Below are 55,211 nucleotides of genomic sequence, written 5' to 3'. Positions count from 1 at the left end.
AGCCTGCCGGAACATGTCGCGACGATCAGATGTTAGTAGACTCTAAATTATTTCTTCTTCAGAAAGTAATGAGGGAGAATCGGCGGTGGTCGAGTCCCGTGATGGCAGACGGGGGACGATGAGCAAGTCGGCGGAGTGGGGGAGGAAGCCCAGGCGCGACGCGCCTGTGAAGCTGAGCGATGTGGCCAAGAAGGTGGGCGTCAGCCCGATCACCATTTCTCGCGCGCTGCGCAATCCCGAAATCGTCTCCGAGGATCTGCGCGAGGAGATCCTGCGTGCGGTCGAGGAGATGGGCTATATTCCCAATCTTGCCGCCCGGGCGCTGGCCGGCCGCCACAACGGCATCGTCGCCGTCATCACGCCGGCCCTGCACCAATACGGCTTTACCGACCTGATGGTCGGTATTGAGGATCGTTTCCGCGACACCGATCTCACCGTGCAATATTCCAACACGCTGCACCATGCCGAGGGCGAGGCCGGCCTGCTGAAATCATTCCTGACGCAGAAGCCGGCCGGCGTCATCATTGCCGGCGCCGAATCCTACCGCGATCTTCTGCCGCTGATCGACAAAGCTGCCTGTCCCATCGCCCATGTCACCGATCTCAGCCAGGAGCCGCAGAAGCTGGTCGTCGGGCTCGATCATTATACGGCAGGGGCCGAACCCACCCGCTTCCTGTTGTCGAGAGGCTATAGCAGGATCGCCTTCTTCGGCCGCGGCGCCGATGTCCGCTCGCGCCGGCGGATCGAAGGCTATGAGGCGGTGATGCGGCAAGCCGCGCGCTTCGATCCCGATCTCATTATCGGCGGCGATGCGCCAAGCCGCACCGGCCTCGGCAGGGAGCTGTTTGCCCGCCTGCTCGAGCGCGTGCCCGATGTCGATGCGGTCTTCGCCCAGAGCGACGAACTGGCGCTCGGCGTCCTCATCGAATGCAAGGCGCGCGGCATCCGCGTCCCGGAGGAGCTCGGCATCTGCGGTTTCAATGATCTGGAATTCTCCGCCTTCGTCGAGCCGTCGCTGACGACGGTGTATATCCCGCGTCAGGACATCGGCTACCGCGTCGCCGACATGCTGCTGCGCGCCATCCGCGACGAACCGCCTGATGAAGACCGGGTCGACTGCGGTTTTTCGATCATTGCACGCGGTTCGACACGGTAATTGTTGCGACACCGTGACAACGGATATGGCGCCGAGCCTTGCTGCCAGGCACGGTCGGGATTATTCCGTCGACGGACGAAATAACGATGGCTGTGCTGAAAAATGGATAAGGGCGGACTGGGTTTCGACAGGATGCGCACCTTTGTCCGCGTCGCCGAGCGCGGCAACCTGTCGATGGTCGCAAAGGAGCTGGGCATCGGCCAATCGACCGTGACGCGGCACCTCAACGAGCTTGAGGAGGCCGTCGGCGTGGCCCTCCTCAGCCGCACCACGCGTCGCGTCACCCTGACGGAAGAAGGCAGTCGCTATTATACCAACTGCCTTCAGATATTGCGCCTGGTCGAACAGGCTGCAGAAGAAGCCAGAGCTGCACGTCAGGCGCCGGCTGGCGCGGTGCGCCTTTCCTGTACGGCAGCGCTCGGCGTCATGCATGTCACGCGCATGATCTTCGACTTCCAGGACCGGCATCCCGATATCCGCGTCGACCTCAATCTCACGGACGAGCGTATCGACCTGGTGCGCGAGGGCGTCGACGTGGCGCTGCGCCTTGGACCGCTCGCCGACAGCTCAATGAAACTGCATGCGGTCGGAAAGAGCCAGCGGCTGCTGGTCAGCGCTCCGGCCTATCTGTCCGCCCGTGGACGGCCGGAGCGTCCGGCCGATCTGTCACGCTACGAAACCATCGTGATGTCCAATGTGGCAGGCAGCAATCAACTCCTTCTTTCCGCTTCCGATGGCACCAGCCTGGTCGTTCCGGTCAGCGGCCGGCTGCGCGTCGACCACGGACTTGCGGCGCGCGAAGCCCTTGCCGCCGGACGCGGCATCGGCCCGACCCATCTCTGGCTGGTTCACGATCTGCTGGACGATGGCCGGCTCGAGGTGGTGCTCGGGGACTATCGGCCGTCGCCGGTTCCGGTGAGCTTGCTGATCGTGCCGGAGCGTGCAGCCATTGCCCGCGTTCGCCTGCTCGTCGACTTTCTTGCCGCCGAGATCGCCAAACTGCCGGGAATCCGGCCATCGTAGTTTTGTGCGAGACGAGCTTCAGCCTCCGAAAGACCGCTTGTCGCCGCGCCAGCCCGACGTCCGCAGAAATTGCTCCCAGTTGAGCGTCTCCGGCGCCAGGCGACGGCTCCATTCGAGATCGTGCTCCTTGCCGAAATAACCGTACTCGACAGCATATTCGACCATTCCGAGAAGCTCTCGAACGAAAAATTCGTTGGCGGCAAACTCCGGAAAATAGGCGAGCAGCCCGTCCCTGGTGAAAGCATTGCGATACACGGCCTTGATGCCGGTCACGCGTTGAAAGGTTTCGACCATCTGCCGCGGCGAAATGATATCGCCGACGACCGGCAGTGTTTTGCCGTTATAGCGCTCGGGGTTTGAGAAGATCTCGAGGACGACAGGTCCGGTCGCCGTCAGCGGATCGACGAAAGGTGCGGCGAAATCTTCAGGAAGATAAATCGGCAGGAGCAGGGTGTCGCCTTCCATGCGCGGCGCATAATATTCGAGAAGGTTGGTGTAGAAGAATGCCAGCATGATGAAGGAATGCGAGACCGGCAGGCCGCGAATGTGATCTGCAACCCGCGCCTTGTCGGTGAAGTGCGGCGCATATTTCGTCCCGCCGGTGATCTTGTCGACATTCTCGAGCGTGCTGAAAACAATGTGCTGAACGCCGGCCTCGACGGCTGCATCCGCCAATTGCCGCCCGAGAGGCGCCTCGATTGTCTCCGGCGGGGCGATCGGCGGCGTCATCAGAAACGCGCCATCCGCGCCCTTGAAGGCAGCAACGAGGTCGTTCTGGCGGCCAAGTTCGAGCGGGATCGTGACGATCTCGGCGCCGAGTGTCTCGAGACGCAAGGCTTCCGGCGACTCCTTTCTGCGCGTGAAAGCACGGACGCGGAAGCGCTGGCTTTCAAGAAGTGTCGTAACGACGCTGCGCCCCTGTTTGCTCGTTGCACCTGTTACCGCGATCAACGGCTTGTTGTCTGTAGACATGGTTTTCATCCTTTCCCTGTCGCTCGCGCCGACCAGGACGGCGGGCGTGTTCGCAAGGCCCGGGCGAGGGGTTCATGCCGATCGCCTGCCTCGACGGTGGGCACTCTATCGAAACAGGATTTATGGCTGTAGACGGCAGAAATGCATAAGATAATGCCATTTTATGGATAAGTGGGTGCGGGCCACGCGCCGATACAAGTCGGCAGTCGGTCGCGGACCTGACCGTCCAAACGCGCGCGGAGGGTGAGCGGCCGAACAAGTCGTTCGGCGGCGTTGTTATCGTCAGGCAAGCATGGCGGGTCTCATCTCCCGCCGAACCACATCACTTTTCGCAGAGCCGTCGGCCGCCGGAATATGGCTGGTAGGTACAATCGGATGGGCGGAAAGAGCGGTAGCTGCGCGAGCAGGCGGTGATGTTGCAGGACTGCGGCGCGCCTTGACCCTCATCTGCGGTTTCGGCCGATCGCACGCCGTTCAGCGTTGCTTCGCTCGTCGCCTCGCGCATGAAGTCCCGCCAGATATGCGCCGGCAGGCCGCCGCCCGTCACCCCCTTCATCGGCGCGTCATCATCATTGCCAACCCAGACGCCGACAACGAGTGCGTCCGTGAAGCCGACGAACCAGGCATCACGATTGTCCTGGCTCGTGCCGGTCTTGCCGGCCGCAAACGTGCCGGGATCGGCGCCGCGTCCGGTGCCGCGCTCGACTACCAGCTGCAGGAGGCCGAGGAGATCGGACTGGTAGGAGGAGAGATCGACATCCGGCTTTGATTGTGAGCCAACGCGAAACGTCTTCGGCTGCCCTGCCGCCTGGAAGTCGATGATGCCCCAGGGCTTGACGGGTGCCCTGCCGAGTTGGACGGAGGCATAGGCGCTGGTGAGGTTGAGCAGATTGACCTCGGAGGTGCCGAGCGCCAAAGACGGCGTGTTGGCGAGTGGCGCATCGATGCCGAGTTCGCGCGCGGCGGCAATCACATTGTCCAGGCCGACCTCTTGGGCAAGCGCCACGGACGCGGCATTGAGCGAGCGCGCGAAAGCCTCGGCAAGCGTCACCCAGCCGCTATAGTTGCCGCCGGAATTTTCCGGCGACCAGCCGTCAATGTCGATCGGCGCGTCCATAACCTGGTCGGAAAGAGTGAACCCGGCCTTCAAGGCTGCGTAATAGACGAACAGCTTGAAGGTGGAACCCGGCTGGCGCATGGCGGTGACCGCGCGGTTGAACTGGCTGGCCTTATAGTCGCGCCCGCCAACCATCGCGACGACCGCGCCGTCGGGCGTCATCGCAACCAAGGCGGCTTGCGATGCGCCGACCGTCTTTCCCTCACCGTCCAGAGCTTTTTTCACGATCCGTTCGGCGCTCTGCTGCAGCTGCGGCACCAGCGTGGTGCGCACGGTGGTCGAACCCGGCGAGGCGCCGGCGATTTCGCTCGCCTGCGGCGAAATCCAGTCGGCAAACCAGCTTCCGGAGCGCGGCGTGGGCGTCGTCGGGTGCAGCTTGGCAAAGCTCGTCTTGGCCTCCGCCGCCTCCAGCGCGGTGATCTTGCCATTGGCCGCCATCGCGTCGAGAACGACCATGGTGCGCTGTCGCGCGCCTTCGAAATTGTCGATCGGATTCCACTGGCTCGGCGCCCGCAGCAATCCCGCCAGCATCGCCGACTCCGGCAGGTCGAGCGCTCCGATGTCCTTGTTGAAATAGATGCGCGCGGCGGCGGGCATGCCGGTGGCGCCGGCGCCAAGATAGACGCTGTTGAGATAGCGGGTCAGGATTTCCGCCTTGCCGAGCTTCCACTCCAGCCAGAAGGCGATGACGACCTCCTGTATCTTTCGTTTTATGGTTCGGTCGCTGTCGAGATATTGCAGCTTGATGAGCTGCTGGGTGATGGTGCTGCCGCCTTCCACCACCGAGCCGGCCTCCAGGTTCCGCAGAAGCGCTCTCCCCATGCCCCTGGGATCGATGCCGAAATGATCCATGAACCGGCGATCCTCGATCGAGAGGACAGCATCGATCAGATGCGGCGGAAACTGGTCGTATCGGGCATATGGTCCTTGATAAGGTCCTTGTCTAACCAACGGCGCACCGTCGGCCGTTTCCAGCACGACGACCGGCTTTAACGTTCCGTCCCGGATTTCGCTCCAGGGCACGTCTTTCAGGGCCCACACCAGCACGCTTGCGACGAAGAGGCAGACAAGCAAGGCCGATCCCAAAGCGAATTTGCGCCATCCGGCGATGCGCCATGCGCTTTGTCGGCTTTCACGCGGGCTTGAGCGCCGATCGCGAATCCGGCGTCCGGCTCTGGCCAAAGCCGTCGTCATCCATGTCAGGGGAGCCGACGCCATTCCAGGCCGTATCCTTCTGAATTTCGCCCCCCAAGACAAGGCGGCCGTCCTGATCTTTGCCAAGGCAGAACTTGCCTGCACATCCTGGCGTATCGCCCGCAATAGAGTTCTGGCCGCCTGCCTGGTCTGGTCGAAGGAGCCATGGGGCGGCTGCGGCTCGACGCCTTGGCCGGTTCCCGGCGAATCCGAGGCGGCGGCCGGCGCTGCCGACTCCAGGTTCTGATTGCCACCCGAACTCGAACTGCTAACGCTTTCACCTGAGGATTCGGGAGAATGGGGCATCGATTACCGCTAAAAAGGCCACGCAGCATCAGCTTTATAGCCGGGTGATGCCGCGTGTTCCACCGCAAAAGGCCCCGGCGGACTGCTGCCATGAGAATGACAGCTTAAAGGGCTATTTCTGAAGCGACCGAGATCAATTCCTGGGAGTTCGGTCCCTTGAATGTCTGGAGCCCAGCCTCCAGAACTTCCGTGAAGCTCCAGCGCACGATGCCCTCGCGGTCGATGAGGAACTGACCGACAAGCTGTCCATGGTCGGCAGTCATCATCTGCTGATCGGCGTCCGTAATCTGATAGCCTTCCTTCTCGTTGAGAAATTCATCCATTGCCATCACGCTCATCGGCTCGGGCAATTCGCCAGGAAGATCGAGCCGTAGCGCCATGACCGTGTCGATCCCGACCTCGCGCAAGCCGAAGGCTTGGTGCGAAGCTCGTACCGGGTCGGAAGCCGCCAGAAGATCGGGCATCGGATGGTAACGGAAATAGAGCCGCGCGCGTTCGACCGGGGTGTTGACAACAGCCAGGGATTGGACGCCTTTCTCACGCAGCGTCGGGTTGAGATATGCCATGGCCGCGACATGGCGCCGGCAGAACGGACAATGCAGGCCTCGAAACAAACCGATCAACAACGGGCTGTGGCCGCGAAAATCATCGAGCGCGATCTTCCCCTCGCGCGAGATCGCATCAAGCACCACGTTCGGGACCCGGTCGCCCGGTTGTAGCGGATGGTCGACAGAGCGCGTGGACATGGACAACCTCCTCGCTCAAGAATCAGTCGAGAAAAGGCGCCACGCTAGGTATCTGGAGGTCCGGATTGAGCGTTGACCTGACCTCTCGCTTACCGCACGCCAGGATCTAAGCTGAGAATGAGCCCACATTGGCCCGCGGGCAAGCGGCAAACGGCGAATCGTGAATTGAAAAAGGCCGTTTCTGCGAAACTCTGATTTTCTTGGCGCCGTAAAGTCCCCCAGCGCAAATGTGTTCAACTGCTGTTTAGTCGCAAGCCTTCCAAGCCGAATGCAAGATTTGTGTCAACCACGAACTGGCAGCGGATCGAACATCCGCTGCCAGAGATGATCCAACGAGTGGTCTGCTTATCTTGCAGGGGCTTTGTAGGCAGATGCAATTTTGCCCGCCTTTTCTTGGGCGGCCTTGAATTCCGCACCCGTGTATGCTCGCACGGTTTTGATATTCGATACTGCTCCCGATGCGCCGACGACAAGAAGTGCGGGGATCAGATCAACACCGTCGGGGAATTCCGCGATTATCATCCAGTCAGTTTCGCCGGTCGTGACGTAGAAAGAATGCTGTTTCCCGCCTGCTGCTTCCATGATGGCACGGGCCGCCGCTTCCCGGTCCGATGGATCGGCGATCATTCCCTTCGCTGCCGTGGCTGAATAACACCCTGTGATTACGAACAGTGGCATAGGACATCCTCCCTCACTATTCCGGCAGATCGGGTGATCTGCCGCATATTCAATATCTCACATCTCGGCGTTCGCCGCGATTAGATAAACCGGAGTAAACCCAGCGTACGAGTGGGAGTGGACTGCCATGCACAATGAAGGCGCAGGAAACACAATTCCTGCGCCTTCAAAATCGATCTACCGAACGGACTGAGCCTAACCGCAATTCGCGCTGAGTGAACCGTTTGCCTCCTCAGCGGGGCTTTACGTTGGCGTGCTCGTTGGCGGCATCCGTGTCGGTGGCCGGCGTCTGGGTGTCGTGTCCGGTGAACGGACTTCCCTGGCCGGGGGCCAATGTACCGCTGTGACCGGCATTGTTGGTCGTAAACGCGTGCGTTGTGGAAGCTGCCGTGGTGCCGGACTTCAATCCATGCTGTTCCGCCTGGAAAAGGTGGTCGTCCGCCTGGGCAACGCCGCAGGTGGAAATCAGCAAGAACGCTGCGGCAATCAAGGGATGGATTTTCATCGCAAGAACTCCTTCGTTTTCAGCCCTGGACGACAACACCCTGGCCACCGCCGATATTCGGCGGTTCTTCATCACATCCTCGTGAGCCACCGCCTGCAGAACAATCACGTCGCTTGCACGAGAGCCGCATGCCGGCTCTCTGCCCAAGACGACGCCGGCGGCGCCCGCAGCGCGAGCCTTCGATGCTGCGGGTCGACTCTCAGGCCTCGGATTTCAGCTTGCCGCCGACCGCCCAGGAGTCCTTGGCGATCTCCGTTATCAGGATTTCCACCGACTCGGGCGGGCATGCCAGCGTTTCGACGGCGGCCTTGGTCGCTTCGCGGGCGAAGGCGCGTTTCTGATCGTCGGTGCGGCCGGGATGCATCTGCAGGTGAAGAATGGGCATGTTTTCTCCTTGGTCATGTTGGCAATGTCCGTCGCCTCGGCTCGGGACATGACCACTATGTTGTAAATACGAAGGTTGATAAATAAGCTGCTTGTATCGTCATTCGAAACCCACAGGTAGGCAATCATGGACAAGCTGGCCGGCATGGCGATGTTCGTCAGGGTCATCGATAACGGCAGTTTCGCGGCGGCCGCGGAGATCGCGCAAGTGTCGCCTGCCATGGTCGCCAAGCAGATCAAGACGATCGAGACCCGGCTTGGGGCGAAGCTGATCCATCGCACCACGCGACGCCATCAGCTCACAGAGGTTGGCCAGCTCTATTACGAGCGCTGCAAACGCGCGCTTTCCGAAGTGGCGCTGGCCGAGGCTTCGGCGAGCGAGCTGCAATCGGCGCCGCGCGGCCGGCTTCGCGTGGTGGCACCCGTCAGTTTCGGAACGCAGGTCCTGGTGCCGGCGCTGATCGATTACCAGAACGCCTATCCCGACGTCAGCATCGAGCTATCGCTCGACAACAATGTCCATGACCTCATCGGCGAGGGCTTCGAGCTCGGTATCCACATCGGGCCGCTCTCTGACGACAGCCTGGTCGCCCGCCCGCTCACGCCCTACCGGCGCATTCTCGCTGCCGCGCCGGACTATCTTGCCCGCCATGGCCGCCCGGTCTCGCCCGAGGCTCTGACCAATCATCTCTGCCTCGGCCACTCCTATTGGCGCAGGCAGGATCGCTGGCACGTGGTCGGACCGGGAGGCGAAATGCGTGATGTGCCGATCTCCGGAAAATTCTCCACCAACCAGGGGGCAGCGCTGCGCATGGCAGCGCTCAGCGGCGCCGGAATCGTGCTTCAGCCGGAACTGCTGCTCGCTGCCGATATCGCCGAAGGACGGCTTGAGCAGGTGCTGCCGGAATGGTCCTACAGGCCTGTTCCGATGTCTCTCGTCTATGCGCCGAACCGCCGGCCGACAGCGATGTTGCGGACGGTGATCGATTTCCTGTTGGAACGATTTGGCTAGCGACGCTCGGTCGATCCGCGCGCTGGAAACCAGGGATGCCGCGTGAAGATCACCGAGCGGTCTATGGGCGCAATCCGCCGGCTAGCAGCCGACAAATTCGGCCATGCAAGAAGGGGCCGGTCTTCCCGGCCCCTTTCTCCTATCAGATATCGCTTGCCGCGCTCGACCAGAGGTCGGCGGCTTCGGCGGCCGTCATGCGGCGCACCTCGGCCTCGTGGCTGCGGCTGGCGAAGAGTTCGCTCGCCATGATCTGCTCGGCGAGATCGGCCGGCAGCGAGAGGATGACGCGGGCGTCGCCATTGTGCAGGCCGCCGAGCTCGGTGCGTTTGCCGGTCACCATGCCGCCGGCGACCGTGTTGTTGGTCTCCGGATCGATCAGGATGAAGGAGCCGGACTGCCGGTTCTGCTCATAGGGATCGAAGATCGCCGCTTCGTCGAAGGAAAGCCGTACCTTGCCGATCGCATTCATGTAGAGCCGCTGGGCGGCGTTCCACGTGCCGGTCTTCAGTTCGAGCTGGCTGAGCGGCTGAACCTGGACGCGCTGGCGGCGCGAGCCGCTCTTCAGCCAGTAGCGCTTGCCGGGCTCGATGCCCTCCGGCTGCAGCGCGACGATCTGCGCGTCGAAGGCAAGGCCGACCTGCGGCTGGGCGTCGATCGAGACGATCATGTCGCCGCGCGCCACATCGACCTGGCGGTCGAGCACCAGCGTGATCGCATCACCGGCGACGGCGGCGTTGCGCACGAGATCGAAGGTGACGATCTTGGAGACATTGGCGACCATGCCCGACGGCAGGATCATGACGCTGTCGCCCGGCTTGACCGAGCCGCCGGCAACCGTGCCCTGATAGCCGCGGAAGCTTTCGCCCGGACGCGACACGCGCTGCACCGACAGGCGGAAGCCGACCGTCTGCGATGAGCGCACGGTGGCAAGCTCCAGCGTTTCCACCAGCGTCGGGCCGCTATACCAGGGCATGGCGCCCTGGCCGGAATAGACGACGTTTTCACCCTTCAGCGCCGACATCGGAATGGCGGTGATCTGCTTGACGCCGAGCGACAGCGCGAATTCCCGGAATTCGTGGCTGATCTTCTCGAAGCCGGCGCGGTCGTAGCCCGTCAGGTCGATCTTGTTGACGGCAAGCACGAACTGCTTGATCCCGAGCAGCGAGGCGATCGTCGCGTGACGGCGCGTCTGCTCCAGAATGCCGTAACGTGCGTCGACCAGCAGGATGGCGAGATCGGCGGTCGAAGCACCCGTCGCCATATTGCGGGTATATTGCTCGTGGCCGGGCGTGTCGGCGACGATGAAGGAGCGCTTGTCGGTCGAGAAATAGCGATAGGCGACATCGATGGTGATGCCCTGTTCGCGCTCGGCCTGCAGGCCGTCGAGCAGCAGCGCGAAGTCGGGCAGGCCGAGATCGTTCTGCTTGCCGGTCGAATCGCGCTGCAGCGTGGCGGCCTGGTCTTCCTTGACCGCCTTGGTGTCCCAGAGCAGGCGGCCGATCAGCGTCGACTTGCCGTCATCGACGCTGCCGCAGGTGATGAGGCGCAGCGGGCGCGAGTCGCGCTGGGCCTTCTGCGGCTCGGCCGCGGGCAGGCTGACGGCGGTTGCGGCCGAGACGGCGGTGTTGGCTGCGGTCATCTCAGAAATATCCTTCACGCTTCTTCTTTTCCATGGAGCCGGACTGGTCGCGGTCGATGGCGCGGCCCTGGCGTTCGGACACCGTTGCAATTTCGAGTTCGGCGATCACCTCTTCCAGCGTGGTCGCCTGTGAGCGGATGGCGCCGGTCAGCGGGAAGTCGCCGAGCGTGCGGAAACGGATCATGCCTTCCTGGCGCACTTCGCCGGGCAACAGTTCGAGCCGCGGATCCTCGGCCAGGATCATCATGCCGTCACGCTCCACGAACTTGCGCATCTTGGCGTAGTAGAGCGGAACGAGCGGAATGTCCTCGGCCTGGATGTAGCGCCAGATATCGACTTCCGTCCAGTTCGACAGCGGGAAGGCGCGCACGCTCTCGCCCTTGCGGATCATGCCGTTATAGACGTTCCAGAGTTCCGGCCGCTGGTTGCGCGGATCCCAGCGATGGTCGGGCGTGCGGAAGGAATAGATGCGCTCTTTGGCGCGGCTTGCTTCCTCGTCGCGGCGTGCACCGCCGAAAGCGGCGTCGAACTGGCCGGCATCGAGCGCCTGGCGCAGGCTTTCGGTCTTCATGATGTCGGTGAAGGCGGCCGAACCATGGGTGAAGGGCGTGATGTTTTCAGCCGCGCCGCGCGGATTGATGTGCTCGATCAGGTCGAGATCGTACTTCTTCGCGGTTTCGTCGCGGAAGGCGATCATCTCGCGGAATTTCCAGCCGGTGTTCACATGCAGCAGCGGGAAGGGCACGCGGCCGGGATAAAAGGCCTTGCGCGCCAGGTGCAAGAGCACCGAGGAATCCTTGCCGATCGAATAGAGCATGACGGGACGCTCGAATTCCGCCGCCACCTCGCGGAAGATATGGATGGATTCGTTTTCCAGCGCCTTCAGATGCGGGTCGAGGGGCGCCTTGGCGCTCTGCGGGTTGCTGAGTTCCGTATCCGGACGACTATCGGGCATGTCTTACTCCAGGCTGTCGGTCGTTTGCGGCGCCCGCAAACAATTCTTTGATGTTGGCTTTCCCAAAGGCTGCGGCGATCGCCGCGCCTTGATTGGGAAAGCCGTGAGGGTTGATTACTGGGCGGCGACCACCGAAGCCTCTTCGGCGACATGCAGGCCGCATTCGCGCGTCTCGTCCTGCTCCCACCACCAGCGGCCGGCGCGCTCCGGCTCGCCGGGCTTGATTGCCCGGGTGCAGGGCTCGCAGCCGATCGAGGGATAGCCGCGGGCATGCAGCGGATTGACCGGCACGCCGTTGTCGGAAACGAAAGCCTTGATCGCCTCGATGTCCCAATCGGCGAGCGGATTGACCTTCACGAGGTGCCGTTCGGCGTCATATTCGGCAAAGGGCGTCTCGGCGCGATTGGCCGATTGGCCGCGGCGCAGGCCGGTGATCCAGATCGTTGCCCCTTCGAGTGCGCGCGCAAGCGGCTTCAGCTTGCGCACGCCGCAACAGGCATGCCGTGCTTCGACGCTTTCGTAGAAGCCGTTGAGGCCGTATTTCGCCGCATAGGCGTCGATATCGGCCTTTTCGGGGGTGAAGCGCTGGATGTGGATGTCGTATTGGGCTTCGGTCTCGTCGATCAGCGCCAGCGTCTCGGCAAACAGCCGGCCAGTCTCGAGCGTCGCGATGTCGATCGGCAGGCGATGTGTGCCGATCTCGGCGCTGATCACCTGATCTTCGATGCCGAGCGAGGTGGTGAACACCACGCGCCCGCCAAGGCCCGCCACCAGCGACAGACGTCCGGCAAGGTCGAGACCCGCCAGCTTGTCGTTCAGCGCCTTGGCTTCCGCTTCCGCAATCGTATCGATAACAGTCATGAGAATCCTGTCCTTTGTTGACCGGAGTATCGCAGTTCAGTCCCCGATCGGACAGAAAAAGGGATTTCGAAAGCTGCGGCCACAGGAGCAAATATCTCTCCGAAGCTGCCGCAATGCAAAAAAACAGCCGCCCGAGGATAAAGATCCCCACCGACAGCTTGTATGTCTATAAAAATAGTAGAGTTACACGCAGCCTGTCAATTCGAAATCTGAAGTGATGCCGAAAAAGGTGCGGAAGGCGGGGTTTTGGCGTAGATTGCAAGGGCTTGGCCAAGGGTGAAAAACATGGCCAAAAATGCTTGTCCCTCAAGGCTTTCTCTAGCGCGTTCAAATTCCGTTCATGCTGGTTGTGCCATAGAGGCGAATGTACTCGTGAAGCGGCGCGGGAATACGCGCCGCCTGTGTGTGTTGACGGTCTGAGATGATTACGCAAAAGGCGAAATATGCGCTGCGGGCGCTGACGGTTCTGGCGGATGCCGATGCCGACGAACCGGTGATGATTTCCGATATCGCCGCCCAGCAGAAGATCCCGAAGAAGTTCCTCGAACAGATCCTGCTCGACCTGAAACATCACGGCATCGTCGCCAGTCGCCGCGGCAAGCAGGGCGGCTATCTCCTGCTGAAGCCCGCCCATACCATCACCTTCGGCGAGATCCTGCGCATCATCGACGGCCCGATCGCGCCGTTGCCGTGCCTGTCGATCACCGCCTACCGCAAATGCGACGATTGCGATGGCGAACAGACCTGCGAAATCCGCCATGTCTTCGCCAAGGTCGCCGACGCCACCCGCAAGGTGCTGTTCTCGACGACGATCGCCGATGCCGTCGGCCCGAGGCAAGGCGCCGAAGTCACCCGCCTGCTCGCCTGACCGGCCGCTTTCCCGAAATCATGCCGCTCCGGCCCGCCGCGCCCTGATCGCCGCGGCGATGAAGACGCGCGAGAGGCCGTGATAGAGCGGCTCGCGCGACAGGAGCCGTGAGGTGATGTAGCCGATCATCGACACCGCCATGATCGGGATGACGGCCTGGTGATCGCCGGTCATTTCCAGAATGATGACGAAGGCCGTCATCGGCGCCTGCACCACGCCGGAGAAATAGCCGGCCATGCCGAGGATCGCCGCAAGCGCAATGCCGCTGCCCATCAACTGGCCGACGGTGCTGCCGAAGCCGGCGCCGACGGCAAGCGAAGGCGCGAAGATGCCGCCCGGAATGCCTGAAATCATCGACAGGAAGCCGGCAACCAGCTTTTCCAGGAAGAAGATCAGGGGCAGGGGGTTGCCCTCGACGGCGCCTTTCGCCTGGTCGTAACCGGTGCCGAAGGTCGTGCCGCCCGAAAATATGCCGATGATGGCGACGGCAAGGCCGCAGACGGCCGCGAGCAGGACCATGCGCCGCAGCGGCTGCGGCTGCGCGAACCGGCGGATATGCTGGCCGGCATGGAGCGCAAGGCCGCTGAAAGCAGCGCCAAGGGCGCCGCCGCCAATGCCGCAGACGAGCACCAGTTCCCAGTCGCGCAGCGAAGCCGGCGCAACGGATGTCGAGCCGAAATAATTGTAGCTGCCGGCGAGCCCGAGCGCGGCAAGGCCCGACAGGATGACGGCGGTCAGGACAAGACCGTTGGCGCGCGATTCATAGGTCCGGCTCATTTCCTCGATGGCAAAGACGATGCCGGCGAGCGGCGTGTTGAAGGCGGCAGCAATGCCGGCCGCCGAGCCGGCAAGGATCAGGCCGCGGGCTTGCGCCATGCCGCCGAAGCGGGCGACCGCCAGCATGATCGATGCGCCCACCTGCACGGTCGGCCCTTCGCGGCCGATCGATGCGCCGCTGAGGAGGCCGAGCACCGTCAGCACGATTTTGCCGAAGACGAGCCGCAGCGACAGCAGGCGGGTGCGATCTTCGGGGTCGCGCAGATGCCGGGCGGCGATCGCCTGGGGAATGCCGCTGCCCTGCGCGTTGGGGAAAAACCGCGCCGCGAGATAGGCCGACAGCATGAAGCCGAGCGGCGTGATGACGAGCGGCAGCAGGAAGCCCCATTCGCCCGATGTGGTCAGGCCGGCAAAGGCGCGCTGGGCGAGATCGGCAAGCCTGGCAAAGCCGACGCTGATGATGCCGATCGCAAAGGCGCCGAACCAGAAGATCAGCCGCGGACGCCAGAGCGCGAGAGAACCCCAGAGAACACGGGAGCGGCGAAGAAGTCGGGATTTGCGATACAACACTGGCATGCCGGAACGGATGTTGGATATGCGCTCTTCCTAAACCCGTTTGCCGGGAAAGGACCATCTCTTTCTTCAAGATTTGAAGAAATGGCTTTCACGCCGCCACAATGCTCCACCTGTCTGCCCATGCGGGCAGGAAGAAGATCGATGTTTGCACTTTGGTCCCCTGAACCGCCGCGCATTCGCCGGCCGGACGCATTCATTGTGCCTAGCCGAGCTCCTGGGCAAGTCCGATGAGCAGCCCTTCAGGACCGCGGATGTAGCAGAGCCGATAGGCATCCTTGTACCGGACGACTTCACCGACGAGCTGCGCGCCGCGGCTGCGGAGCCTTTCGAACGTGTCGTCGATATCATCGACGGTGAACATGGCGCGGAGATAGCCCAGCGCGTTGACCGGCGCATTGCGGTGATCTGCGGCGACATCCGGCCTGAGGAAGCGGGAGAGCTCGAGACGGCTGTGTCCATCCGGCGTGCGCAGCATGGCGATCTCGACATGCTGATCGCCAAGTCCGGTGACACGTCCGGCCCATTCGCCTTCGATCGCCGCTTGCCCTTCGAGTTCGAGGCCGAGTTCGCGAAAGAAATCAATCGCCGCCGCGAGGTCTTCGACGACGATCCCGACATTGTCCATCCGCTTGAGCGCCATGGTGCCAATCTCCAAGCTGTCGTCCGAGCCTACAAGGTGCCGTCGGGTCTGACAACGGACGCTTGATCAAGTCCACTCACCGATCGCTGACCGCCGCCCTTGGATTGACCCAGGGCTCCTGGTTGGAGCGCGCCAGCGGCTGTTTGCCGAGAATGTGGTCGGCGGCCTTCTCGCCGGTCATGATCGAGGGGCCGTTCAGATTGCCGTAGGTGACGTGCGGGAAGATCGAGCTGTCGGCGACGCGCAGGCCATCGACGCCGATCACCCGGGTCTGCGGATCGACCACTGCCATCGGATCGTCCTTGGCGCCCATCTTGCAGGTGCCGCAGGGGTGATAGGCGCTTTCCAGATGCTCGCGCAGGAAGGCGTCGATCTGCTCGTCGCTCTGCACGCCTTCGCCAGGCTGGATCTCCGGGCCGCGATAGGCATCGAAGGCCGTCTGCCCGAAGATTTCGCGGGTGAGGCGCACGCAGTGGCGGAATTTCTCCCAGTCTTCCGGATGGCTCATATAGTTGAAACGCAGCACCGGCTCGGCCTTCGGGTCGGGCGAGCGCAGCGTCACGCTGCCGCGCGATTTCGACAGGTTGTAGCCGACATGCACCTGGAAACCATGGCTTTTGGCCGCCGCCTTGCCGTCATAGCTGATCGCCACCGGCAGGAAATGATACTGGATGTCGGGCTGCTTCAGCCCCGGCGCGGAACGCAGGAAGGCGCAGGCCTCGAACTGGTTGGAGGCGCCGAGCCCGCCCTTCGACAGCAGCCATTGCGCGCCGGCCACCCCTTGCCAGAACCAGGGCAGCCAGGAATAGAGCGACACCGGCTTGGTGCTGACCTGCTGGAAGTAGAATTCCATATGGTCCTGCAGGTTGGCGCCGACGCCCGGCCGGTCGGCCTTCACCGCGATGCCCATGTCGTTCAGATGCTGGCCCGGGCCGATGCCCGACAGCATCAAGAGCTTCGGCGAATTGAAGGAGGAGGCCGAGACGATCACCTCGCGCGTCGCCTTGACCACCTCCACCTTGCCGCCGCGCTCGATCTCGACGCCGGTCGCCCGGCCGTCCTCGATGACGATCTTGCGTGCCAGGCCGTAGACGATGCCGACATTTTTCCGCTTCAGCGCCGGTTTCAGATAGGCGTTGGCGGCAGACCAGCGGCGGCCGGAAAAGATGGTCTGCTCCATCAGGCCGAAGCCTTCCTGCTTGCTGCCGTTATAATCCTCGGTGGTCTCGAAGCCCGCCTGCTTGCCGGCCTCGATGAAGGCGCGGAACAGCGGATTGGTGAAGCCGCCGCGCTGGACATGCAGCGGTCCGTCGGTGCCGCGCCAGCCTTCCTCGCCGCCATGCGAATGCTCCATCCGCTTGAAATAGGGGAGCACGTCGGCATACGCCCAGCCGCTGGCGCCAAGCTCCTCCCAACGGTTGAAGTCTTCCGCGTGGCCGCGCACATACACCATGCCGTTGATCGAGGAGGAGCCGCCGATCACCTTGCCGCGCGGCGCAGTGATGCGCCGGTTGTTGAGGTTGGGTTCCGGCTCGGAGAGATAACCCCAATTATAGCGCTTCATGCTCATCGGCCAGGCAAGGGCGGCCGGCATCTGGATGAACGGCCCGAAATCGCTGCCGCCCGCCTCGATGACGAGAACGGAATTCTTGCCGTCTTCGGAGAGGCGATAGGCGAGGGCGGACCCCGCCGAGCCCGAGCCGATGATGACGAAATCTGCTTGCATGGTCTTTTCTTTCTCGAATTACCCTTCGGCCGGCTGCTTGTTCGCCGAGCCTGCCCCTCATCCGGCTGCCGCCACCTTCTCCCGTTCTGACGGGGAGAAGGGAACTTGCCGAAACCTGTCCGTCCACCGCATGCCTTTCGTCTGGCACGTCTCTTCTCCCCGCGTGCGGGGAGAGGGTTAGGATGAGGGGCAGGCCCGGATGTTGTTACTCAATACGGCGCCTGTACCGGCCCCATGCCGACGTAGACCGTCTTCAACTCGGAATAATGCTCCAGCGCCGCCAGCGAATTCTCGCGGCCGAAGCCGGATTGTTTCGAGCCGCCGAAGGGGATCTCCACCGGCGCGAGATTATAGGCGTTGATCCACAGCGTGCCGGCCTCCAGCCGGTCGACGACGCGGTGGGCGCGGGTGAGGTCGGCGGTGAAGACGCCGCCCGACAGGCCGAATTCGCTGGCATTGGCGCGTGTGATGACCTCGTCCTCATCGTCGAAATCGAGCACCGACATGACAGGCCCGAAGATCTCCTCGCGGGCGATGGTCATCTCGTCGGTGACGTCGGCAAACACCGTCGGCTGCACGTAATAACCTTCGCCGGAGACGTTGTTGGGAATGCCGCCGCCGGCAACGAGCGTCGCGCCTTCGGCCTTGCCCTTCTCGATATAGGCGACCACCTTCTCGCGCTGTGCCCAGGAAACCATCGGGCCGATCTGCGTCGCCTCGTCCATCGGGTCGCCGATCAGCATCGCCTCGGTGCGCGCCTTCAGCCGCTTGAGGAATTCCGTCTTGATGCCCTTCTGCACGAAGACACGGGTGCCGTTCGAGCAGACCTGGCCGGTCGAATAGAAATTGCCGAGCATGGCGCCGCCGACCGCCGAATCGAGATCGGCGTCGTCGAAGACGATGAGCGGCGACTTGCCGCCGAGTTCCATCGTCACATGCTTGAGGCTGCCGGCGGCAGCCGCCGCCACCCGGCGCCCGGTCGGTACCGATCCGGTCAGCGACACCTTGGCGACATCGGGATGGTTGACGAGCAGCGGCCCGGTATCCCGGTCGCCCTGGATGACGTTGAAGAGCCCCTTCGGCAGCCCCGCCTCATGCAGGATCTCGGCGATCTTCAAGGCACCGAGCGGGGTATTCTCCGACGGCTTGAACACCATGGCATTGCCTGAGATCAGCGCCGGCGCACCCTTCCAGCAGGCGATCTGCTGCGGATAGTTCCAGGCGCCGATGCCGACGCAGACGCCGAGCGGCACCCGCTTGGTATAGGCAAAATCCTGGCCGAGCGGGATATGCGAACCGTTGAGCCCGGCCGGTGCAACACCGCCGAAGAATTCGAAGGCGTCGGCGCCCGAGGTCGGATCGGCGACGATCGTCTCCTGGATCGGCTTGCCGGTATCGAGCGTTTCCAGTTCGGAAAGCTCGCGGTTGCGTTCGCGCATGATGTCGGCGGCGCGCTTCAGGATGCGGCCGCGCGCCATCGGGCTCATCGCCGCCCATTCCGGCTGGGCGCGTTTGGCCGCGGCGATCGCCTTCTCGACGATCGCAGGCGTTGCCGCATGCAGCCTGGCGATCACCTCGCCGGTGGCAGGATAGAGGCTCTCGATGACGGTGCCGTCGCTATCCTCGACATATTCGCCATCGATGAAGTGCGAGGCTTTCGGTTGGGCTTTCATGTCATTTATCCTTGGATGGTGCGAAATGGTTTTTCCTTCCCCGGGTGGGAGAAGGGGAGGCGCTGGCCAGAAGTGCGTTCACATAATCCTCCGTCAGCGCGATCGAGGCTTCGATGCCGATCGGCGCCGATTTCAGACTTTGCCTGATGTAGAGCCCGTCGATCATCGCCGCAGCGCCCTCGGCGATACGTTCTGCGGCGTCGGCCGGCAGCAGCGCCTTGAGATCGGCAAGCAGGTTGGAGCGCAAGCGGCGGGCATAGATTACCAGGAAGCGGCGCGTCTCCTCCGAGCGCTGCGCTTCGGCGTAAAAGGCAAGCCAGGCGGCAATCGTCTCCGGCGTGAACTGGTCGGCGTGGAAGCTGACGCGGATGATGGCCGAAAGCCGCTCACGCGGCGTGCGCGCCTCCTTCAGCGCCGCCACCGTATCGCGGCGCAGCTGCCTGAGCAGCGAGCGGATCGTCTCGATCAGCAATTGTTCCTTGCTGCCGAAATAATGATGGGCAAGGGCTGCAGACACGCCGGCCTGGCGGGCGATATCGGACATGGTGACCGCCAGCGAGCCGTGATCGCCGATCACCCGCAGCGCCGCATCGACAAGCGCCTTGCGGCGCACCGGTTCCATTCCGACTTTCGGCAAAACGCCAACTCCTCACGCATTTTGGATAAGGATATTTTTGATTGACTGATCAATCAACAAAAATCTCGGCTGAATTGATTTGGCGCAGATCTTTTCCGGAGAAACGGGCGCAACATATTCGAAGTTGATCAGGAGGTGTGCTATGACCAGCGTCTTCAACGAAATGCCCGGATCCCCGCTGCGGTCGAAATGGACATGGTTCCTCGGCCTCGGCGTTCTGCTTCTTATCTGCGGCCTCATCGCTCTCAGCAACCTGTTGATGGCCACCGTCGCCTCGGTCTTTTATGTCGGCATGCTCATGCTGGCGGGCGGCGTCATCTATCTCGTCCACGCTTTTCAGGTGCGCCGTTGGGATCAAGTGCTCTTCTGGGCTCTGAGCGGCGTGCTTTACGTGCTTGCCGGCATCTGCGCCTTCATCAATCCCATCTTCACTTCGGCGGCCTTGACCCTGTTTCTGGCCATTGCGCTGCTGGTGGCCGGGGTCTTCCGCCTCTGGGTCGGGATGCGGATGCGACCGCTGAAGGGCTGGCGCTGGATCGCCGCCAGCGGCGTGATGACGGCGCTGGCCGGCTTTGTCATCGCGCTGGGCTGGCCGGTGAACAGCCTCTGGATCCTCGGTCTTTTCCTGGCCGTCGATCTCATCATTCAGGGATGGACGATGATCGCCTTCGGCCTCGGTTTGCGCAGTTGAAATCTCGGAAGCGCCGTCGCCGGCTTTTTCGACGCCTCCGTTTTGACAAGGACATGGCAGGGGATTAGACTTAAGGAGTACGGACCGCTCGCCAAAAGCGGGTGGTCCTATACGATCGCCGCAAATGGTCATGCGTCCCCCAAAGGCAGGGTACTGCCTGAATAAAAAAGGGAGGAAGTTCATGCCGATGGTCACCGTTTCCATCTCTCCGCAACAGGCAGCGGGCATCCGTGCTGCCGTCGACAATGGCGGTTACGCCTCGAGCAGCGAGGTCGTCCGCGAGGCGCTCCGCCTCTGGGATAGCGCCCGCAAGCTCGGCGAAATCAAGGCCGATCTCCTCAATGACGAGAGCGTTGCCTCGGGCGGCAGATGCGTCGCCGACATGTTCGCCGATCATGAGGCGCAGCGCCGTCGCTCCGCCTGAACAAGCGTCTGATTATGGGAGAACTCGAATAAACGCGGAACGCGCGGCGATGGTTCGCGTCTTTCACAAAACTTTCACACTGGCGAAAGGGTTCATTGATCCTTCTGCAGCATGGTCCTGGCTCAACAAGAACAAATCACAGCGGAGCTCGGCCGAGATGAAAACCGGCACATCCCTGGCTTCCCCCGTCGAGCCCGGCGTCCTGCGCCGTTACGCCAGCGATCAGATCGTTACCCTTGCCAAGCTCGTGGTCGAGAACGCCTTCCAGCCGATCGTCGAGGCCGGCACCGGCACGGTGTTTGGTTACGAATCCCTGATGCGCGGCCAGGAGCGCATCGGTTATGACACGCCGGCCGACATTCTCGATCAGGCCCATGAGGCCGGCCAGTTGCTGCAGCTCGAACAGATGCTGGCGAGCCGCGCGCTCGCCAAATTCGCGACGCTGTCGAATTTCTCCACCTCGACGCTGTTCCTCAATCTCGACGTCCGCCTCATCCCGCATGGCGAACGGCTGGTCGAAAACCTGCTGCAGCATCTGAGGACCGCCAATATCCCGCCGTCTTCGATCTGTTTCGAATTCTCCGAGCGTTTCGACAATACCAGCGTGCCGGAATTTTCAGCCCTGGTGTCGAAGCTGCGCAAGGCCGGCTTCAAGCTGGCGATCGACGATTTCGGCGTCGGTCACGGCGAAATGAAACTGCTGTGCGATCATGCGGTCGATTATCTGAAGATCGACCGGCATTTCGTTGCCGAGATCGACCGCAGCCCGCGCAAGCGCCATCTCCTGAAGAGCATCGTCAACATCGCCCATGTGCTCGGCACCCGCGTCATCGCCGAGGGCATCGAGACCGAGGCCGAATTCATCGCCTGTCGCGAATATGGCGTCGACCTCGTCCAGGGATGGTTCATCTCGCGGCCGACGACGCATATGTCGGAGCTGGCGCCGTCCTTCCCGCATCTGCAGGAGCTCGGGAAAAGCAAGCGCGCCAGCCAGTCGCTCGACGAGATCCTCATCCGCAAGCAGATCGAGCTGCTGCCGGCGGTCTACGAAAACGACAGCATCGACAGCGTCTTCGAGCTTTTCCGCCGCAATCCGCGCCAGGCTTTCTTTCCCGTGCTCAACGCCAACAACGAGCCGCGCGGCATCATCCATGAGCATCACCTGAAGGTATATATCTACCAGCCCTTCGGCCGCGATCTCCTGAAGAACAAGATGTATGAACGTTCCATTTCGCATTTCGTCGAGATGGCGCCGATCGTCGGCCTCGACAGCGATGCCGAGCATCTGATGGCGATCTTCGCCAATATGGAAGGTAGCAACTGTCTGATCCTGACCGACAATATGCGTTATGCCGGCGTCGTCTCCGCCGCCTCGCTGATCAAGGTCATCAACGAGAAGCAACTGAAGACCGCCCAGGACCAGAACCCGCTGACCGGCCTGCCGGGCAATCGCGCCATCCGCGATTTCATGCGCCAGTCCGGCCGCGACGGCGACGAGGTCCGCCATTTCTGCTATTGCGACTTCGACAATTTCAAGCCGTTCAACGACGCCTATGGCTTCCATCTCGGCGACCATGCGATCTCGCTGTTTGCCGCGCTGATGCGCCGCTATTTCTTCGCCGAGCGGCATTTCCTCGGCCATGTCGGCGGCGACGATTTCTTCATCGGCGTCGTCGGCTGGACGAAGGAGGAACTGACCGAGATCCTCGACCGGCTGATCAGCGATTTCCACGACGACGTGCGCGACCTCTATTCCGAAGAGCACCGCGCCGCCGGCCGCATCCTCGGCCACGACCGCACCGGCGCCGAAGCCCTGTTCCCGCTGATGCGCTGCTCGATCGGCGTGCTCGAACTGCCGGAAGGCCTCGTCATCGATGATATCAACCGCGTCGGCGCCGAGATCGCCGTCATCAAATCGGCCGCCAAGGAGAGCGAGGAGGGCCTCGCCTTCCACGTCCTGGGCGAGGCGAATTGACGCCCTTGCCGCTTCCAACCTTCCCAAGCCGGCGGTGCTGATTTAATTCCCCTGTTTGGATCAGGGAGGATCGCACCATGCCATTGCCTCAGGAAATGCGTTTCGTCGATCTCAACGCCTTTGGCGGGCCGGAGGTGATGACGATCGGCAGCGGCCCGCTGCCGGTGCCCGAAGCGGGGCAGGTGCTGGTGCGCGCCGAGGCGATCGGCGTCAACCGTCCCGATATTGCCCAGCGCCAGGGCAGCTATCCGCCGCCCAAGGATGCAAGCCCGATCCTCGGACTGGAACTATCCGGTGAAATCGTCGCCCTCGGCCCCGATGTCACCGATCATGCCGTGGGCGACAAGGTCTGCGGGCTCGCCAATGGCGGCGCCTATGCCGAATATTGCCTGCTACCATCAGGCCAGGTCCTGCCCTTTCCCAAGGGCTATGACGCTGTGCGGGCGGCGGCCCTGCCGGAAACCTTCTTCACCGTCTGGGCCAATCTCTTCCAGATGGCCGGGCTGACCGAAGGTGAGACGGTGTTGATCCATGGCGGCACGAGCGGCATCGGCACGACGGCGATCCAGCTCGCCCGCGCCTTCGGCGCCGCGGTCTATGCGACGGCCGGCTCACCGGAAAAATGCGAGGCCTGTGAGAGGCTCGGGGCCAAACGGGCGATCAACTACCGCAGCGAGGATTTCGCCGAAGTGATCAGGGCCGAGACCGGTCAGGGCGTCGATATTATCCTCGACATGATCGGTGCCGCCTATTTCGAGCGCAACCTCGCTTCGCTCGCCAAAGACGGCTGCCTGTCGATCATCGCCTTCCTCGGCGGCGCCGTTGCCGAAAAGATCAATCTGTCGCCGATCATGGTTAAGCGGCTGACGGTCACCGGCTCCACCATGCGCCCGCGCACGGCGGAAGAAAAACGCGCCATCCGCGACGATCTGCTCGCCGAAGTCTGGCCGCTGCTGGAGGCCGGCACCGTCGCTCCTGTCATCCACAAGGTCTTTACCTTCGAGGACGTCGTCGCGGCGCACCGGCTGCTGGAAGACGGCAGCCATATCGGCAAGATCATGCTCACCGTCTGACGTCAGTTTCGGACCAGCATTGGCGCGCAAGGTGGCGGTGATCCTGGCCGTTCGTGAGTCTCCGGGATCGTTGAACAGTTGTCTGATCGAAACCCGGCCGCGAAACTGCGCATCTTGATGTGGCGTTGCTTGCGCGTTGTACGGTCCCTACGAGGATACAATGGCTCTATTCCACGCCTGTCCCATCTGCCGCAGCAGAATTCCGCATTTCGTACCGCTTCCACGCTACTACGTCGACAAGGCGATGGAGCACGGCTTTCCCTATGGCCTGCATGAATTCGAGACTATCAACCATCAGGCCTATAGCTGCCCCAATTGTCATTCGACCGATCGCGACAGGCTCTTCGCCCTATTCCTGACGCCGGTATTCCAGCGCCTCAACCAGGCGCAGCCCGTCCGCTTCCTGGACATTGCGCCTGGCCGCGCCTTGACCTTCTGGCTCAAGAGCCACCCGCATGTCTTCTACCGCAGCTGCGACATGCATTTGCCCGAGGCAGACGACAAGGCGGATATCCATAACCTGCCTTACGCCGACGAGAGCTTCGACTTCGTGCTTTGCTCGCATGTGCTCGAACATGTCGAGGATCCAGTGCGTGCCACGGCCGAAATCCGGCGAGTCCTGAAACAGGACAGCGTCGCCATCCTGATGGCGCCGATCTGCCTGTCGATCGAGGACACCTATGAGAATCCCGAGGTGACGACGCCGGAAGGCCGCTGGGCGCATTTCGGCCAGGACGACCATGTGCGTCTCTTCTCAAGATCCGGCTTTATCGATGTGATCCAGCGCGCCGGTTTGGGTGTCCAGCAGATTCCGGTCACCGAATTCCTGACGCCCGAGGTCTGCGAGACCTATGGCATCGGCCGCAACTCCATCCTCTATCTCGGCGTCAAACAGCAGGCCGTCCAACAGGCTCCGGAACCGGAGCGCAACGTCGCCTGAAAGATCTAGTCTTCGTTATAAGAGGCGCCTCGAACCTTGAGGCGCCTTTTCAATTTCGGCTGTCTCTCAGCGTTATCGCCGCCGCAATCGCGACGATGCCGGGCAGCGCCATCGCCGCATAGAGCCAGTGGGCCGCCGCGATGCTGCCGGCAACGCCGCCCGGCTCGACGAGCCCGGCGCCATTGGCGATGACGCCGGCGATGGCCGCACCGAAGGCGCCGCCGAGCGAACTCATCGTCGGGATCGCCGCCGAGGCCTTGTCCTGTTCGTTGCTGGCGACGAGTTTCAGCACCATGGCGACGAGATGCGCCCAGCCGAGGCCGATGCCGAAGCCCATCATGAACATGGCGGCCGCCGCTGGCACGACGAGCAGCAATTGCCCCTCTGCATTGTCCCTGGCGAGGAAGAGCGTCAGCGAAGCCGTCGCTGCCGCCTCGATCAGCGCGCCGATGATGATGGCCGCATGGGCTTGGCCGCCGGTCAGTGAACTGCTGAGGAAGGCGGCGAAGGTCCAGCCGACGGCGACCAGCGCGACGAGATAGCCCGACATCAGCGGTGTCACGCCGTGCAGGCTCTGCAGGAAATAGGGAATGAAGACGTCGCTGACGAGCACGAGGGTCATGGCCAGCATCGTCAGATAGACGCGGGAAATCGGCTTCGACAGGCTGACGGCGCCGGACGGCAGCAGCCTGTTGCGGCTTCGGCCCTCGACCAGCAGCATGGCCGAGACCGCGATGACCGAGGCGGCGATCAATAGAGCTTTCATGGCTGTCGCCGTGATCGCGCCGGCGGCGCTGATCATCAGCACCGCGGCAAGAAGCAGCCCGATCTGGGCAACCGGCGTCTTGATCTGCTCGCGGTCGTCCTCGACCTCGGGCAGGAGCCGCGGCGCCAGGCCCGCCATTACGAGGCCGAGCGGCACGAGCACGATGAAGGCATAGCGCCAGCTGCTGCCGGCGGGAAAGAAGCCGCCGAGCGTCGGGCCGATGACGGTCGAGATCCCCCAGATCGCCGCGTAAAGCGTCGTCGCCTTCGGCCACAACGGTTCGGGATAGACGAAGCGGATGAAGGCGTAGCCAAGGGCCGCAAGCGCCCCGGTGCCGAGGCCCTGCAGCGCCCGGCCGATCAGCACCACCGGCATTGACGGGGCGATTGCGGCGACCATGCTGCCCGCGCTGAAGACGAGGGCGGCGATCACATAGACGCCGCGCAGCGTAATCCCCCGTGGCCGCATGGCGACGAAGATCGAACCGAGTACGGCGGCGGCGACGAACAGGCTTGTCACCCAGGAAAACAGGGCAAGGCCGCCGATATCGCGCACGATCGAAGGAGCGATGGTCGCGGTGATGTAGCTCTCGACCGCATAAAGCGTCACGCCGCCGGCCAGCATCAGCGTTGCCGCCAAGTGCTCGGGAAGGAACAGGCGGAAGACGGAGCTGGCGTTCGGAAGGGCGATGGTCTGGTCGATTTCGGACATGGGCGATCCTCGACGTTTTTTGCTGGCGAGCAATGATTTTCCAAGTTATAAATTGGAAAATAACCGCCGTCCGGATTAAAACAAGACCTAACTTGGAAAATATGCGCCAATCCCCAGCCGTCAGGATTCTGATCCTGATCAAGACCGAGGGTCCCCAGCTTGCCGCCGCAATCGGCGATGCGCTCGGCATCTCGGGCGAGGCCGCCCGCCAGCAGCTGGCGAGGATGTCGGAGGAGGGGCTGGTGGAACCCGTGACCGTCGCCGCCGCTGGCCGGGGGCGGCCGCGTCAGCTCTGGCATCTGACTGCGGCCGGCAATCGCCGCTTTCCCGACGGCCATGCCGAACTGACGGCAAACCTGCTCGCCACCCTCACCGAACAGCTTGGCGCCGCAGCGCTCGACACCGTCATCTCGGCCCGCGAGACCGAAACCTTGAAGCGCTATCGCCGAGAGCTGGAGACTGCCGGCGACCTTGCCGCCCGCGTCGACGGCCTCGCCGCCATCCGCACCCGCGAAGGCTATATGGCCGACAGCTGGCGGGAGGCCGATGGCTCTTTCATGCTGGTCGAAAACCACTGCCCGATCTGCGCGGCCGCATCCGTCTGCGCCGGCTTCTGCCGCTCCGAGCTCGAAACCTTCCGGGCCGTCCTCGGCGCCGAGGTCGAGCGCAGCGAACACATCCTCGCCGGCGCCCGCCGCTGCGCTTATCGCATCACGCCGCGTTGAGGCGGAGCGCTCAGCCGCGCTGCCGAGCGAGCCGCGCCGCGAGCCCCTCATCCGCCTGCCGGCACCAACCGGAGGTCGAGCCACGGGTCTCGACCTGTCCTTCGGACCCCGTAAACGGGGCGAGGGGGATAGCCGAAGCCTCTCCGTCCCCGCCAACCTCGCGCGGGGCACGTCCCCTCGCCCCGTTTACGGGGAGAGGGCTAGGGTGAGGGGCGGCCATTGGCGCCAACAGGACAGTCGTGGCACAAGGCCTCAGATGATCGAATGTGCAGTGAGGGTCTATCCAGACTTGCTGCCGGCAGGCACATCAAGCCGGCTGCCGCGCCTGGCGCCGCTCGCTTTCGAGATAGAGCAGCGCTCCGATCGCCGCCAGACCGGCGCCGGCGCCGACGAAGGCGGTACCGGAATAGCTGGTGATGCCGGTGCCGAAGGCGAAGAGCCCGGCGGCGATGCCGGTGCCGATGAAACTGTTGAGCGAGATCAGCGAGGTTCCGAGGCCCGGTCGGTCGGCGATCAGGTCCTGCAGATAGGTGATCGGCACGCTGAGGATCGCCGCCGCCCCGCAGGCGTTGAGGAGGAGCAGCGCATAGATGTGCCAGCGCGCCGAAGCAAAGCCGAGCAGCATCAGATAGGTGCAGTAGATCAGCGCGCCGAAGGCGAGCACATGCACGGTGCGGAAGCGCCGTTGGGCAAAACCCCACAGCATCATGAACGGCATTTCGAGAAAGGCCGTCAGCCCGGCCATGAAGCCGACATCGACCACGGTTCCGCCGGCCGCATGGGTGATGATCAGCGGCGAGAGCATGCCGTTCAGCCGCTGCAGCCCGAAGAGCAGCGACAGGACGACGACGCGCCCCAGCACCGCCGGCATGAAGATGCGTTTCAGTGACGCCAGAAAGCCGACGTGATCGGGGGCGGGGCCGGCAGTGCCATTGCCGGGCGCGAAGAAGAAATACAGGCAAAAGCAGATCAGGCTTGCGAAGGCCGCGATCCCATAGGCCGGCGTCATCGACGCCGAATTGGCGAGATAAAGGCCGATCAGCCCCGGCGCCATCGCCCAGGAGCCGGAAAACAGCGCCCGCACCGTCGCCGTCACCGCCGCTGCCTGGCCGCGCTCGATCTGGTTGGTCCTGGCGCGCAGGCTGGCGAAAAGCAGCGAATAGGTGGAATTGCTCATCGGCACCAGCAGCAGCGTCGACACGATGAAGATGGCCGGGCTGTGGATGATCGCGATCGATCCGAAGCCGAGCATGCCGGCGACCGACAGCGCCAGCACCAGCGGCCGCCGCTCCTTCAGCCTGTCCGACCAGATGCCGAGCATCAGGCTGGTCGTCACGTTGACGATCGCCGAGAAGAACACCAGCGCCGAATAGGCGCCGTTGCTCAAGCCCAGTTCATTGATGCCGATGATCGACTGGTAAGGCACGGTCGAGGCATAGGTAAAGGCGAGCGCGACGAGCGTCACGGTGGGAATGCGGATCCTCTTATCGCCAAGGATCAAGGAAAAAATGGATGACATGGGAGCGGTTCCTGATGCACCACCTTTAGCCGGAATCGGACACATCAGGGAAACGATAGTTTTCGATTGCCGCGGTCAATTTTTGTGATGCATGTCCGCTCAGATATGGGCTGTCAGACTGGAGAGCCAGAAGTCGATTTGCCCGAGTGACGGAGGTTAAGGCTGGACGGCAGCAGCGTAGTGATCCTGCCAAACCGCCCTCTTCAACCTCCGTCGTTCCAGTCCTTGAGCCTGGAATCCATGGGACGGTGCGACGGAGGCCAGCCTGGGTCCTCGGGTCGAGCCCGAGGACGACGGAGAGTGGCGGGAGATCCGTGGCAAATCCAACGGTGGCGACGGATGACGGAAGCTGGCGGGATGTCCACCACACAATAGCAGGCGCTCCCAAGACAGGCCGCTGGCCCTGCGACGGGCAGCCTAGCCCAAACCCCGTTGGCTTTCGCGCCCTGACGCGTTATGCCTGCGGCATCCCACCAGCATCGGATGAGAGCCCATGACCAATCCCGTCGCCGTCGAAGTCACCCGTGGCCTGCTCGTCGAAAGCCGTCATCGCGGTGCGGTGGCGGTCGTCGATGGCGATGGCAGCCTTGTCTTTTCGCTCGGCGATATCGAGGCCGCCGTCTTCCCGCGATCCGCCTGCAAGGCGATGCAGGCACTGCCGCTCGTCGAAAGCGGTGCAGCCGATGCCTATGGGTTTGGCGACAAGGAACTGGCGCTCGCCTGCGCCTCGCATAATGGCGAGGACGAGCATGTGGCGCTTGCCGCTTCGATGCTGGCGCGCGCCGGCCGGAATGCGGGAGCCCTGGAATGCGGCGCCCATTGGTCGATGAACCAGAAGGTCCTGATCCAGCAGGCCCGCACGCTGGCGGCGCCGACGGCGCTGCACAACAATTGCTCCGGCAAACATGCCGGCTTCATCTGCACCTGCTGCCACCGGGATATCGATCCGACCGGTTATGTCGGTTATGAGCACCCGCTGCAGGTCGAGATCCGCGCGACGATGGAAAGCTTGACCGGCGCCGTGCTCGGCGCGGAAAGCTGCGGCACCGACGGCTGCTCGATCCCGACCTATGCCGTGCCTTTGCGCAGCCTTGCCCACGGTTTTGCCAAGATGGTGACCGGCATCGGACTGGAGCCGTTGCGGGCCAAGGCATCCCGCCGCCTGATCGAGGCCTGCATGGCCGAGCCCTTCTATGTCGCCGGCTCCGGGCGTGCCTGCACGGCGTTGATGCAGATCGCCCCGGGTCGCATCTTCGTCAAAACCGGCGCCGAGGGCGTCTTCTGCGCCGCGATCCCGGAAAAGGGCATCGCCATCGCGCTGAAATGCGAGGACGGCGCCACCCGCGCCGCCGAAGCCATGGTGGCCGCCACACTCGCCCGCTTCTTCGAGACGGAAGAGACGGTGCATGCCGCCCTGATGGCTTTCGCGGCAACCGCGATGCGCAACTGGAACGGCATCCATGTCGGCGATATCAGCGTTACCTCGGCCCTGGCGGAATGACTATGCCGCGGCGATCGTATTATTGAGATCGCGATAGGGCTTCAGTCGTTCGGCCGTCATCTCCGCCGGCACGATCAGCCCCGCCACCTCGGAAATTCCAAGCACCGGGCAAGGCGAGACGAGGTCGAACTTCTCCTGCGTCAGCAGCACATGCGTTTCGGCCGAGCAGCGGGCGATATGGCGTTTGATCGCCGCCTCCTCGAAATCGCCGGTGGATAGGCCGTGCACCGGATGGGCGGCGGTGACGCCGAGGAAGAACAGGTCGGGGCGCAGCTGCGAGATTGCCGCCATCGCCGCTGCCCCGGTCGCCACCATCGAATGTTTGTAGAGCCGGCCGCCGGTCAGGATCACCTCGGCCGTCGGATGGTGCTCCAGCTCGGCCGCAATCGTCGGGCTGTGGGTCGCAACCGTCAGCGGCATGTCGCGCGGCAGATGCCGGGCGATCTCCGCCGTCGTCGTGCCGCCGTCGAGGAAGATCATCTGCCCCGGCCTGATCATCGCCGCCGCCGCCGCCCCGAGCCGCGCCTTGATCTCGGACGAGACGCTGCGGCGGGCGGTGAAATCGGGCAGATCGGGCGACAGCGGCATCGCCCCGCCATGCACCCGTTTCAACAGCCCTTCGGCGGCCATTTCCCTCAAGTCGCGCCGGATCGTGTCCTCCGAAAGCGAAAATTCCCCGGCGACGCGCTTGGCGATCACCTGGCCGTCACGGCGCAATATGTCGAGGATCAAGGCCTTGCGTTGCGTCGTCAGCATCATCTCTCCGCACGAAATTAAACGAGATAGCGTGATCTTGCATGAAATGACTCGACATTCAAGAATCATCGTGCATTTTCGGGAAGTCCCGTGCATGAGGCCGGGAGTGCTCACGCATAGGGCGGAGCGAAGGAGTGGATCATGTTGATTTTGATTGCCGGCCCTTACCGGTCGGGAACCGGCGACGACCCGGAAAAGATGGCCGCCAACCTGAGGCGGCTGGAGGAACCCTCGCACAAGCTGTTTGCGGCCGGCCACGTGCCGATGATCGGTGAATGGGTGGCGCTGCCGATCTGGCACGCCGCCGGCGGCACGTCGGTTGGCGATGCGCTCTACGAAGAGATCTTCCACCCGGTCGCCGGCCGGCTGCTGCAGCTCTGCGAGGGCGTACTGCGCTTGGCCGGCGATTCCAAGGGCGCCGACAACGACGTGCGCATTGCGAGGGAACGCGGCATCCCGGTCTGGCACCGGCTGGAGGATGTGCCGGGCTGCGGGTGAGGGCGAGTTTGTGCCGTGATTTGCCCCTCACCCTAGCCCTCTCCCTGTCAAACGGGGAGAGGGGACATGCCCCGCGAGATGTGGGCGAGGGACGGAGAGGTCACGGCTTGCCCCCTTCGCCCCGCAAGCGGGGGTCCGAAGGACGGGTTGAGACGCGTGGCTCGACCCCGGTTGGTGCCGGCGGGCGGATGAGGGGCGTCCCCACCCAGTGTCAAAACCGCAATCCGCTAGTTCCGGCATCTCGACGGCTGCGCTATACCACTTCCCGAAAGGGAGACGACAACCATGCTGACTTTGTACTACGCGCCGGGTACCTGCGCGCTCGCAAGCCTGATTGCCCTGGAAGAATCCGGCTTGGCCTTCGAAACGAAAAAGCTCAGCCTGCGCGATGGTGAGCAGCGTTCGCCGGATTATCTGCAGATCAATCCGAAGGGACGGGTGCCGGCGCTGGTCACCGACCGCGGCGTGCTGACGGAAACGCCGGCGATCCTCGGTTTCATCGCGGAAAGCGCGCCGGCCGCCAAACTGGCGCCGCTCGGCGATGTCTTCGAAATGGCGCGGCTACAGTCCTTCAACAGCTATCTCTGCTCGACCGTGCATGTGAACCATGCCCATCGCCCGCGCGGCTCGCGCTGGGTCGACGATCTGGCGGCGCTCGAGGCGATGAAGGCGAAGGTGCCGCAGAATATGGCCGATTGTTTCGCCCTGATCGAAGAGACGATGTTCAAGGGCCCCTGGGTAATGGGCGAGACCTATTCGCTCGCCGATCCCTATCTCTTCGTCATGACCGACTGGCTGCCCTCCGACGGCGTCGACCCCGCCCGCTTCGAAAAAGTGAGCGCCCACCACGCCCGCATGCTGCAGCGTCCCGCCGTTCAGCGCGCGCTCGCCTACGATCGCGGCTGATCGCTCACCTGAGGCCCGCGGGGCAGGGGCGCAGAATCCCGGAGGTCATGCCGAGGGTTCCCAAGGGTCGATCACCGATACGCCGGTGTCATTGAAGTCGCCGACATTGCGGGTGACGACGATCAGATCATGGACGATGGCGGTGGCGGCGATCAGTCCATCGATGTCGCCGCGCGGCCGGATCGCGGCGATTCGGCCCCATTCCACGGCGATCTGATCTGTTACCGGCAGGATGCGAGCGCCGTGGTCATGGCGCAGCTTGCGCAGCCACTCGGCAAGGTGGCCTGCGGCCTTCGGATCCGACTTCTGTTTGAGGGCAATGCCGCGCATGATCTCGCCAAGGGTCAGGGCGCTCAGATGGATGCTCAGCGGGTCGACGGAGCGCAGCCAGGTAACCGCCTGCGGCGTGCCGCGCCGCGCCTCCGAGACGATGTTCGTATCAACCAGATACATCAGAAGGTCACGCCGCGGCTTGGGTTCTTGGCCCGAGCTTCCACCGCATCGGCAAGCTCGTCGTCCCAGGCAGGACCGCCCAGCAGATCGTCGACCAGCGTCGGGCGGCCGGCGCGGAGGGCGTCGTAATCGCGGGCGGATAAGACGACAGCCGTCCGCTCTCCGCGCAACGTTACCACCTGCGGCCCCTCATCTCGCGCCCTCTGAACTACCTTCGAGAACTGATTCTTGGCGTCTTGCAACTGCCATTCCATGAGACGTCTCCTGGCTAGCCTGTCTAGCTATCTACGCCGGGAAAAGCGGCAGGTCAATGCGCGCGTCATCGGATGGGCGCCTTTCAGCGCAGTGCCGATCGACCTATTTCCGCTCGACCGTCAGCACCATCGGCATGGCCCAGTTGGCTTCGGAAATCGGCCAGCGGAGCAGGCTTACTGTGTTGCCGTCCGCCTGAGACTCCCACCGTGCGTAGAATTTTTGCCGATAGCCATTCAGCCGCACGCTCCGGCAGGCGACGGGACCGCCGTCAAGATTGAGCGCGACCTTGAGATTGAGCGGCGAGGTCTTGAGAAACTCTGCCAGCCGGTCGAGGGAAAAGAACGCTTCCTTTGTCGTCCCGATGACGACACGCCCCAGATCGTCTTTGGCGACAAACGTACGGTTGGCGAGCCAGCGGCTTTTCACATTCACATGCGTTTGCCCGTCATCGCCGATCAGGAGCGGATAGGAGACCATGGCGTTCGAGGCGCCGACAAAGGCTGTCTGCCAATCCTGATGCGAGAGGTCACGGATCTCGGCAGTGTCTTTGTCGGCAGTGAAGGCGCCGGCCCGCGCGTCATACTGCTGAGGACCCATCGCAATGCCCTCGCTGATGAAAGGCGTATCGGGCCTGCCATGTTTGTCGAAATAGCTGCCGTTGACGATGAGCACGGCGTTCGGCAAAGCCTTTTCCCATTCGTCGATGCCCTTATCGCCCGCAGCCGCATTATGCGTGACGAATCGAAAGCGGGCCGGGTCAACTCTGCTGAGAAAGATCCGGTCGACTTCGCGGCCATCGGCAAGAACCGGCAGCTCCGCCACCTCGAAGCCCGGCTCCGGCTCCTGCCAGACCAGCGGCCCGGGCAGGACCGCCGGGACCACGGGGCTCAACGCCAAACGCATGGAGGCGGAAAGGCGATCATCGTCAGGTTTCATGTCGGTCCAATAGGTCCCGCCGCGCCGCAAGACGGTGTTGAAACCGTAAACACCCGCGACCTGCCAGAGCCAGCCGGCGCCGACGACAATCACGACCGTGAAAATTGCGAGGAGTCCGAATAGGATTTTTCGAATGGATGGCACTGAAAATCTCTTTGCTGAAATAGATAGGCTTCGCGACGCCGGGTTTGACGTGGCTCGCGCGAATGCAGGTGCCAAGTAAGGTTTTTCTACGGCGACGCGCAATTTGTGGGCCGACACAGAGCGATTCAGCAAATGAGCGGCAGCCGTCTCACGCGGCTGTCGTCAGCGGCGTCCTGGTCTCTGCGCTTGCGTCAGTCTCCATTCCAAGCGGCAGATCAGCGATTTCGCGCAACGACATGTGCTCGATCTCGGGGTGTCGCAGCGGATCGTCCTTCCAGATTGGAGCGGTGTCCGCGCCCTCCGTGGCAAGGGCGGGCTTCAAGAAAAACTTCAGCAATGACATGGTATGCCTCGCTTTCTCCAGCGTGACGAAAATGGTGATCCCGCACCGGCTGGGATCGCCTATGCCACCAATCTGTGCGCCGGCAGCCAGATTTTCAATTGAGATTACCGAGCCGCTGTTATAGAAAAACTATATGAAGAACCTCAACACGGTGCACCTCAACGGCCTCAGGGCACTCGATGCCGTCGGCCGGCTCGGCTCGCTGCAGGCCGCCGCCGACGAGCTTGGCGTCTCGGTCGGCGCCGTCAGCCAGCAGGTGATCAAGGCCGAAGCGCAACTGGGGCAGGTGATCTTCGAGCGCACCGCCCGCGGCATGATCGCCACCGAAGCCGGCCGGCCGGTGCTGCATGCGCTCGACGAGGGTTTTGCCCGTCTTTCGGCGGCGGTGTCGATCGCCAGCCGCAAGGATGATGCGATCCTGACTATCTCGGTGGCGCCGGTCTTCGCCGCCCGCTGGCTCGTTTGCCGGCTCGATCGTTTCGCCGAGCGACATCCCGACATCGAGCTGCGGCTGGATGCGACGCACAATCTCGTCAATCCGGCGCTTGGCGATGTCGATATCGGCATCCGTGTCGGCGCTGGCAAATGGCCAGACGTGAAGGCCGAACTGCTGCTGCAACAGGAGGTCTTTCCGGTCTGTTCGCCCGAAATGGCGGCGAAATTGAAAGAGCCCGCCGATATCCTGAAGCTGCCTGCCATCATCGATGGCCATGCCATGTTCGGCTGGGAGGTCTGGATGCGCGAGGCGGGGCTATCGGGCGCCACGCCTGTGACCCGTCACGTCTTCAACGACGCCTCGCTCTGTCTCGATGCGGCGATCGCCGGCCAGGGCGTGATGCTTGCCTGGCAGACGCTTGCCGCCTTTGCGCTGGCCGAAGGCCGGCTGGCGGCTCCCTTCGGCATTCGCGCAAAGACCGGTTTCGGCCATTATTTCATTGCCGCCGAGGGTGCGCGCGAGCCGAAGAAGGTCAAGGATTTCAAGGCGTGGATCCGCGAAGAAATGGACGGTACGCTCGCCTTGTTCCGCTAAAGCATGTCGCGCTAAACTGTGCAGCGGTTTTCCCAGGCACAGCGCGAAGCGCGTTTGCCGCAACGACATGCGCAAAAACAAAAAGCTAAAGCGCGACGCGCTTTAGATCAAACCTCGATCGGTTCCTTGCCGCGCGTCTCCTGCATTCTCTTGTAAGCGGGGCGGGACTGGCAGCGCTCGATCCAGGCCTTGACGTTCGGATAGGCATCGAAAAGCGCTGCCTCGCTCTGGGCATAGCGCAGCACCTCGGCAATGTTGAGATCGGCGACGGTGAAGCGGTCGCCGACGATCCACTGGCGGCCGGCAAGCTGGCTTTCGAGCCCCGCAAGCGGCCGACGCAGCCCGTAACAGGCGGCCGCGATCGTCTCCTTGCCCTCGGCGCTGTTTTCCAGGCCGTTATCATAGGTCAGCACGATCCGGACCGAATGCGGCTCGACCTGCGAGGCCGCCCACACCGTCCACATCGTCAGCAATCCGTCTTCCTCGACGGTTTGGCCCGACAGCGGCCCGCCATGTTTGCGGGCGAGGTAGAGATTGATCGCCAGCGACTCGTGCATGACGAGGTCGCCGTCGGCAATGCTGGGGATCTGACCCATCGGATTGACGGCGGCGAACTCGGCCGAATGGGTGTTGAGCGGCGCCTCCGCGGCGAGCGGGTCGGCGAGCCGCCTGGCCTGCAGCACCGGCACCGAGCGGAATTCGAGCCCGAGCTCTTCCGCCATCCAATAGACGCGCGAGGCGCGTGAACGATAGACCCCGTAAATTGTCAGCATCACCATATCCCCTTGATGTGTCGGAGAAACCGTAATCGCCCGATCTCCCTCGGAAAAGTCTTCGTCGCTGATGGAATGATGAAAGCTTTTGATAGAGCTGCGTAACTCCGAAAATCACAGGCAGAATTGCCCGGCCCCGGGGAACAATGAGAAGGCCGGCGGGTTCGACCCTGATGCTGGCGCCGGCGAGGCGTCCAAAGAGGGCATGTGCTCAGACAAGGAGGAATGTCATGACGGGGAAAAAGACCCATGAGCAGCAGCTTCGCGTCATCGAAAAACGCGAGAAAACCGCAAACGCCGATGATGGTTTCGACGCCGAAGCAGATCTGCAACGCAATGCGCAGGCGAAAGAGGCCGCGATCTGAAGCCCGATCCGGATGCGGGGAACGATGATCGCACGATCGCGCGCGGCCGCAATCAGGAAAGCCAGCATAAGAAGGGAAGCGGTCGTCCCTGAGACGCTAAGGAGACTGTCATGACTTTGACATTGATCAGCAAAGCCTTTGCGCAGGATCAGCCGATCCCGAAGAAATATGCCCGTGCGGGCGAGAATCTCTTTCCGCCGCTCGCCTGGAGCGGCGCCCCCGACGAGACCAGGAGCTTTGCTCTGGTGGTCGAGGATCCGGACGCCCCGCGCGGCACCTTCCGCCATTGCGGCATCGCCAATATCCCGGCGCAGTGGAGTGAACTCGCCGAAAGCGCCGACACCGCACCCGAACAGGCGCCGCGGTTCTACAAGAACGATTTCGGGAACGCCCGTTACGACGGCCCGCAACCGCCGGCCGGCGATCGTCCGCATCACTATATCTTCCGCCTCGCCGCCCTCGACGTGCCGAAGCTTTCGATCCCCGATGCCGCCGGCATCAGCGCCATGTGGGCGGAGGCAAAGAAGCATGCCTTGGCGGAAGCGACCGTCACCGGCACCTATCAGACGCAGTGACGACGGTGTGCTCACCTGCGTGAGGTTTTGCCGCGTGCAGAGCCGCCGGCGGTCGTTGCTGGCCGTCAGGACACGCGGTTTCGCTCGATGGTGAGCTGCGCATAGGGCGAGCCGCCGTCCGCCAACTCGCCGGAGACTTTCTTCTCCCACGCGAAGCCGAGAACCGCGCCGTCTTTGGTTTCCTGAAAGACATTGTCGGTGATGACGGCGGTGCCGGCGCCGTCGGCGACCGAGACGGCGCAGCCGACCGGGGCCTTGCGCACCACATTGCCGCTGACGACGACATTGCGCAGATAGGCGCCCCAGCCGATCTGCAGTCCCCAGCGCGGCGCCCCTTCGATCACATTGCCCGACACCAGTGTATCGGCCTCCGCCGCGATGCCGATGCCGAAGCCGACCTCGTGCTGGTAGGGTCCCTTCAGCGTCAGGTTGCGCACGACATTGCCGGTGACGCTGGCGAGCCTGCCACCCTCGTCGAAATTGGCGATCGAGATGCCGTTGGCCGCCCCATCGATCAGATTGGCGGAGACCACGGCACCCTCGAAGGCGAATTCGACATAGATCGCCGTCTCGCCGGACCGCCGGCACTGGTTGCTGCTGATCTGGATGTCCGAGGCCGAATTGGCGCGGATCGCCGTAAAGGCGCAGTCGGAAATATGGTTGTTCACCACCATCACCCCGTCGGCGCGGAAGATGTTGATGCCGTTGCCGTTCTGGCCGGTGCCGCCGTCATTGGCGCGGATGTTGGAAATACGGTTGCCGGATACCACCGTGCCGTCTTCCGCCTTCTTCCAGCGATGCACGAGAATGCCGCCATTGCCGCAATCGGCGATCGTATTGCCGGTGACCGAAAGATTGGCGGAATCGATGGCGTAAAGCCCCGATTGGGCAGCGCCTGAGATGCGGCTGCGTTCGATCCGCCCGCCGCAGCGCTCCAGCTGCAGGCCGTGCTTGCGGCTGCCGCCGATCTCGCAATTGTCGATCAGCACCTCGTCGACGCCGGTAAATTGCAGGAGCCCGCCGGCATAATCGCCGAGCCAGCGGTTGCCGCCGTCGATGACGAGATTGGAAAGCTCGATGCGCCGCACATTCTCGGCCGCAAAGAGATGGCCGTCGCCGGTATAGACGATCCGCGACGCGCCCGGCACGCCCGTAATGCGGGTATTGTCGGGCAAGGTGAGATTGGAGATCCGGTAGGTGCCGGGCGGTAGGAAGACCGGCACATTCTCGGCCGCCGCCCGTTTGATCATCTGCTCCAGGTTGCGGGCCTTGCGGTCGCCGCTTTCGGGAACGGCGCGATATTCGACCGCGTCGATCGCGCCGCGCAGGTCGGGCTGGGCGGCTGCCGTCAGCGGCGAGGCCAGCGCGCGCGACGCCCCGCCCGCAACCGCTGAGGCGGCGAGAAAGAGAAGCGTGTCGCGGCGTGAAGGCATTCCAGGCGCTCCTGTCATGGCGCCCTCGTAGCAGGAAACGTGCCATCCCGCCTGTCTTCTTTTGGCACAAACTTTTCCCCGGCCCGCGAAATTGCCCGTGCGAGCGAGGTTGAGGGCAGGATCTCGCCGCTTATTTTGGCGTGTTGTTCACTCTTTCACTTAAGCAAGCCGAAGGACTTCAGGACTACTTTGAAGGGAAATGACGATTGCGGGGCCGGGGAGAATGGGGTTATGCACGAAACAGCCAGGCGATGGGAATCGGCCGAGGCTCTGACGGCCGAAACGCGGCGCTTCGTCGCCGCGACCGAGGCAATGATGGCGTCGACCGCCCACCACCTCTCCGAGGGCGTCGAGAACCTGCGCCTGAAAGCGATCATCCACGAACTGCCCGATTTCCTCTACGTCAAGGATCGTGACAGCCGCTTCGTCTTCGCCAATGCCGTCACCGCCAGCAACCTTGGCTTCGGGAGTGCCGAAGAGCTCACCGGCAAGCGCGATTTCGACCTGTTCGATTTCGAGGTGGCGCGCCGTCATTTCGATATTGAGCAGCAGATCATGGCGACCGGCCAGGCCCGGATCGACATGGAGGAAACGGTCGTTCTTCCAGGCAGCCCCCGGCCGGTATGCCGGCTGACCTCGAAGATTCCGCTGCGCAACGACCGCGGCGAAATCGTCGGGCTGATCGGAGTTTCCCGCGATATCACCGAACGCAAGCTCCAGGAGGATCTCCATCGCGGCCAGGCGAAACTGCTGGAAATGATCGCCCGCAACGAGCCGCTGCCGATGGTCCTCGAGGCGCTGGTGCTGATGATCGAGGCGCAACTGACCGGCATCGACGGATCGGTGCTGCTGCTCGACAGCGAAGGCACCAGACTCTATCAAGGCGCGGCTCCCAATCTGCCCGGCGGCTACAGCCGCCTGATCGACGGCGTCACGATCGGTCCCAAGGTCGGCTCCTGCGGCACCGCCGCCTGGCGCGGCCAGTCTGTCATCGTCGAGGACGTGATGAGCGACCCGCTGTGGGAGGATTTCCGCGCGCTGGTAGCGCCCTTCGGCTTCCGCTCCTGCTGGTCGACGCCGATCGCCACCTCTGAGAATAATGTGCTCGGCACCTTCGCGCTTTATTCCAGGGAAGTCCGCCGCCCCACAGAGCATGAAATGAAGCTGGTGGCGCTCGCCACGCACATCGCCGGCATCGCCATCGAGCGCAAGCGGGTCCACGACCGCATCCATTTCATGGCCCATCATGATGATTTGACCGGCCTGCCGAACCGCGCCTTCCTGAAGGAGCGGCTGGCCAATATTCTCGATCAGGCCCGGCGCAACAACCGCAAGGTCACCGTCGCCTATATCGATCTCGACAATTTCAAGGACATCAATGACGGCCGCGGTCACGCCGCCGGCGACGAGGTGCTGAAGGAGATCGCCACCCGCATGGCCAACAGCGTCCGCGCCTCAGATATGGTGGTGCGGCTCGGCGGCGACGAATTCCTCGTGGTGCTCGTCCACCAGTCGAGCCACGATGCCGGCATTGCGCGGCGCCTGCGCGAGTTGCAGAAGGCGATCAACCGGCCGATGCGCGGCGAGAGCGGTGATATCGCCGTTACCGCCAGCATCGGCGTCGCCGCCTTCCCCGTCGACGGCGCAACCGCCGAAGAGCTTCTCGCCAATGCCGACCGCGCCATGTACCGGGCCAAGCAGCTCGGCCGCAATACGCTGCAGCATCACGATGGCGCCAGCACGTCGGTCGGCATGCCGCTCGGCGAGCAGGAGGAGCTCCACCAGGCGATCACGGGCGATCAGCTGTTCCTGGAATATCAGCCGCAGGTCGACGTCGCCACCGGCCGCATCACCGGCATCGAGGCGCTGGTCCGCTGGAACCATCCGGCCAAGGGCAGGGTGCCGCCCGTCAATTTCATCCCGCTCGCCGAAGAGACCGGCCTCATCGTTCCCCTCGGCCTCTGGGTGCTGAACGAGGCCTGCCGCCAGGCGCGCGCCTGGCAGGATATGGGTCTCGCGCCGCTGACGATCGCCGTCAACGTCTCGGCCAAGCAATTCGCCGATCCGGATTTCGCAAGCCATGTCGCCGAGGCGCTGGAGCGTCACCGCCTGCAATCCCACTGGCTGGAACTCGAGGTCACCGAAAGCGTGGTGATGCAGGATGCCGAACGCGCGCTGGCGATGATGGCATCGCTGCGGGCGCTCGGCGTGCGCCTGTCGATCGACGATTTCGGCTCCGGTTACTCCAGCCTTGCGGCGCTGAAGACCTTCCCCTTTGACCGGCTGAAGATGGACCGGTCGCTGGTCGAGGCCCTGCCGGGCGACAAGACCGCCGTCGCCATCGCCTCCGCCGTCATCTCGCTGGCGCAGACGCTGAAGCTTTCGGTTCTCGCCGAAGGCGTAGAGACCGATGCCCAGATGGATTTCCTGCGGCAGGCGCATTGCGAGGAGGCGCAGGGCTACCGCTTCTCCAGGCCGGTTTCGCCGGAAGAGATTCCGCCATTGCTGCGGGCGCAGTCGATCTGACCAGGAAAGGCCTAAACCCGAATGATATTGAGGCGCAGAGCGCTGACGACTGCCTGTGTTCTCGTCGTGCATCCGAGCTTCTTGATCACGCTGCCGATATGATTGTTGACAGCGTTTTCCGACAGATCGAGAAGTTTGGCGATTTCGCTGCTCTTCCTGCCCCCAGCCGTCAGCCTCAGGCAGTCCAGCTCGCTCGACGTGAAGGCAATCGGCTTGTGTTTTTCGTTCAGTGTCAGCTGTGAGAGCCGATCATAAATCAATGTGGCGATAAACAGGATCTTCGCCATTTCGACCATGCTGAAATTCCGGGGTCCCGAAATCGATAGGGCACCGCGTCCAGCCGCGGCATCATGCACGGGAAAATAGGCGCCCTTTTCCATGCCGTACCGCCTGAACAACTCTATGACGGTGGACTTCTTGGCTTCTCCGCGATTGGTATTGATCGCCTCGACATCATAGTTGAAGGGGCTGGTCGACCTCAGCATCCGCCGGATGACAGGACTGTCGACCAACAGGTTATGGGCGTCGTAATAATCGACCATCTCCGCCGGCCAGTTGGTGATGATCTTTGTCGCGCCTATTTCGACGACGTCGACCGTAGGGAGCGTCATGATCAGGAAAGCCGTCATGCCCAGGTCCTGGGTAAGACGCTTCATATATTTGAAGACTTCGTAATGCGTGTTGAAGCCTGCAGCGACTTCTTCAATTCGGCTGAACTCGGCCTCGAGCGGCATGTCTTTCTCCGATCGCTTTCGCGGCGCCTGGCGGCTGAGGTGTCCACTTATCCGCTCGTATCGGAAGTTGATTCTGCATGCTCCAAGCACGGTGGAATATGCATCTGCCGAGAATAAACGGAAAGGCCCTTAGCTGCCGGCAACAGACGGACGGCCGTTGCTTAACAAAGAGTTTACGGATCTTAGAACTGTTCGGAGCGGCCGAGGCCAAAAACTCAGTAACCTCGCGTTCGCCAACTTCCCGGAAAATCGGCTTCCGACGCGGAAATCGTGTTTCAAGCCAATGATTCTGTTTTCTTATTTGTCGATTCGGCTCGAACGTCGGCCATCGGATTTCGCAATGGCTCGGTCAAAGGAAGCTTAAAGAATTTATCGGATTTTATTTCAGGGGTGCCCGTCCAGCGCAAATCCGTGATGGGTGGCGGCAGTCATTCGCTCGATGTGAGCTAGGGGAAGAGCATGAAGACAATAGGATTCGGCTTCGGTTCGGATGCCAAGGCCGTCCTGGCGGCGATGAGCAGATCGCAGGCCATCATCGAATTCGACCTCACCGGCAGGATTCTGACCGCCAATGCCAATTTCTGCGCTGCGCTCGGGTACCAATTGTCCGAGATTGTCGGCCAGCATCACCGGATGTTCGTCGAACCCGCGGAAGCCTCGTCGGCCGACTATCGCGAATTCTGGGCGAAGCTCGGCCGAGGCGAGTTCGACCAGCGCCAATACAAGCGTATCGGCAAGGGCGGCAAGGAAATCTGGATCGAAGCCTCCTATAACCCGGTCCTCAGTGGCGGCAAACCCTACAAGGTGGTGAAATTCGCGACCGATATCACCAGGCAGAAGCTGCAAAGCGCCGAGGATGCCGGCAAGATCAGCGCGCTGTCGCGCGCTCAGGCGGTCATCGAATTCACGCCGAAGGGCGAGATCTTGACGGCGAACGAGAATTTCCTGTCCGCGCTCGGCTATCAGCTTGGCGAGATCCAGGGCCGTCACCATTCGATGTTTTGTGACAGCGCTTACGCCAACAGTGACGATTACCGGCGGTTCTGGGCGCGGCTGTCAGCCGGCGAATTCGTGGCCGACGAGTTCCTGCGCATCGGCAAGGGCGGCAAAAAGGTTTACATCCAGGCTTCCTACAATCCGATCTTCGACATGAACGGCAGGGTGTTCAAGGTCGTCAAGTTCGCGACCGACGTGACCGCCCGCGTCAACAACGTCGATCAGTTGGCGGCTTGCCTGATGGCGCTGTCCGCCGGCGACCTGACCCAGGAAGTCGCAACCCCGTTCATTCCGACGCTGGAAAAAATTCGGACCGACTTCAACGCCGCCGTCGGCAAGCTGCGCGCAGCGATGCAGGCCGTGGCCGAAAACGCAACCGGCATCGCTGCAGGCGCCCAGCAGGTTCGTTCCGCCTCGGATGATCTGTCGAAGCGCACGGAACAGCAGGCGGCCTCCGTCGAGGAAACCGCAGCCGCCCTTGAAGAGATCACCACAACGGTCTCCGATTCGAGCAACCGCGCCCAGGAAGCCGGCCAGCTGGTTCGAAGGACGCGCGAGAACGCCGAGCGTTCCGGCGCGGTAGTCCGCAGCGCCGTCGATGCGATGGGCAAGATCGAAACATCGTCCGCAGAGATCGGCAACATCATCGGCGTCATCGACGAAATCGCCTTCCAGACCAATCTCCTGGCGCTTAACGCCGGCGTCGAGGCGGCGCGCGCGGGCGATGCCGGCAAGGGTTTTGCGGTGGTCGCGCAAGAGGTTCGCGAGCTTGCTCAAAGATCGGCCAAGGCGGCAAAGGAGATCAAGGAATTGATCGGGGCCTCCAACGAGCATGTGAAGAGCGGGGTGACGCTGGTCGGCGAAACCGGCAAGGCTCTCGAAGAGATCGTCGCCCAGGTTCAGCAGGTCAACAGCAATGTTCTTGCGATCGTCGAGAGTTCAAGGGAGCAAGCGACGGGGTTGAAGGAAATCAACACCGCGGTAAACACCATGGACCAGGGCACGCAGCAGAACGCCGCTATGGTCGAGGAATCGACGGCTGCCGCACATAGCCTCGCCAAGGAAGCCGACGCGCTTTTCCAACTGCTGGGCCAGTTCAATATCGGCGGCCCAGCCTCACGCCAGCAGCGCCCCACCATGGCAACTGCCGCTTCCAGGCCCGTCGCATCAGCGCCGCGGGCAATGGCTGCAAAGGTCGGCGCAGCCTTCCATGGCAACGCGGCAGTCGCCGGCGGCGACTGGGAGGAGTTCTGAGGCGGGCGGCGCTCCGCCTTATTCCAGGAGCCGTCCGATCGTCTCGATCTCATTCGTCCAAATGCCTGCCGCATAGTTTGGTGGCAGCCGCGCCAACTGCGCGGGGTCGTCGATACCGGTGGAAAATTCACCGCCTCGATAAGGGCCAAGCACGAAAATTTCGGTGCCGGCATCCTGCATCCGGTTGAGAAAACGGTCAGGCCAGCCCCAGAGCCAGGGCGCGATATTGATCGGCACCAGCATCATCCGCTGCTTGCAGGCATCCGGCATGAGGCCGGTCCAGCCATAGCCGATATAGCCGAACAGGCAGCCCTTGAGACTCTGGCGCGAGGCCGTTTTGATATCGGGCACCAGCCGGCGAAGGACGTCGATCGGCGCATCGCCGCCATAGACGATGATCTCGGCCCGTCGTGCCGCCGAAAGCCCGTTGAGCACGGCGGCAAGCTTTTCCCCCTCGGATGGATCACGGCTCTTGATATTGATGAGGAAGCGCCGATCCGGAAAGGTCGACAGCACCTGCGCCAGCGTCGGCATCAGGCCGATGCCGCGGCCGCGGAAGGGAAAGCTCTTGCCGTCATCGGCCGTATAGCCGTAGCCGATGTCGAGCTTCCGCATCTCAGCCATCGAATGTTCGCGGGTAACGCCGTGGCCGTTGGTGCGGCAGTCGAGTGTCCAGTCGTGGAAGACGGCGAATTGCCCGTCCGTCGTCGGATGCACGTCGATCTCGATGATATCGGCGCCGGCGGCAAACCCTGCCTGCATCGAGCGGATCGTGTTCTCGAGATAATCGTGTTTCGGCGGCAGTATGCGGCTTGCCGTGCAGGTATCGTTCTTCAGATCGGTCTCGTCGAACCGCTGGGCGATACCGCGATGGGCGAGCAGCACCGGCTTTCCCGGCCGATGCGCGGCAAGCAGGCTGCTATTGTTGAGATAGATGGCGGCCGCGGCGAACGCGACCGCCGCCGCGCTATAGAAAAGCTTCCTGCCCATATTGCTCCCCCTGATTGCATCGAAGAAGGCAACAGCTAGAAAGCGATTCTGGTTGTTCTTGGGCCGTTTTCCGGCTTTTCTAAGCGCGTTTATCTCAGGAGAGGACTGGCATCAATGGAACAACAGGACGACGAACTCATCCGTTTCGAAGCCCATGGCGCCGAACCCTTGCCGCCGGCTTCTATCGAAGGTCATGTCGGACGCGCCGGCGCCCGCATCTGGTATGCGAGCTACGGCGCCGGCCCTGCCGTCATCCTGCTGCATGGCGGCCTCGGCCACAGCGGCAACTGGGGCTACCAGGTCCCGGCGCTGCTCCAAAGCGGCCGCCGCGTCGTGCTGATTGATAGCCGCGGCCATGGCCGCAGCACGCGCGATGCCCGTCCCTATAGTTATGAGCTGATGGCATCAGACGTGCTTGCGGTCATGGACGAACTCTCTCTGGAGAAAGCGGCCTTTGTCGGCTGGAGCGATGGCGCCTGCATCGCGCTGATCCTCGCCGCGACGGCGCCGTCACGTGTCGCGGGCGTCTTCTTTTTTGCCTGCAACATGGATCCGAGCGGCACCCTGGAATTCGTTGCGACCCCGGTCATCGACCGTTGCTTCAGCCGCCACGCCAAGGATTATGCGGCCTTGTCGGCCACGCCGGACGATTTCAATGGCTTCGTCGAAGCGGTCAGCCTGATGATGCGCACGGAGCCGAATTATCGGGCCGAAGACCTCGGCCGCATCCGCGTGCCGGTTGCGATCGTGCTCGGCGAACACGACGAGTTCATCAAGCCCGAGCATGCCGAATATCTCGCCCGCAGCATTCCGGACGCTCAGATGATCACTCTCAAGGGCGTCAGCCATTTTGCGCCGCTGCAGCGGCCGGCCGAGTTCAACGCCGCAGTGCTGTCCTTCCTCGACGGGCTCCCGTCTTGAAGCGCTCCCTCTGGCCTCGCGCTCATTTGCCGCTATCTCTTGCTGCATGAGAGCTGACCCGTTGCTTTATCCCGCCCCGGAAGGGCTCTATTGCCCGGAAGGCGGATTCTACGTCGATCCGGTGCGGCCGGTGGAGCGGGCGCTCGTCACCCACGGCCATTCCGATCACGCCCGACCCGGTCACGTGAACGTGCTCGCCACCCGCCAGACGCTCGACATCATGCGGCTGCGCTATGGCGAGGGCTTTTGTGCCGGCGAGCAGAGTGCCGGTTTCGGCGAGGAGCTGCTGATCAACGGCGTCAAGGTGGGCTTTCATCCCGCCGGCCATGTGCTCGGCTCCGCCCAGATCGCCATCGAGAAGAACGGCACCCGCATTGTCGTCTCCGGTGATTACAAGCGCCGCCCCGACCCGACCTGCGCGCCCTATGAGCTGATCGCCTGCGATGTCTTCATCACCGAGGCGACCTTCGGCCTGCCGGTCTTCCATCATCCAGATCCGATCGACGAGACCGGCAAGCTGCTGGCCTCGCTCCGCCAATTTCCCGAGCGAACCCATCTCGTCGGCGCCTATGCGCTGGGCAAGGCGCAGCGGGTCATCCGGCTGTTGCGCGATGCCGGTTATGCCGAACCAATCTATATCCACGGCGCCATGGAAAAACTCTGCGACTATTATATCGGCCAGGGCATCGATCTCGGCGAGTTGCTGCCGGCGACCATCGAAAGCCGCGACAGATCCGCCTTCAAGGGCGCGGTCGTCATCGGCCCGTCTTCGGCCTTCGCCGACCGCTGGGCGCGCCGCTTCAACGAGCCGCTGCCGGCATTCGCCTCCGGCTGGATGATGGTGCGCCAGCGCGCCAAACAGCTCGGTGTCGAACTGCCGCTCGTCATCTCCGATCATTGCGACTGGCCGGAACTGACCGAAACGATCCGGGAGCTGCACCCGGCCGAGGTCTGGGTGACCCACGGCCGCGAAGAGGCGCTGGTGCGCTGGTGCCAATTGCAGGGCATCAAGGCCAAACCGCTGCATCTGGTGGGTTATGAGGATGAGGCGGATTGAGATGAGCTATGTGCTGAAAAACCCCTCCCCAACCCCTCCCCACAAGGGGGAGGGGCTTAACGCGTCGCACCGTCCCACCGCAAAATCTTTGCAGCGAATGCTGAGGTCGAAAGAGGGCAGGGCAATGCGGCGCATTAGCCCCTCCCACCGGTGGGGAGGGGTTGGGGAGGGGTTTTCTTCCCAGAATCGGAGGCCCTCATGAAAGCCTTCGCCGACCTCCTCGACCGCCTCGTGCTGACCCCCAGCCGCAACGGCAAGCTCAAGCTGCTGACCGACTATTTCCGCGACACGCCAGATCCCGACCGCGGTTACGGCCTTGCCGCCATCGCCGGCACGCTGGAGGTGCGCAATGTCAAGCCGGCCATGCTGCGCGAGCTGGTGCTCGAGCGCATGGACGAGGTACTGTTCCGCTATTCCTACGATTATGTCGGCGATCTCGCCGAAACCATCTCGCTCGTCTGGGACAATGAGCGGGATATAGACCGTTCCGCCCTTGCCCAGCCGCGCCTCGGCGAGGTCGTCAGCCGCATGAACGGGCTCGGCCGCACCGAAGTGCGCGGCTATGTCCGCGACCTGCTCGACCGGCTGGATTCCTCCGGCCGCTTCGCCTTCATCAAGCTGGCGACCGGGGCCATGCGCATCGGCGTCTCCGCCCGCCTTGCCAAGCAGGCGCTCGCCGATCTCGGCGGCAAGGACGTCACCGAGATCGAAACGCTCTGGCACGGCCTGCAGCCGCCGTATGAGACATTGTTCCAGTGGCTGACGGGCGGCGGCGACAAGCCGGCGCTGGCGACGCCGGCGATCTTTCATTCCGTCATGCTCGCCAATGCGGTGGAGGAGGGGGATCTTACCGGTCTCGACCCGGGCGACTACGCCGCCGAGTGGAAATGGGACGGCATCCGCGTCCAGCTTTCCCGCTCCGGCGACCGGCGCAAGATCTATTCCCGCTCCGGCGACGATATCTCCGGCGCCTTTCCCGATATTCTCGACGCCATCAATTTTTCAGGCGTCGTCGATGGCGAGCTGCTGGTCGGCGGCACCGCCCGCTCCAACAGCCCGACCCGCACCTTCTCCGATCTGCAGCAGCGCCTGAACCGCAAGACGGTGACCGCAAAGATGCTCGACGATTACCCCGCCTTCATCCGCGCCTATGACCTGCTCTTCGACGATGAGGAGGATGTGCGCGGCCGCACCTATGTCGATCGCCGCGAGCATCTTTCCGAAATCATCGACCGCGCCCCCCACGATCGCTTCGATCTGTCGCCGCTCGTGCCGTTCTCATCCTGGGAGGAGCTCGATGCTTTGCGCGCCGCCCCGCCCGATCCGGTCATCGAGGGGGTGATGATCAAGCGCCGCGACAGCATCTACCAGGCCGGCCGCATGAAGGGGCCCTGGTTCAAGTGGAAGCGCAATCCCTACAACGTCGATGCCGTGCTGATGTATGCCCAGCGCGGCCACGGCAAACGCTCCAGTTATTATTCCGATTTCACCTTCGGCGTCTGGGCCGACGACGAGGACGGCGAACAGCTGGTGCCTGTTGGCAAGGCCTATTTCGGTTTCACCGATGCCGAGCTCGAGCTGCTAGACAAGTTCGTGCGCAACAATACGACAGAGCGGTTCGGCCCGGTTCGGGCCGTGCGCGCCGACAGGGATTTCGGCTTCGTCGTCGAGGTCGCCTTCGAGGGCATCAACCGCTCGACACGGCACAAATCCGGGGTCGCCATGCGCTTCCCCCGCATCGCCCGCCTTCGCCCCGATAAACCGCCCTACGAGGCCGACCGGCTGCGCACGCTGATCGCCATGATCGACGCCAAGCCAGGCTGAGTCGCGGGCCGCCTGCGCAACAATGACGCAGGGCGATATTTTCAACAGGATGTGTATTGGCGCCACCGCGGTTTCCGGTGCAAATCTTGCGAGCCGGGGAAATGATTTGGGTGCTGCGCATGAGCTCGCATGAACGAAATTCCTTTTTCCGCCAACGCCGTGCCGTGTTGGCGGGTCTTGCCGGCGCGCTCGTCTTGCCGCGTATGGCCGCCGCCTTCGATGTCCCGGACGAACCGCGCCTTGCCAAGCACGACTACGCCGAGGTCCGCCGCCGTTTTCGCACGAAGCTGCTGCAGAAGGGGCCGGCGCCCGACAAATACGAACCGTTGGCCGCGCCGGCCGACGCCGAGAAGATCTTCTACCGTTCCGGCTATGGCGGCGAGCTGGAGCTGGCGGCCTGGGTTTCCAAATATAAGCGTGAGCGTACGGCGAAGCCGGCCGTGCTTTTCCTGCATGGCGGCAACGCCATGGGTGTCGGCCATTGGCAGCTGATGAAACCCTATATGGATGCCGGCTATGTCGTGATGATGCCGTCGCTGCGCGGTGAAAACGGCCAGAGGGGCAATTTCTCCGGCTTTTACGACGAGGTCGACGACGTTCTCGCCGCTGCCGAGCGCCTGGCGCATCTGCCGGGCGTCGATCCGCAACGCCTGTTCATTGCCGGCCACAGCATCGGCGGCACGCTGGCCATGCTGACGGCGATGAGCACCCAAAAATTCCGCGCCGCCGCGCCGATTTCGGGCAATCCCAACGCCTTCCGCTTCTTCAGCCGCTATCCCCAGGACATCCGTTTCGACGACAGCAATGCGCATGAATTCGAGGTGCGTTCGGCGCTCTGTTACGCCCACAGTTTCAAATGCCCCATCCGGGTGGTTCACGGCACGGAAGAGTCGCATTTCAACGACCGCGCCGATCTGCTCGCCCGGCGCGCCCGCGCCGCGGGCATCCATATCGAAACCGACACCGTCGCCGGCAACCACACCTCGGCGCTGCCGGCCGAGATCGAACAGAGCATCCGCTTCTTCCATGGAGTGGCGGCCTGATTTTTCGCCGCCGCTTCAAATGCAGGCCCATTGGGCCTATATTCCCGGTATGACGACGGACGCAGAGACCATGATCGTGCCGAACGACTTCCCCGAGCTGAAAGGGCTCGTCTGGAATCGTGACCCCGCGCGCGCGATACCTGCCTCGGAGGTTTTTGCGCTGTATGAACGCAACTGGCGTTTCGTCGATGCCAGCAGGCTGACTGAGCGGGAGAAGCGACTGATCCGCCATCTGACCGCCGCCTATGGCAACGGCGTCCTGCTCGTCTCCTGATTTTCCGTTTCTTTATCCTTCGTATTTAGGCTTGGGCGGAAACCAGGTGGCCATTATGGAATTCAGACGTCCCGAACATCGCACCATCGCTGCGGCCCTCCGGCTGATGCGGGCGGATTTTTTTCTGGCCAATAAGTGTTGTTTTGCCGGCGGAACAGCCATCGTCATGAATCTCGACGAATACCGGCTGTCGCTTGACGTCGATTTTCTCTGTGCGGATGGCGAAGGATATCGTGTCCTGCGCCTGGCGGCGATCGAAAGCGGAGCAGGAGCCTTTTTCGGAGAGCCGGTCACGACGCTCAGGGACTTCAGGACCGACCAATACGGCATACGTACGGTCCTTACTCTCGAAGGTCAGGCTATTCGCTTCGAAATCGTGCGCGAAGCGCGGATCGCACTTGAAGGTACTTTTGATTCGCGACTGAACGTGCCAATGCTGTCGCTGCCCGATATGTTCGCCGAAAAACTGCTCGCCAATGCTGACCGCTGCCAGGACAGGGCTGTCGCCTACCGCGATGCTATCGATCTCGGCATGCTTCTTACCCGCTATATCGAGATTCCCGCCGTCGCCGTCACGAAGGCGACGGAAGCTTATGGCCGGGACATCGAACGCAAGATCAGCTGGGTCCTCGCCAGGCTTGAGGACGAGACGGAATTGAAACACGCTGCAAGCGTTCTGCAGATGGACGGCGATCTTGCCGTACGGGCGATCGCCGCCCTTCGCGGCGAGGCGCAGCGGCTCTGGTCGTTTTAATCTCCCGGCTTTTCGCACCTCAACACCAGCCTCGCGCCAGCCGCGAATGCCATCGTCCGGCAGATATCGCTGTCTCGCCGATCGTTGATAAGGGTGGTTCCATGAATATTCTGCGCCGGGTCTTCCCGATTGCCGGGCTGGTGATGGTCGCTGCGTCGCTCAGCGGCTGCAACATCCTCATTCCCGATGTCGCCGCCGATTCGCCCGCCCGCTTCGTCCAGGAAACCTCGCCGGTCTTCTATCAGCCGCCCGGCGTCGATCCGCGCCGCGTGCGGCCGATACCCGATCAGCCGGTGCCGCAGACCCGCGAACTCTACAGGACCCAGTTCAACCAGACCTATGGTCTGCCGGTCACCAACCCCGTGCACGCGACCATGTATGGCGAGTTGCGCGACGAGGACTTCACCCTGCCGGCCATCCCGGTCAGTCGCGTCCAGCCGCAATACCTGCGCCAGGAGGTCGATTACCAGACGGCGGAGCGCCCCGGCACCGTCGTCGTCGATACCAAGGCGCGTTTCCTCTATTTCGTCGAAGGCAACGGCAAGGCGATGCGTTACGGCGTCGGCCTCGGCCGCGACGGTTACGCCTGGTCGGGCCGCGGCGTCATCCAGTGGAAGCAGAAATGGCCGCGCTGGACGCCGCCGGCCGAAATGGTCTCGCGTCAGCCCGATGTCCGCGCTTTTTCGGCCGAAAATGGCGGCATGAATCCGGGGCTGCAGAACCCGCTCGGCGCCCGCGCCATGTATATTTTCAAGGACGGGCAGGATACGCTCTATCGCATCCACGGCACGCCCGACTGGCAGTCGATCGGCAAGGCCACCTCGTCCGGCTGCGTGCGCATGCTGAACCAGGATGTCGTCGATCTCTACGACCGCCTGCCTGCCAGGGCCGAGATCGTTGTGATGTAGCGCTGCAACAGCGCTCTTCATATCGTCGGCTCCATCAGGAACACGTCTGCGTGAAGCTATGGTTTATTTGGCGCAAGCCGATAGATTTCCTCATGTCGTTATCCCAGGATTCCCGCATCAAAAGGAAATCAGTCCCGCGTCATGAGTTCCGATAGCCATCTTTCCCGCCGCAGCTTTCTCTCCCTTTCGGCACTGACGGCAGCCTCCGCGCTCACCGGCTGCGCCTCCTCCGCCAACACCGTGACATCGGGCGACACGTCGATCATCTACCGTTCGCCCATGCGTCTGTTCCAGTCGCCGGGAGCCTCGAGCGTGCCGAGCGGCGCCGAGCTTGCCGTCATGTACGGCCCGGTCGAGGATGGCGGCTTCCTTATTCCCGCCGTCCCTTATGAAGAGATCGATCCGCGCTACTATCGCCAGCGCGTCGTCGATCCCACCGGTCAGCCGCCCGGCACTATCGTCGTCGATACGCCGTCGCGCTTCCTCTATCTCGTCCAAGCCGATGGCATGGCGATGCGTTACGGTGTCGGCATCGGCCGCGAGGGATTTGCCTGGCAGGGATCGGGCGTCATCCAGTGGCGGCAGAAATGGCCGCGCTGGAAGCCGCCGAACGAGATGGTCGCCCGCCAGCCGGAACTCGTCAAATATTCGATCGATAACGGCGGCATGGAGCCGGGTCTGAAGAACCCGCTCGGCGCCCGGGCGCTCTATATCTTCTCGAACGGCGAGGACACGCTCTACCGCCTGCACGGCAACCCCGACTGGCGCTCGATCGGCAAGGCCGTCTCCTCGGGCTGCGTCCGGCTGATGAACCAGGATATCATCGATCTCTACGACCGCGTTCCGACAAAGGCGCCGATCGTCGTCTGGCAGTGATGCCGCCGAGGCGGCCGCCAGCCGGCCGCCTCCGCCGCTTTCCGGCCGCCATTGTCTTGCCAGGAAAAGTTTTATTTCTGATTTAGCATTGCTTAATTCGATAAAAGCCCTACATGGGGCGTATCGAATATTGCTTGTGACCTTTGTCCATGCGCCAAAAGCGCCTCGTCAGATCTCGTCTCAACATCGATACTGCCCGCGGACATCCTTCCCGGGCGCACACAAACGGTTGAAAGGAGATCGTTATGAATTCAGGCGTCGTCAAGTGGTTCAATGGTACCAAGGGTTTTGGCTTCATCCAGCCCGATGATGGTTCCACGGACGTTTTCGTCCACATTTCGGCAGTCGAGCGCGCTGGCATGCGCGAACTCACCGAAGGTCAGAAGGTCCGTTACGACCTCGTTCGCGACAAGCGCTCGGGCAAGAACGCGGCCGACAACCTTCAGGCCGCATGATTTGTCATTCGCCTCGGTCGATCATCGATATGGCGGCACGCTGACCACGGATGTACTGGCAGCGAGCCGGCCAAATGATGGCGGCGGGCCGACCAGGAATGGCGGCGGATGGGCTGAGTGACAGGAAGAGGTCGGGTTCGAGCCCGGCCTTTTTGTTTTGATCGCCCGTTTCGGGCGTCGGGATCGGGACATGCTCCCGGCTTTCATATCTATGGGCGGCCCGGCCGCCGAAGGAAGGACATCGTTTTGCAGGTACTCGTCAGGGATAACAATGTCGATCAGGCGCTGCGCGTACTGAAGAAGAAGATGCAGCGCGAAGGCCTGTTCCGTGAAATGAAGGCGCGCAGCGCGTTCGAGAAGCCATCCGAAAAGCGGGCTCGCGAAAAGGCAGAAGCCATTCGCCGCCAACGCAAACTCGCCCGCAAGAAGCTGCAGCGCGAAGGCCTGCTGCCGGCGCCGAAAAAGGTTCTCCGCGCCCGCTAACCCGGCCGCGAACCTAGCGGCCCGGCCGTGCAGCCACGGCCGGTGAAATCGCGGCCCGCCATGGCGCCGCGGCGCATCGCCAGCACCCGAGAAAGGGGCATATGACCGCCACCAAGGACGAATTCTTCAATCCCGCCAAGCTGTCGCCCCGCGACAAGGCGGAAGCGACCGATCAGACGGCGCGCGCCATCATCGCGGCCGAGGCCTCGGCCCGCGATAAGAAGACGGAAAAGCTGAAGGCGTTGCGCCTGCAGCAGGCGGCCGAGGCGGAAGCGGAAGCCGCGCCCGCAAAGAAGCGCCGGCAGGCGGCCAAAGCCGCTCCGCGGCGGCCTTGATCCTTCCCAGCAGGCTTCGTGAAAGCGAAAATGTGCGCAGCGGTTTTGCGGCAACGCTCCGCGTGAGAACAAGAGCTAAAGCGTTTTAGCGCCTTCAGCCGCCGGCGAGGCCGGCCCGGCCGAGATTGGCCCGCAGCCGATGCAGCATGTCGCGCATCTCTCCCATCTCCTCCAGCGTGCAGCCGGCGGCTTGTCCGATCGCCGTCATGATCGTATCGACCTCGGCCTTCATCGCCTCGCCCTTCGGGGTCAGCGACACGATTACCTGGCGCTCGTCGCGCAGGTCGCGGATGCGCTTGATCAGCCCGCTTTGTTCCAGTCGCTTCAACAGCGGCGACAGCGTGCCGGAATCGAGATCCAGCTGCTCGCCGATCGTCTTCACCGGCAGCTCGCTGCGCTCCCACAGCACCAGCATCACCAGATATTGCGGATAGGTGAGGCCGACCCTGTCGAGGATCGGTTTGTAGGCGCGGGTGAAGGCATGCGCCGTCGCGTAGACCGCGAAGCACAGCTGCTTTTCCAGCCGCTTCTCCTCGTCCGGTATCTGCATCGTCTTTGCCGTTTGCGCTTTCATATCCACCATCCCAGAGCATGATGCCGAAAAGTGTGAGCGGTGTCGGACAACATCATGCTCTCACTTTAAGGTAGAGCAGGATTCAGATTTTGGGCCGAGCCAGCCAAAAATCATTCTGCTCTACGGCTGCGATTGTCTTCTTTTCGACGTGGAAATGCAATTTGCAAAATTAACTTGCGTACAAATTAATTGTGCGATATTAAAAATCCAACCCCGATCGAAGGGCCAACCAAAGGAGATTGTCATGCCTATTCTCTATACGACCCAAGCCTCTGCCACCGGCGGCCGCGCCGGCCGCGCCGTTTCCGAAAATGGCGTTCTCGACGTGACCCTGACCGTTCCGAAGGAACTCGGCGGCGACGGCGCAACCGGCACCAATCCCGAACAGCTTTTCGCCGCCGGTTATTCCGCCTGCTTCCTCGGTGCCCTGAAATTTGTCGCGGGCCAGCAGAAGGTCAAGATTCCCGAGGAAACGACGGTCTCCGCCAAGGTCGGTATCGGCCCGCGCGAAGACGGAACCGGCTTCGGTATCGAAGTGGCGTTGACCGTAAACATCCCCGGCCTCGACCGCGAAACCGCCGAAAAGCTCGCCGCGGCAGCCCACATCGTCTGCCCCTACAGCCACGCCATGCGCACCTCGACCGAGGTTCCGGTCACGGTTGCCTGATTGGAGTAACAGCTGGAAGACCGGCGAGGCAGCCCCTCATCCGCCTGCCGGCACCTTCTCCCCGTAAACGGGGCGAAGGGAACATCCGCGCGCTCTCCGTCGCCCACAGACCTCGCGTGGGGCACGTCCCCTCTCCCCGTCAAACGGGGAGAGGGCTAGGGTGAGGGGCAGCGATTGGTACAGCCCGGGCAGATCCCTGACAGAATGAACCGGGTTGATGGTTGACAAGTCATAGTGCGTCGGAGGGAGGGCTTCCGATGCCATTTGTGGAGACTTGTCGCATGGAAGAACGTGTTCGGATGC

General features: G+C 62.9%; 56 protein-coding genes and 1 pseudogene. 31 read left to right on the top strand and 26 right to left on the bottom strand.

What is annotated here, in order from left to right; all coding sequences use genetic code 11:
• Positions 1–118 precede the first annotated feature (118 nt).
• Together EFD56_RS27675 and EFD56_RS27670 are read left to right on the top strand one after the other, a co-directional pair.
• A complete protein-coding gene (locus EFD56_RS27675; RefSeq protein WP_126906826.1) occupies positions 119–1,156 on the top strand; it encodes a LacI family DNA-binding transcriptional regulator in 1,038 nt (345 codons plus the stop codon).
• A gap of 102 nt (positions 1,157–1,258) precedes the next feature.
• Positions 1,259–2,179 carry a LysR family transcriptional regulator gene (locus EFD56_RS27670; protein WP_126906810.1) on the top strand — a complete coding sequence of 307 codons (921 nt, stop codon included), beginning with the start codon at positions 1,259–1,261 and terminating at the stop codon, positions 2,177–2,179.
• Between the two features lie 18 nt (positions 2,180–2,197).
• Here EFD56_RS27670 and EFD56_RS27665 read toward each other — a convergent pair whose 3' ends face one another.
• On the bottom strand, positions 2,198–3,151 hold the full coding sequence (locus EFD56_RS27665; RefSeq protein ID WP_126906809.1) for an NmrA/HSCARG family protein: 954 nt from the start codon (positions 3,149–3,151) through the stop codon (positions 2,198–2,200).
• Between the two features lie 322 nt (positions 3,152–3,473).
• Positions 3,474–5,354: a PBP1A family penicillin-binding protein gene (locus EFD56_RS27660; RefSeq protein WP_245440647.1), complete on the bottom strand. Its 1,881-nt coding sequence runs from the start codon at positions 5,352–5,354 to the stop codon at positions 3,474–3,476.
• A gap of 22 nt (positions 5,355–5,376) precedes the next feature.
• On the opposite strand from EFD56_RS27660, the gene EFD56_RS33275 reads away from it, so the two are divergent.
• Positions 5,377–5,709 (top strand): hypothetical protein, encoded by a 333-nt coding sequence (locus tag EFD56_RS33275; protein WP_225882796.1) that lies wholly within the window; start codon positions 5,377–5,379, stop codon positions 5,707–5,709.
• 163 nt (positions 5,710–5,872) lie between these two features.
• Here the strand turns inward: EFD56_RS33275 and EFD56_RS27655 are convergent, their stop codons facing one another.
• The 4 genes from EFD56_RS27655 to EFD56_RS27640 all read right to left on the bottom strand — a co-directional run bounded on the left by EFD56_RS27655 (position 5,873) and on the right by EFD56_RS27640 (position 8,082).
• On the bottom strand, positions 5,873–6,514 hold the full coding sequence (locus EFD56_RS27655; protein WP_126906825.1) for a peroxiredoxin-like family protein: 642 nt from the start codon (positions 6,512–6,514) through the stop codon (positions 5,873–5,875).
• 345 nt (positions 6,515–6,859) lie between these two features.
• A complete protein-coding gene (locus EFD56_RS27650) occupies positions 6,860–7,192 on the bottom strand; it encodes a GYD domain-containing protein (protein ID WP_126906807.1) in 333 nt (110 codons plus the stop codon).
• Between the two features lie 232 nt (positions 7,193–7,424).
• Positions 7,425–7,769 carry a hypothetical protein gene (locus tag EFD56_RS27645; RefSeq protein WP_126906806.1) on the bottom strand — a complete coding sequence of 115 codons (345 nt, stop codon included), beginning with the start codon at positions 7,767–7,769 and terminating at the stop codon, positions 7,425–7,427.
• A gap of 127 nt (positions 7,770–7,896) precedes the next feature.
• Positions 7,897–8,082 (bottom strand): 4-oxalocrotonate tautomerase, encoded by a 186-nt coding sequence (locus EFD56_RS27640; RefSeq protein WP_003594927.1) that lies wholly within the window; start codon positions 8,080–8,082, stop codon positions 7,897–7,899.
• A 126-nt stretch (positions 8,083–8,208) separates the two neighbouring features.
• Between EFD56_RS27640 and EFD56_RS27635 the strand changes: the two genes are divergently transcribed.
• Positions 8,209–9,093 carry a LysR family transcriptional regulator gene (locus EFD56_RS27635; protein ID WP_126906805.1) on the top strand — a complete coding sequence of 295 codons (885 nt, stop codon included), beginning with the start codon at positions 8,209–8,211 and terminating at the stop codon, positions 9,091–9,093.
• Between the two features lie 142 nt (positions 9,094–9,235).
• Here EFD56_RS27635 and cysN read toward each other — a convergent pair whose 3' ends face one another.
• The 3 genes from cysN to EFD56_RS27620 all read right to left on the bottom strand — a co-directional run bounded on the left by cysN (position 9,236) and on the right by EFD56_RS27620 (position 12,548).
• A complete protein-coding gene (cysN, locus tag EFD56_RS27630; RefSeq protein ID WP_126906804.1) occupies positions 9,236–10,732 on the bottom strand; it encodes a sulfate adenylyltransferase subunit CysN in 1,497 nt (498 codons plus the stop codon).
• 1 nt (position 10,733) lies between these two features.
• On the bottom strand, positions 10,734–11,687 hold the full coding sequence (cysD, locus tag EFD56_RS27625; RefSeq protein WP_126906803.1) for a sulfate adenylyltransferase subunit CysD: 954 nt from the start codon (positions 11,685–11,687) through the stop codon (positions 10,734–10,736).
• Positions 11,688–11,801: 114 nt separating this feature from the next.
• Positions 11,802–12,548, bottom strand: a complete 747-nt coding sequence (locus EFD56_RS27620) for a phosphoadenylyl-sulfate reductase (RefSeq protein ID WP_126906802.1) — start codon at positions 12,546–12,548, stop codon at positions 11,802–11,804.
• Positions 12,549–12,969: 421 nt separating this feature from the next.
• On the opposite strand from EFD56_RS27620, the gene EFD56_RS27615 reads away from it, so the two are divergent.
• Complete coding sequence (locus tag EFD56_RS27615) at positions 12,970–13,416, top strand: RrF2 family transcriptional regulator (RefSeq protein WP_126906801.1); 447 nt, start codon at positions 12,970–12,972, stop codon at positions 13,414–13,416.
• 18 nt (positions 13,417–13,434) lie between these two features.
• On the opposite strand, the gene EFD56_RS27610 is transcribed toward EFD56_RS27615, so the two are convergent.
• The 5 genes from EFD56_RS27610 to betI form a co-directional block, all read right to left on the bottom strand.
• Entirely contained in the window at positions 13,435–14,769 is a 1,335-nt protein-coding gene (locus EFD56_RS27610; protein WP_126906800.1) for a chloride channel protein, read from the bottom strand.
• Between the two features lie 202 nt (positions 14,770–14,971).
• On the bottom strand, positions 14,972–15,409 hold the full coding sequence (locus EFD56_RS27605) for a VOC family protein (RefSeq protein WP_126906799.1): 438 nt from the start codon (positions 15,407–15,409) through the stop codon (positions 14,972–14,974).
• Between the two features lie 76 nt (positions 15,410–15,485).
• The gene (betA, locus tag EFD56_RS27600; protein WP_126906798.1) at positions 15,486–17,135 is read right to left on the bottom strand and encodes a choline dehydrogenase; all 1,650 of its coding nucleotides are present in this window, start codon (positions 17,133–17,135) and stop codon (positions 15,486–15,488) included.
• A gap of 209 nt (positions 17,136–17,344) precedes the next feature.
• Entirely contained in the window at positions 17,345–18,808 is a 1,464-nt protein-coding gene (betB, locus tag EFD56_RS27595; protein WP_126906797.1) for a betaine-aldehyde dehydrogenase, read from the bottom strand.
• A 1-nt stretch (position 18,809) separates the two neighbouring features.
• Entirely contained in the window at positions 18,810–19,445 is a 636-nt protein-coding gene (gene betI / locus EFD56_RS27590; RefSeq protein ID WP_004669551.1) for a transcriptional regulator BetI, read from the bottom strand.
• A 142-nt stretch (positions 19,446–19,587) separates the two neighbouring features.
• Between betI and EFD56_RS27585 the strand changes: the two genes are divergently transcribed.
• The 5 genes from EFD56_RS27585 to EFD56_RS27565 all read left to right on the top strand — a co-directional run bounded on the left by EFD56_RS27585 (position 19,588) and on the right by EFD56_RS27565 (position 24,548).
• Positions 19,588–20,136, top strand: a complete 549-nt coding sequence (locus tag EFD56_RS27585; protein WP_037137469.1) for an HdeD family acid-resistance protein — start codon at positions 19,588–19,590, stop codon at positions 20,134–20,136.
• Positions 20,137–20,317: 181 nt separating this feature from the next.
• A complete protein-coding gene (locus EFD56_RS27580) occupies positions 20,318–20,560 on the top strand; it encodes a ribbon-helix-helix domain-containing protein (RefSeq protein WP_004669555.1) in 243 nt (80 codons plus the stop codon).
• Positions 20,561–20,717: 157 nt separating this feature from the next.
• Complete coding sequence (locus EFD56_RS27575) at positions 20,718–22,535, top strand: GGDEF domain-containing protein (RefSeq protein WP_206513426.1); 1,818 nt, start codon at positions 20,718–20,720, stop codon at positions 22,533–22,535.
• Positions 22,536–22,612: 77 nt separating this feature from the next.
• Positions 22,613–23,608 (top strand): NAD(P)H-quinone oxidoreductase, encoded by a 996-nt coding sequence (locus EFD56_RS27570; RefSeq protein ID WP_126906795.1) that lies wholly within the window; start codon positions 22,613–22,615, stop codon positions 23,606–23,608.
• A 160-nt stretch (positions 23,609–23,768) separates the two neighbouring features.
• Complete coding sequence (locus tag EFD56_RS27565) at positions 23,769–24,548, top strand: class I SAM-dependent methyltransferase (protein ID WP_126906794.1); 780 nt, start codon at positions 23,769–23,771, stop codon at positions 24,546–24,548.
• A gap of 49 nt (positions 24,549–24,597) precedes the next feature.
• On the opposite strand, the gene EFD56_RS27560 is transcribed toward EFD56_RS27565, so the two are convergent.
• Positions 24,598–26,025, bottom strand: a complete 1,428-nt coding sequence (locus EFD56_RS27560; protein ID WP_126906793.1) for an MFS transporter — start codon at positions 26,023–26,025, stop codon at positions 24,598–24,600.
• 101 nt (positions 26,026–26,126) lie between these two features.
• On the opposite strand from EFD56_RS27560, the gene EFD56_RS27555 reads away from it, so the two are divergent.
• Positions 26,127–26,750, top strand: coding sequence for a helix-turn-helix transcriptional regulator (locus tag EFD56_RS27555; RefSeq protein WP_126906792.1), 624 nt, complete (start codon positions 26,127–26,129; stop codon positions 26,748–26,750).
• 307 nt (positions 26,751–27,057) lie between these two features.
• Here the strand turns inward: EFD56_RS27555 and EFD56_RS27550 are convergent, their stop codons facing one another.
• Entirely contained in the window at positions 27,058–28,314 is a 1,257-nt protein-coding gene (locus EFD56_RS27550; RefSeq protein ID WP_342635162.1) for an MFS transporter, read from the bottom strand.
• A 448-nt stretch (positions 28,315–28,762) separates the two neighbouring features.
• On the opposite strand from EFD56_RS27550, the gene EFD56_RS27545 reads away from it, so the two are divergent.
• Positions 28,763–29,770, top strand: a complete 1,008-nt coding sequence (locus EFD56_RS27545) for an asparaginase (RefSeq protein ID WP_126906790.1) — start codon at positions 28,763–28,765, stop codon at positions 29,768–29,770.
• On the opposite strand, the gene EFD56_RS27540 is transcribed toward EFD56_RS27545, so the two are convergent.
• Positions 29,771–30,526 carry a DeoR/GlpR family DNA-binding transcription regulator gene (locus EFD56_RS27540; protein ID WP_126906789.1) on the bottom strand — a complete coding sequence of 252 codons (756 nt, stop codon included), beginning with the start codon at positions 30,524–30,526 and terminating at the stop codon, positions 29,771–29,773.
• 141 nt (positions 30,527–30,667) lie between these two features.
• Here EFD56_RS27540 and EFD56_RS27535 point away from each other — a divergent pair, with 141 nt between their 5' ends.
• Both EFD56_RS27535 and EFD56_RS27530 read left to right on the top strand, forming a co-directional pair.
• On the top strand, positions 30,668–31,024 hold the full coding sequence (locus EFD56_RS27535; protein WP_016734452.1) for a hypothetical protein: 357 nt from the start codon (positions 30,668–30,670) through the stop codon (positions 31,022–31,024).
• Between the two features lie 285 nt (positions 31,025–31,309).
• The gene (locus EFD56_RS27530) at positions 31,310–31,930 is read left to right on the top strand and encodes a glutathione S-transferase family protein (RefSeq protein ID WP_126906788.1); all 621 of its coding nucleotides are present in this window, start codon (positions 31,310–31,312) and stop codon (positions 31,928–31,930) included.
• 45 nt (positions 31,931–31,975) lie between these two features.
• On the opposite strand, the gene EFD56_RS27525 is transcribed toward EFD56_RS27530, so the two are convergent.
• The 4 genes from EFD56_RS27525 to EFD56_RS27510 all read right to left on the bottom strand — a co-directional run bounded on the left by EFD56_RS27525 (position 31,976) and on the right by EFD56_RS27510 (position 34,061).
• Positions 31,976–32,383, bottom strand: a complete 408-nt coding sequence (locus tag EFD56_RS27525; RefSeq protein ID WP_010025678.1) for a type II toxin-antitoxin system VapC family toxin — start codon at positions 32,381–32,383, stop codon at positions 31,976–31,978.
• On the bottom strand, positions 32,383–32,637 hold the full coding sequence (locus EFD56_RS27520) for a type II toxin-antitoxin system Phd/YefM family antitoxin (RefSeq protein WP_126906787.1): 255 nt from the start codon (positions 32,635–32,637) through the stop codon (positions 32,383–32,385). The genes EFD56_RS27525 and EFD56_RS27520 overlap by 1 nt, the downstream gene beginning before the upstream one ends.
• 103 nt (positions 32,638–32,740) lie before the next feature.
• Positions 32,741–33,718, bottom strand: coding sequence for a phosphodiester glycosidase family protein (locus EFD56_RS27515; protein WP_126906786.1), 978 nt, complete (start codon positions 33,716–33,718; stop codon positions 32,741–32,743).
• A 148-nt stretch (positions 33,719–33,866) separates the two neighbouring features.
• The gene (locus EFD56_RS27510) at positions 33,867–34,061 is read right to left on the bottom strand and encodes a hypothetical protein (protein WP_126906785.1); all 195 of its coding nucleotides are present in this window, start codon (positions 34,059–34,061) and stop codon (positions 33,867–33,869) included.
• A gap of 133 nt (positions 34,062–34,194) precedes the next feature.
• Between EFD56_RS27510 and EFD56_RS27505 the strand changes: the two genes are divergently transcribed.
• Entirely contained in the window at positions 34,195–35,091 is an 897-nt protein-coding gene (locus tag EFD56_RS27505) for a LysR substrate-binding domain-containing protein (RefSeq protein WP_126906784.1), read from the top strand.
• Between the two features lie 107 nt (positions 35,092–35,198).
• On the opposite strand, the gene EFD56_RS27500 is transcribed toward EFD56_RS27505, so the two are convergent.
• On the bottom strand, positions 35,199–35,864 hold the full coding sequence (locus EFD56_RS27500) for a glutathione S-transferase family protein (RefSeq protein WP_126906783.1): 666 nt from the start codon (positions 35,862–35,864) through the stop codon (positions 35,199–35,201).
• 230 nt (positions 35,865–36,094) lie between these two features.
• Between EFD56_RS27500 and EFD56_RS27495 the strand changes: the two are divergent.
• Together EFD56_RS27495 and EFD56_RS27490 are read left to right on the top strand one after the other, a co-directional pair.
• Positions 36,095–36,321, top strand: a pseudogene (locus EFD56_RS27495) (hypothetical protein).
• Positions 36,322–36,339: 18 nt separating this feature from the next.
• Positions 36,340–36,804: a YbhB/YbcL family Raf kinase inhibitor-like protein gene (locus EFD56_RS27490; protein WP_126906782.1), complete on the top strand. Its 465-nt coding sequence runs from the start codon at positions 36,340–36,342 to the stop codon at positions 36,802–36,804.
• 65 nt (positions 36,805–36,869) lie between these two features.
• Here the strand turns inward: EFD56_RS27490 and EFD56_RS27485 are convergent, their stop codons facing one another.
• A complete protein-coding gene (locus EFD56_RS27485) occupies positions 36,870–38,237 on the bottom strand; it encodes a TIGR03808 family TAT-translocated repetitive protein (RefSeq protein WP_126906781.1) in 1,368 nt (455 codons plus the stop codon).
• A 231-nt stretch (positions 38,238–38,468) separates the two neighbouring features.
• Between EFD56_RS27485 and EFD56_RS27480 the strand changes: the two genes are divergently transcribed.
• Entirely contained in the window at positions 38,469–40,763 is a 2,295-nt protein-coding gene (locus tag EFD56_RS27480; RefSeq protein ID WP_126906780.1) for a sensor domain-containing protein, read from the top strand.
• Positions 40,764–40,774: 11 nt separating this feature from the next.
• On the opposite strand, the gene EFD56_RS27475 is transcribed toward EFD56_RS27480, so the two are convergent.
• A complete protein-coding gene (locus EFD56_RS27475) occupies positions 40,775–41,497 on the bottom strand; it encodes a LuxR family transcriptional regulator (protein ID WP_126906779.1) in 723 nt (240 codons plus the stop codon).
• Between the two features lie 459 nt (positions 41,498–41,956).
• Between EFD56_RS27475 and EFD56_RS27470 the strand changes: the two genes are divergently transcribed.
• The gene (locus EFD56_RS27470) at positions 41,957–43,747 is read left to right on the top strand and encodes a methyl-accepting chemotaxis protein (protein WP_126906778.1); all 1,791 of its coding nucleotides are present in this window, start codon (positions 41,957–41,959) and stop codon (positions 43,745–43,747) included.
• Between the two features lie 18 nt (positions 43,748–43,765).
• Here EFD56_RS27470 and EFD56_RS27465 read toward each other — a convergent pair whose 3' ends face one another.
• The gene (locus tag EFD56_RS27465; protein ID WP_126906777.1) at positions 43,766–44,737 is read right to left on the bottom strand and encodes a glycerophosphodiester phosphodiesterase family protein; all 972 of its coding nucleotides are present in this window, start codon (positions 44,735–44,737) and stop codon (positions 43,766–43,768) included.
• 114 nt (positions 44,738–44,851) lie between these two features.
• On the opposite strand from EFD56_RS27465, the gene EFD56_RS27460 reads away from it, so the two are divergent.
• The 11 genes from EFD56_RS27460 to EFD56_RS27410 all read left to right on the top strand — a co-directional run bounded on the left by EFD56_RS27460 (position 44,852) and on the right by EFD56_RS27410 (position 53,667).
• A complete protein-coding gene (locus EFD56_RS27460; protein ID WP_126906776.1) occupies positions 44,852–45,658 on the top strand; it encodes an alpha/beta fold hydrolase in 807 nt (268 codons plus the stop codon).
• Between the two features lie 46 nt (positions 45,659–45,704).
• Positions 45,705–46,715 carry a ligase-associated DNA damage response exonuclease gene (locus tag EFD56_RS27455; protein WP_126906775.1) on the top strand — a complete coding sequence of 337 codons (1,011 nt, stop codon included), beginning with the start codon at positions 45,705–45,707 and terminating at the stop codon, positions 46,713–46,715.
• Between the two features lie 198 nt (positions 46,716–46,913).
• Positions 46,914–48,539 (top strand): cisplatin damage response ATP-dependent DNA ligase, encoded by a 1,626-nt coding sequence (locus EFD56_RS27450; RefSeq protein WP_126906774.1) that lies wholly within the window; start codon positions 46,914–46,916, stop codon positions 48,537–48,539.
• A 119-nt stretch (positions 48,540–48,658) separates the two neighbouring features.
• Positions 48,659–49,582, top strand: a complete 924-nt coding sequence (locus tag EFD56_RS27445; protein ID WP_126906773.1) for an alpha/beta hydrolase family protein — start codon at positions 48,659–48,661, stop codon at positions 49,580–49,582.
• A 70-nt stretch (positions 49,583–49,652) separates the two neighbouring features.
• On the top strand, positions 49,653–49,856 hold the full coding sequence (locus EFD56_RS27440) for a hypothetical protein (RefSeq protein WP_244425776.1): 204 nt from the start codon (positions 49,653–49,655) through the stop codon (positions 49,854–49,856).
• A 55-nt stretch (positions 49,857–49,911) separates the two neighbouring features.
• A complete protein-coding gene (locus EFD56_RS27435) occupies positions 49,912–50,610 on the top strand; it encodes a nucleotidyl transferase AbiEii/AbiGii toxin family protein (RefSeq protein WP_126906824.1) in 699 nt (232 codons plus the stop codon).
• 101 nt (positions 50,611–50,711) lie between these two features.
• On the top strand, positions 50,712–51,518 hold the full coding sequence (locus EFD56_RS27430; protein ID WP_004676040.1) for a L,D-transpeptidase: 807 nt from the start codon (positions 50,712–50,714) through the stop codon (positions 51,516–51,518).
• A gap of 141 nt (positions 51,519–51,659) precedes the next feature.
• Positions 51,660–52,394, top strand: a complete 735-nt coding sequence (locus EFD56_RS27425; protein ID WP_004676038.1) for a L,D-transpeptidase family protein — start codon at positions 51,660–51,662, stop codon at positions 52,392–52,394.
• A gap of 245 nt (positions 52,395–52,639) precedes the next feature.
• Positions 52,640–52,849, top strand: coding sequence for a cold-shock protein (locus EFD56_RS27420; RefSeq protein ID WP_004676036.1), 210 nt, complete (start codon positions 52,640–52,642; stop codon positions 52,847–52,849).
• Positions 52,850–53,095: 246 nt separating this feature from the next.
• Entirely contained in the window at positions 53,096–53,332 is a 237-nt protein-coding gene (gene rpsU / locus EFD56_RS27415) for a 30S ribosomal protein S21 (RefSeq protein WP_003569533.1), read from the top strand.
• 101 nt (positions 53,333–53,433) lie between these two features.
• The gene (locus EFD56_RS27410) at positions 53,434–53,667 is read left to right on the top strand and encodes a hypothetical protein (RefSeq protein WP_126906772.1); all 234 of its coding nucleotides are present in this window, start codon (positions 53,434–53,436) and stop codon (positions 53,665–53,667) included.
• Positions 53,668–53,761: 94 nt separating this feature from the next.
• Here the strand turns inward: EFD56_RS27410 and EFD56_RS27405 are convergent, their stop codons facing one another.
• Positions 53,762–54,250, bottom strand: a complete 489-nt coding sequence (locus tag EFD56_RS27405; protein WP_037116345.1) for a MarR family winged helix-turn-helix transcriptional regulator — start codon at positions 54,248–54,250, stop codon at positions 53,762–53,764.
• Positions 54,251–54,485: 235 nt separating this feature from the next.
• Between EFD56_RS27405 and EFD56_RS27400 the strand changes: the two genes are divergently transcribed.
• On the top strand, positions 54,486–54,908 hold the full coding sequence (locus EFD56_RS27400) for an organic hydroperoxide resistance protein (RefSeq protein ID WP_004676027.1): 423 nt from the start codon (positions 54,486–54,488) through the stop codon (positions 54,906–54,908).
• Positions 54,909–55,211: the final 303 nt, after the last annotated feature.

Origin of the sequence: Rhizobium phaseoli, assembly GCF_003985125.1 — a bacterium.
Classification (GTDB): Bacteria; Pseudomonadota; Alphaproteobacteria; order Rhizobiales; family Rhizobiaceae; genus Rhizobium; species Rhizobium phaseoli.
The sequence above is the reverse complement of the archived record's forward strand: the minus strand, read 5'-3'. Positions and strand labels throughout refer to the sequence as shown.

Bases quoted from the DNA above. Each gene is read 5' to 3' on its own strand.
- EFD56_RS27675 (WP_126906826.1), top strand. From the start codon at position 119: ATGAGCAAGTCGGCGGAGTGGGGGAGGAAGCCCAGGCGCGACGCGCCT.
- EFD56_RS27670 (WP_126906810.1), top strand. From the start codon at position 1,259: ATGGATAAGGGCGGACTGGGTTTCGACAGGATGCGCACCTTTGTCCGC.
- EFD56_RS27665 (WP_126906809.1), bottom strand. From the start codon at position 3,151: ATGTCTACAGACAACAAGCCGTTGATCGCGGTAACAGGTGCAACGAGC.
- EFD56_RS33275 (WP_225882796.1), top strand. From the start codon at position 5,377: ATGCGCCATGCGCTTTGTCGGCTTTCACGCGGGCTTGAGCGCCGATCG.
- EFD56_RS27655 (WP_126906825.1), bottom strand. From the start codon at position 6,514: ATGTCCACGCGCTCTGTCGACCATCCGCTACAACCGGGCGACCGGGTC.
- EFD56_RS27650 (WP_126906807.1), bottom strand. From the start codon at position 7,192: ATGCCACTGTTCGTAATCACAGGGTGTTATTCAGCCACGGCAGCGAAG.
- EFD56_RS27645 (WP_126906806.1), bottom strand. From the start codon at position 7,769: ATGAAGAACCGCCGAATATCGGCGGTGGCCAGGGTGTTGTCGTCCAGG.
- EFD56_RS27640 (WP_003594927.1), bottom strand. From the start codon at position 8,082: ATGCCCATTCTTCACCTGCAGATGCATCCCGGCCGCACCGACGATCAG.
- EFD56_RS27635 (WP_126906805.1), top strand. From the start codon at position 8,209: ATGGACAAGCTGGCCGGCATGGCGATGTTCGTCAGGGTCATCGATAAC.
- cysN (WP_126906804.1), bottom strand. From the start codon at position 10,732: ATGACCGCAGCCAACACCGCCGTCTCGGCCGCAACCGCCGTCAGCCTG.
- cysD (WP_126906803.1), bottom strand. From the start codon at position 11,687: ATGCCCGATAGTCGTCCGGATACGGAACTCAGCAACCCGCAGAGCGCC.
- EFD56_RS27620 (WP_126906802.1), bottom strand. From the start codon at position 12,548: ATGACTGTTATCGATACGATTGCGGAAGCGGAAGCCAAGGCGCTGAAC.
- EFD56_RS27615 (WP_126906801.1), top strand. From the start codon at position 12,970: ATGATTACGCAAAAGGCGAAATATGCGCTGCGGGCGCTGACGGTTCTG.
- EFD56_RS27610 (WP_126906800.1), bottom strand. From the start codon at position 14,769: ATGCCAGTGTTGTATCGCAAATCCCGACTTCTTCGCCGCTCCCGTGTT.
- EFD56_RS27605 (WP_126906799.1), bottom strand. From the start codon at position 15,409: ATGGCGCTCAAGCGGATGGACAATGTCGGGATCGTCGTCGAAGACCTC.
- betA (WP_126906798.1), bottom strand. From the start codon at position 17,135: ATGCAAGCAGATTTCGTCATCATCGGCTCGGGCTCGGCGGGGTCCGCC.
- betB (WP_126906797.1), bottom strand. From the start codon at position 18,808: ATGAAAGCCCAACCGAAAGCCTCGCACTTCATCGATGGCGAATATGTC.
- EFD56_RS27585 (WP_037137469.1), top strand. From the start codon at position 19,588: ATGACCAGCGTCTTCAACGAAATGCCCGGATCCCCGCTGCGGTCGAAA.
- EFD56_RS27580 (WP_004669555.1), top strand. From the start codon at position 20,318: ATGCCGATGGTCACCGTTTCCATCTCTCCGCAACAGGCAGCGGGCATC.
- EFD56_RS27575 (WP_206513426.1), top strand. From the start codon at position 20,718: ATGAAAACCGGCACATCCCTGGCTTCCCCCGTCGAGCCCGGCGTCCTG.
- EFD56_RS27570 (WP_126906795.1), top strand. From the start codon at position 22,613: ATGCCATTGCCTCAGGAAATGCGTTTCGTCGATCTCAACGCCTTTGGC.
- EFD56_RS27565 (WP_126906794.1), top strand. From the start codon at position 23,769: ATGGCTCTATTCCACGCCTGTCCCATCTGCCGCAGCAGAATTCCGCAT.
- EFD56_RS27560 (WP_126906793.1), bottom strand. From the start codon at position 26,025: ATGTCCGAAATCGACCAGACCATCGCCCTTCCGAACGCCAGCTCCGTC.
- EFD56_RS27555 (WP_126906792.1), top strand. From the start codon at position 26,127: ATGCGCCAATCCCCAGCCGTCAGGATTCTGATCCTGATCAAGACCGAG.
- EFD56_RS27550 (WP_342635162.1), bottom strand. From the start codon at position 28,314: ATGTGTCCGATTCCGGCTAAAGGTGGTGCATCAGGAACCGCTCCCATG.
- EFD56_RS27545 (WP_126906790.1), top strand. From the start codon at position 28,763: ATGACCAATCCCGTCGCCGTCGAAGTCACCCGTGGCCTGCTCGTCGAA.
- EFD56_RS27540 (WP_126906789.1), bottom strand. From the start codon at position 30,526: ATGCTGACGACGCAACGCAAGGCCTTGATCCTCGACATATTGCGCCGT.
- EFD56_RS27535 (WP_016734452.1), top strand. From the start codon at position 30,668: ATGTTGATTTTGATTGCCGGCCCTTACCGGTCGGGAACCGGCGACGAC.
- EFD56_RS27530 (WP_126906788.1), top strand. From the start codon at position 31,310: ATGCTGACTTTGTACTACGCGCCGGGTACCTGCGCGCTCGCAAGCCTG.
- EFD56_RS27525 (WP_010025678.1), bottom strand. From the start codon at position 32,383: ATGTATCTGGTTGATACGAACATCGTCTCGGAGGCGCGGCGCGGCACG.
- EFD56_RS27520 (WP_126906787.1), bottom strand. From the start codon at position 32,637: ATGGAATGGCAGTTGCAAGACGCCAAGAATCAGTTCTCGAAGGTAGTT.
- EFD56_RS27510 (WP_126906785.1), bottom strand. From the start codon at position 34,061: ATGTCATTGCTGAAGTTTTTCTTGAAGCCCGCCCTTGCCACGGAGGGC.
- EFD56_RS27505 (WP_126906784.1), top strand. From the start codon at position 34,195: ATGAAGAACCTCAACACGGTGCACCTCAACGGCCTCAGGGCACTCGAT.
- EFD56_RS27500 (WP_126906783.1), bottom strand. From the start codon at position 35,864: ATGCTGACAATTTACGGGGTCTATCGTTCACGCGCCTCGCGCGTCTAT.
- EFD56_RS27490 (WP_126906782.1), top strand. From the start codon at position 36,340: ATGACTTTGACATTGATCAGCAAAGCCTTTGCGCAGGATCAGCCGATC.
- EFD56_RS27485 (WP_126906781.1), bottom strand. From the start codon at position 38,237: ATGCCTTCACGCCGCGACACGCTTCTCTTTCTCGCCGCCTCAGCGGTT.
- EFD56_RS27480 (WP_126906780.1), top strand. From the start codon at position 38,469: ATGCACGAAACAGCCAGGCGATGGGAATCGGCCGAGGCTCTGACGGCC.
- EFD56_RS27475 (WP_126906779.1), bottom strand. From the start codon at position 41,497: ATGCCGCTCGAGGCCGAGTTCAGCCGAATTGAAGAAGTCGCTGCAGGC.
- EFD56_RS27470 (WP_126906778.1), top strand. From the start codon at position 41,957: ATGAAGACAATAGGATTCGGCTTCGGTTCGGATGCCAAGGCCGTCCTG.
- EFD56_RS27465 (WP_126906777.1), bottom strand. From the start codon at position 44,737: ATGGGCAGGAAGCTTTTCTATAGCGCGGCGGCGGTCGCGTTCGCCGCG.
- EFD56_RS27460 (WP_126906776.1), top strand. From the start codon at position 44,852: ATGGAACAACAGGACGACGAACTCATCCGTTTCGAAGCCCATGGCGCC.
- EFD56_RS27455 (WP_126906775.1), top strand. From the start codon at position 45,705: ATGAGAGCTGACCCGTTGCTTTATCCCGCCCCGGAAGGGCTCTATTGC.
- EFD56_RS27450 (WP_126906774.1), top strand. From the start codon at position 46,914: ATGAAAGCCTTCGCCGACCTCCTCGACCGCCTCGTGCTGACCCCCAGC.
- EFD56_RS27445 (WP_126906773.1), top strand. From the start codon at position 48,659: ATGAGCTCGCATGAACGAAATTCCTTTTTCCGCCAACGCCGTGCCGTG.
- EFD56_RS27440 (WP_244425776.1), top strand. From the start codon at position 49,653: ATGATCGTGCCGAACGACTTCCCCGAGCTGAAAGGGCTCGTCTGGAAT.
- EFD56_RS27435 (WP_126906824.1), top strand. From the start codon at position 49,912: ATGGAATTCAGACGTCCCGAACATCGCACCATCGCTGCGGCCCTCCGG.
- EFD56_RS27430 (WP_004676040.1), top strand. From the start codon at position 50,712: ATGAATATTCTGCGCCGGGTCTTCCCGATTGCCGGGCTGGTGATGGTC.
- EFD56_RS27425 (WP_004676038.1), top strand. From the start codon at position 51,660: ATGAGTTCCGATAGCCATCTTTCCCGCCGCAGCTTTCTCTCCCTTTCG.
- EFD56_RS27420 (WP_004676036.1), top strand. From the start codon at position 52,640: ATGAATTCAGGCGTCGTCAAGTGGTTCAATGGTACCAAGGGTTTTGGC.
- EFD56_RS27410 (WP_126906772.1), top strand. From the start codon at position 53,434: ATGACCGCCACCAAGGACGAATTCTTCAATCCCGCCAAGCTGTCGCCC.
- EFD56_RS27405 (WP_037116345.1), bottom strand. From the start codon at position 54,250: ATGGTGGATATGAAAGCGCAAACGGCAAAGACGATGCAGATACCGGAC.
- EFD56_RS27400 (WP_004676027.1), top strand. From the start codon at position 54,486: ATGCCTATTCTCTATACGACCCAAGCCTCTGCCACCGGCGGCCGCGCC.